A 57,029-nucleotide genomic window follows, 5' to 3' on the forward strand; every position below is an offset into this window, starting at 1 on the left:
GGTGACCGCCGGCGGCCCGGAGTCGCATTACGCCGCCCGCGGCATCAACGGCCCGATCGAGGATCTACTGTTCCCGATCCACCACGGCATCCTCTACTACCCGGGCATCGAAGTGCTGCCGCCGTTCGTGCTGTACGGGACCGACCGGATGACCGGCGAGGACTACCCGGATGTCGCCAAGGCTTGGCAGCAACGCCTGCTCACCCTGGATTCGACCGAGCCGATCGCGTTCCGGCGGCAGAACTTCGGTGATTATGAGATCCCCTCGCTGCAACTGAAGGAAGGGCTGGAGCCCTCGGGCCGCACGGGTTTCGGGCTGCACGTGCGCGGCTGACCGAAGGGGTGACCCGCGCCTGCCGCCCTCCTCGCCGGTGCGGCGCTGATGTCCCCCGCTCCGGCGCAGGCCCAGTCCGCCTTCGCGGCCTAGGTGATCGACAACAGCGGGATCTCCAGCAGTCCGGCCGAGCCCGATGCACCCCGAAAACCGTGTGAGGCGGCGCGTCGTCTCAGCGAGGCTCTGGTCGGGTACCTGCCCTGAGCGCCCCGGAGGGGCGATAGCCGAATTCCGGCAGCGCGCCGCAGATTGCGCGGACACCGCACCGATAGGTCCTGGGCCTGCTGGTCATTCTGGGGTTGGTCATGTCGAGCCGAAAACGACCGCCGTCTCAGTCGTGGGGATACAGGGTGCGCTCCCAGATGACGGCGACCGTGTCGACGGCCGCGTCCACCGACTCGGGTGCGGCGCCGACGACCTCGTCGAGCAGATAGTGCACGTTCATCGCGACCAGGGCCCGGGCAACCGACACAGCGGGAAGCCGCTCGTCGGCTCGCGTGATCGTCTCGGCCGCAACCTCTTCCAGTGGAGCCAGGAACTCCTGCCACAACTGGGCGGCCTCCGCGTCCCGCTGCGAGGCCACGGCCAGGGTGCGCAACAGGGCGCCGTCGCATTGATACATCCGCGCAGCCGATTCCAACGCGGCACGCGCGGCCGGGCGGGGATCGGCTGCAGTGCGCCACCGGGCGATGGCGGCATCGGTCTCGGCGCGCAACGGAGCGAGTAGTTCGCGCAGCAATGCGACCCGATCCGGGAAGTACACATAGAACGACTTCCGCGACAATGTCGTCCGGGCCATGATCGCGCTCACGGTCACCGCTTCGGATGCCTGCTCACGCAGCAGCGCGCCAGCCGCTCCCAGAATCTCCGCACGAGCCTCCGCCACGGTGCGCCTACGCCGTTTCACCTCCGCTATTGCCACAGTGGCAGTATAAGCAATACAGTTACTGCCACCATGGCAATAAGGAGTCTCGTGGTTGCCCATACCTTTCGAAGATCAGCGGAGATGACTGCCACACAGTGGTATTGCTCCGTCGTGGGACTGTTCCTTCTCATCCGGTCGCTCACCACGCTGCTCGGCGCTCCGGCATTCTCCCTTCCTGGATCGGGATGGCGCGCGGCCCTGCAAGCGGTAGTCGGTATCACCCTGCTCGCCGGGCTGCGCACCCGACCCATCCCGGTCGTCACCGCAGTCGGAATCCTCTACGCGATCGAAACCGCCCTGGGCATCGTGGGCGGCGACGCCATCCTCGGCGTCATCCCGGTCGACATGCGCGACCGCATCGTGCATCCAACCCTCGCGATCACCGCCGCCCTCGCGGTCTTCGCGACACTGCGTCGCACGAAGCGCCGAGGGCCGGTCGATGCCTGACGCGCCTACGGATGACCTCGTGGCCCGGGCCTTCGACGAGGAGTGCACCGCCTGGGTGCGGGCCACCGCCACACTGACGGCACACCAGTTCACATTGCCAACCCCATGCCCACCATGGACAGTCGCCGAACTCATCGCGCACGTCACAGCCGCGATCGCTCGCGTCCCCGACGGCTTGGCCGCTCCCCCGCCCGCCCGCGCGAACCTCGATGCCGCCGGCTACTACCACCCGCGCATCTTCGACGCGACCGCCAACGCCGCACGCGTGTCGGCGGCCCAGGACGCCGCAGCCGCACATCCGAATACAGCGGCGCTCGTCGCCGCCTTCGACCATCAACGCCGCCGCGCTCTGCGCGCCATCGCCGGACAACCGCCCGAGCGGCTCCTCGTCACTCGATGGGGCGACGGCATGACTCTGCGAGAATTCCTGCTCACCCGCGTCGTGGAACTGGCCCTGCACGGCCTCGACCTGGCCAACGCCCTCAGCACCCCCGCTTGGACCACACCCGCGGCCGCAGCCGCCGTCACCGACTTTCTCGGTGTCGGCACAGCCGCCACGCGCCTTGGCTGGGACCGCACCACCACATTGGCCAAAGCAAGCGGGCGTGCACCACTCACCGCCGACGAACAGTCCGAACTCGCCCGCGCCCGGATACCCTGGCATCAATTCGGGTAGGGACGTCCTCCACCCACTCGTCCACCGATGACTTTCGCGGCACGAATGCCACTCTCCGAGAGGAATTTCGAGGTATTGCTCCAGTCGAGCCGATGAGCTCGGCCGGAGCTGTTCAGTCCCGCTCGCGAACCAGCGAGGGACGCAATTCGAGCACCCCGTCGTCGGGGCCGAAACCAAGCGATCGAGCGCGCGCGATTGATTCGTCCAGGGCGGCGGCGACCGTGTCGGCGAATTCCGCCGGGCGGCGAGACACCCGATCGACGTTCATGCTCAGGAACTCGAACGAGCTCGCGACCTCGCCGACGGTGCGATTGACCAGATACGAGATACCGCGCGCGACCTTGTCGGTGCGCCCGAGATCGCAGACGTGCACCGAGACCTCATGTCCCACCAGCACTTCCCGGTAGTAGGCGACGTGCTGCTCCATCGCGAACAGACCGAACTTCCCGGACTCGGTGTAGCCGAGCGCACGGTGTTGCTGCCACATCGCCTCGCCGTGCAGACGAAAGTAGTGCATCACGTTCATGTGCCGGTTGCCGTCCTCGAACTCCGGCGGAATCTCCCTGATGAACGCGGCGGGGACCGCGAGTACCCGGCTGATCTCCGGCCGCACCGCGGCCACCTTCGCCCGGCTCATCGAGATTCGGCCTGGATCGCCTGCCGGTAGCGCTCCGACAGCACGGACGGAAATCCCAGATCGCCTTCGATGACCCGAACCGCCAACGACGAGGCCAGAGCGCGCAGACGTGCGCACCCGTCTTCGCCGATCGCCTCGTACGGATAGACCGCAAGCTCGTCGGTCCTGTCCTCGATCGCCCTGCGCCGGGCGGCGCCGTGCTCGCTCAGAGCGAGAGCGCCGTTCGCCAACCACCCGCGGGCACGAAGCCGGTCGACGCCGGATGCCCAGTCCTGCTCACTCCAGGATCGGCCGAGGCGCAGTACCTCGGCGGCGACCTCGCCGGTCGCGCTGTGCGTGATCAGTGCTTCGATACCGTCCAGTCCCTCCGTCGCCAGTAGCGCCACATGGCCGTCACCTCGATACTCCCGCAACAGTGTCTGCGCGTGCCAGAGCACCAGATGCGGTTCGTCGGGCCAGGGCAGCGCCGCATGGGCCGCGAACAGCGCGCGCCCTTGGGGCCGCTCGCGAGCGCGTTCGGCGGCACGCCGTGCCAAACCGGCGGCCTCGCGGACGTCGGCGTCGGCGATGTCACCGTTCCACGCCTGCCGCAGCGAACGGTCCACGGCGAGCAACCTAGCGCGCAAGATCGCTGCGGGAGATGCGATTTCCCACGCGGCAGGCAGGGCGACACGCACCGCGGCCGGATTGAAGTTGAAGAACGCGGCGACGGTGACATCGGCCGCCACCGGACCGAAGGCAGCGGACCTGGAGGCGAAGTACATCATCCGCGGATCCGTCAGACCGAGGTCGCGATACATCTCGGGGCCGTGCGGGGTGAAGTAGATCATGCCGTGGATCGGCTCGAGGGCGCGGAAGGTCAGACGAGCACTCCGCGGGGAGACCGTGGTCAAGAGACTGCTCCGATATCTCGTGGTGCTGAAAAGTCGACTTCGATAGTTACCCGAATCCGATGTCACGTTCAAGATACGGCTAGGCGTAGGGGCCGCTCTTCATCGGCGCCTCATGCGGTTAGCCCAGCGTTTGATATTGAACATGAACTCAGATTCAACTATGCTCGGGTTGCGAAAGCATGCTCGGCTGCCGGACATCGCCCAGTGCTCGGCCGCGCCGCCGACAACTGCACGCATTCGACAACGTGACGCCGCGTCCGGCGGCGCGGAGTGGAAAGGAACTCTCATGACCGGTCCCACCTCCGTACCCGCCGAGCACCGGGCGACCGCCGTGCTGTTCGACTTCGGGGGTGTGCTGACGTCCAGCGTCTTCGAGGCGTTCCGAGAGTTCGGCGAGTCGATCGGCTGCGATCCCCGCCTACCGCTGCGCCTGTTCAGCGATGACGTGGAGGCCCGGGCACTGCTGGTCGCCCACGAGGAGGGACGCATCGGCGAGCGAGAGTTCGAACAGGGCTTCGCGGCGCGGCTGCGTGCGCACGGGGTCGAGGTGGACGGAGCCGGGCTCGTTCACCGCATTCAGTCCGGCCTGCGAGCCGACAGCGCCATGATCGAGCTGGTGACCGAAGTCAGGAATGCGGGATTCCGTGTGGGGCTGCTGTCGAACTCACTCGGCGACGACTGCTACGCCGGATTCGACCTCGCTTCGATGTTCGACGCCGTCACCATCTCCGGCGAGATCGGTGTACGCAAGCCATCGCGGCGCGCGTACGACATCGCCTGCGCCCGTTTGAATGTGGAGCCGGGAGCCACGGTAATGGTGGACGACCTGCCACAGAACATCGTCGCGGCCGAACACGCGGGGCTCACCGGCGTCCTGCACCGCGACGCGGCGGACACCATCGAGCGGCTGTGGGCCGCTCTCGGCCCGTCGTGAGTTCGGCGTTCCGTCGATCTACGCTCGCAAGCACCTGTTCAGCGAGAACAACGAAGGGCACCCCGAATGAGCCCGAGCACCAAGGAATCCACCGACATCGTGCTGGCCGAGAACGCGAGCCCGGACGCATCCAATTCAGAGCATTAGCACGAACTTTCCGATATTCGCTCCGGTGAACATCGTGCCGGGCAGTCGTTCGTGCGTCAGAGCGCTCCCAGTTCGGAATCGCCCGCGGGCAGCGCGTCGAAGACCAGCACCTCGGCCGGATGACTGAGCGCGTCGCCCAAGGCCTCGTTGACCTCACGCAACACCGCGCTCTGGCCGTGGGCGCGCAGCGCTTCTTTCGACGCCCATTTCTCGATCATCACGAATCGACCGGGTTCGCCGATCCGTCGATGCAGTGCGTAGAGCAGACAGCCCGGCTCGGAGTGCACCGCGGGCGCGGCCGTCCGCAACGTCCGCTCCACCAGCTCTTCCTGGCCCGGCTTCGCGATCATGGTCGCCACCACCACACAGGGCTCGGCCATACGTTCCTCCTCTTGAAGTGGGTTGTGCCGCTTCGTCCTGTCCGGCTACGGTCGCTTGCCCCATGAAGGGTCGCGGCGGCGCAACTCCATCTGGGCGATCGTGCGCTTGTGCACCTCGTCCGGCCCGTCCGCCAGACGCAAAGTGCGCAGATGCGCGTACATGTTCGCCAAAGGGAAGTCGTCGGAGACGCCACCACCGCCGTGGACCTGGATGGCCCGGTCGATCACCTTCAGCGCGACTTGGGGCGCGGCCACCTTGATCGCGGCGATTTGGACCCGCGCGTTGCGATTTCCGACGGTGTCCATCAGATAGGCGGCCTGGAGTGTCAGCAACCGCGCCATCTCGATTTCGATGCGGGACTCGGCAATCCAATCCTGAATGTTGGCGCGGTCGGCCAGCGGCGCGCCGAACGTCGTCCGCGCTTGCGCTCGGTCGATCATCAGGTCCAGCGCCCGTTCGGCCATGCCGATCGCTCGCATGCAGTGGTGGATCCGTCCCGGCCCGAGCCGGGCCTGGCTGATCATGAACCCGTCGCCCTCACCGGCCAGCAGCGCGGTGCGCGGCACTCGGACGTTCTCGAACACCACCTCGGCGTGCCCTTCCCGGTCCTGATACCCGAAGACGGGCAGGTTGCGCAGGACCGTCACGCCAGGGGTGTCGATCGGGACGACCATCATGCTCTGCTGACGGTGCACGGGCGCATCCGGATCCGTCTTGCCCATCACGATGAGGACCTTGCAATTCTTGTGCAAGGCGTTGGAGGTCCACCACTTTCGGCCGTTCAGCACGTACTCGTCGCCGTCGGGCCGCATGCGCAGCTCGATGTTGGTGGCATCGGAGCTGGCGACCGCCGGCTCGGTCATCGCGAACGCCGAGGCGATCTCGCCGTCCAGCAGCGGACGCAGCCACGTCTGTTTGTGCTCGGGCGTGCCGAACAGCGTCAGCACTTCCATGTTCCCGGTGTCGGGAGCGTTGCAGTTGGTCGCCTCCGGCGCCAGATGCGCGCTTCGTCCCATGATCTCGGCGAGCGGCGCGTACTCCAGATTCGTCAGGCCCGGACCCCACTCCGGGTGCGGGTGGAACAGATTCCACAGACCGCGCTTGCGCGCTTCCGTCTTGAGTTCTTCGAGAATCGGCGGGTGGAAGTGCGGATCACCGGACTCCGTCATCTGTGCGTGGTAGACCGCCTCCGCGGGGTAGACGTGCTCGTCCATGAAGGCGAGCAGATCCTCGCGGTATCGGCGAGATCGCTCCGAGAGCTCGAACATGGCGACTCCTCGTACTGACTGACGGCTGCCTACGCACCGTATTTGAATTCGACTTCAGATTCAACTTTGCCCATTGCCGGGTCCGCCCCGCAATGCCGACGACGCGCGCGATCTGCCCGGCTGCCGAGCCGACCGGCGCCCGCCCACGACGGTCTCACCGGGGGCGTCGAGAGTGTGCCGGTCATCGGTTGTTCTACTCGAGTGCTTCGATCCCGATGCGCAACAGCGGTTCGACCCCGGATCCCACGGTCTCGAAGCCGGATCCCACGGTTTGCCCGTGGAGATGGCGGTAGTGGATGCCTTCGAGGATCGCCGCGAGTTTGAAGGCGGCGAGCCCCAGATAGAAACCGAAGTGCGCGAGGTCGCGGCCGCTGTGTTCGGCATAGCGGTCGAGCAGTTCGGCCTCGGTGAGGAACCCGGGCGCGAGCGCCACGTCGCTGACACCGGTGACGCCGATCTCGCCGAGGCGGCGATACAGCAGCAGGAGCGCCACATCGGTGAGCGGATCACCTAAAGTGGCCATTTCCCAATCGATTACGGCGACCACGCGGTCTTCGGAGTCCATCAGGATGTTGTCGAGCCGGTAGTCGCCGTGGACGATTCCATCCGGAGACTGCGGAGGCTGGTGGGCCGCGAGCCTCCCGTACAGCGCGTCCGCACCCGGCAGTTCCCGGGAGTAGGAGGCGTCCAACTGCTTCTTCCAGCGGTGCACCTGCCGCACCAGGAATCCGCTCGGACGTCCGAAATCCGCGAGTCCGGCTGCCGCGGGATCGACGGCGTGCAGAGCGGCCAGAGCGTCGACCATTCCGGTCGAGATGGTTCGCGTCCGGTCGGCGCCGATCGCTGCGAGTTCGGCCGCCGTGCGGTAGGGCGTCCCGATCACCCGCTCCATCAGATAGAAGGGCGCGCCGAGGATATCGGGATCCTCGCAGAGCGTGTAGGTGGCGGGAACGGGTACGCCGGTGCCGGCCAGCGCGGTCATCACCCGGTATTCCCTGGACATGTCGTGTGCGGTTGCCAGCACGTGACCGAGCGGGGGCCGCCGCACGATCCACGCCGACCTACCGTCGCTGATCTCGTAGGTCAGGTTGGATTTCCCGCCTGCGATCAGGCGGCCGGTGAGCGGCCCTGCGAGCAGATCCGGCTCGACATCGGCCAGCCATGCCGCCAGGCGATCCAGGTCCAAGCCGGGCAGATCCTCGCGGTTACGGTCGCTCATCAAGGCACCAGCACCGCGACCGTCTCGGCGACACACGCGGGCTTGGCGGCGCCGTCGATGTCGACCGTGACGCGGCTGACCGCCTGGAATCCCAGGTTCGCAGGCGCGAGCGAGAGCAACTCGACTCCCGCGCGCAGCCGGGACCCCACGGGAACGGGCGCGGGGAACCGCACCTTATTGGCGCCGTAGTTGACGCCCATCGACAACCCTTCGACGCGATAGATCTGCCGGGACAGCATCGGAATGAGAGACAGCGTAAGAAATCCGTGGGCGACGGTCGTGCCGAACGGTCCCGTCGCCGCTTTCACCGGATCCACGTGAATCCACTGGTGATCGCCCGTCGCGTCGGCAAAACGGTCGATCTGCTCCTGGGTCACGGTGTACCAGTCGCTGTATCCGAGGTGAGTTCCGATGGCCTTCTCCATCTCGGCCAAGCCCTGGAATACTTTCATCGGTCGCTGTCCTTCCGTCCTTGTCCCGAGGTCCGCCGGCCACATAGACGACCTGGCCGGACACGAATCCCGCTCCCTCGCTCACCAGGAACGACACCGATGGCGGTCTTTCCTTCGAACGATCGCTTATCAACGCTGCCCACCCTGCGCGATATATCAGTCCGATTCGAGCTGCAGCGCGTTGACCCACAGCTGCGTCAGGGTGGTGACGAGCTTCTCGAACGGGATGCGCTGATTCTGGACGAAGACCAGGTAGGCCATCCGGCTCACCATCACCGACAAGGCGTGCGCGGTGATCATGGGATCGAGGTCCGCGCTGGCCCGGCCGGATTCCTGCAGCGCGCTGATCATCTTCGCGTTGCGCTCCGCGAAAGCCTTGCCTCGTTCCATCCGCAGCTCGCGGAAATCCTCGTTGATCAGGGCGACCTCCTCGAGCACGGCCATCAGGCGCGCGTTGCGCTTGTAGGAGCGAAGGTAGTCCCGATTGGCCGCCTCGATGAGGTCGCGCGGGTCGGTGACGCCCGTGCGCCCGCGAACGTGAGGGTGCAGCATCTCTTCCTGCACCTGCTCCGCCACCGCCGCGAAGATCTCTTCCTTGCCGTCGAAATAGGTGTAGAACGACCCCGACGCCGTCCCGGCGGCCTTGGAGATATCGGAGATCTTGGCATCGAGGTATCCGTCGCGCTCGAATACCTCGCGCGCCGCGGCGATCAGCGCGGCGCGTGTGCGTTCGCCGCGCTTGGTGCGCGGAAGTCCTTTACGAGACTCGGCCTCACTCACAACGGACTCGGACACCAACGCTGGCCACTCACTGTCGGTCGACGGGACGTTTGTCGCGTTCACGGTATCACCGCGAACAGCGCGAACAGGTGGTCGAGGCGGCCCGCACGGCCACCACCGGAGGGCACTTCGTCGCCGAACGGATCCGGCCCTCGAAGCGGCATGACCACAGCTGGAGGCCGACATCGGAACCGGATCAGCAGAGGGCTCACCGCATTCGGCGCTAACTGATCGGCAGCGCGCTGAAGATCGGGTTGTAGGCCCAGTTCACCATGCGCTCGGCGTCATCCTTCGCGGCAGCGCCGCTGTCGGGTGAGCTGTGCAAGACCACACCGATCAGCGGTATTCCTGCCCTGACCGTCTCGAACAGCAGGCAGGTTCCCGCAGCGTCGGTGTATCCGGTTTTGATGCCGATAGTGCCGGGATAGTCGTGCAGCATCCTGTTCGTGGTCTGCCAGAGGTGAGCGCGGTTGCCCGGGCCGGCGGGCACGTGATAGCTCTGCGAACTGACGATCTCCCGGAACACCGGCAGGCTCATCGCGCGCAGGCCGAGGGCGACCAGGTCCGCCGGTGTGGAGTAGGTGGAGTGGTCGGTGGGGACAGGCAGCCCGCTGGGGTCGGCGAAATGTGTTCCCGCCAGGCCCATCTGACGCGCGGTGTCGTTCATTTTGGCGATGAAACCGTCTTGTCCGGGCCCGTAGGCTTCGGCAAGGGTATAGGCGGCGTCGCAGCCGGACGGCAGCATCATCGCGTACAGGAGCTGTCGCGCGGTGAGCACCTCGCCGGGGACCAGGCCTGCGGTGCTTCCGTCGTACTCGGTGTCGTAGGCGATGATTTCCTGCGGCACGGTGATGGCCCGGTCGAGGTCGCCGGCATTGATCACGACCAGTGCCGTCATCACCTTCGTGATGCTGGCTATCGGGACCGGGGTGTTCGGCTGTCGCGACCACAGCACCGTGCCGGTGATTCCGTCTGCCAGCGCCGCACCCGACGCCTGCACCGCATCCGGCCCAGACGTCAGCCAGGGCAACTGAATATGGGTGTCGCTCGCGGCGGGGGCGGCCGCGACACCCTGACCGGCTACCACAACCAGCGCCCCGGCGACGACAGCGTGCAACAATCGAGCAAATGTCCGCATCGCCACATTCTGCCGTGGCATTTCCGTGTTTAACGGCATTTCATCGGTCGAGTTGCCGCGTGACTTCGGCGACAGCATCTAATGAGCTAATCCAGGCGCCTCCGAGCTGGACGCTTCGGTCGACGGCCGAAACAGCTGGTCTCGTCAGTCCGTGGTCACCTTGACGATCGTTCTGCCGCGGGTGCGCCCGTCGGGGCTGAACGCCGCGGGGGCGTCGGCCAGGGAGCAGACGCTGCTGACGAGCGGGATGAGCCGGCCATGACGGAGGCGGGTGGCCAGTTGGGCCAGTTGCTCGCGGTTGGGCTCGACGACGAAGAAGATGACTCGGCCGTCGTGAGGGTGGATGGTGGGTGGACCGGCGATGGTGACGAGGGTGCCGCCGGGGCGTAGTAGCGCGGTAGAGCGGTCGCGGATGTCGCCGCCGATCACGTCGAGTACCACGTCGACCTCGCCGACGTCCTCCAGGAGCTCTCCGTCCAAGTCGACGAACTCGTAGACGCCGAAATCTCGGGCCGCGTCCCGGTCGGAGGCTCGGCCGGTGCCGATGATGTGGGCTCCCGCCTCCTGGGCGAGTTGCGCGGCGACGGAGCCGACGGCGCCACCGACTCCGTGGATGAGGACGGTTTGGCCGGTTTCGAGGTGAGCGTGGTCGAACAGGGCTTGCCAGGCCGTCAGACCGGAGATCGGTAGCGCGGCCGCGGCGACGTGGTCGACGTCAGCGGGGAGCGGGGCCAGGTTGCGGGCTTCCACGGCGGTGTACTCCGCGAGCGAACCGTTGCGGGCCCAGTCGGTCGGCCCGAAGACGTGCTGGCCCACCGTGAGTCCAGTGGTGCCGTAGCCGAGCGCGACGACTACACCTGACAGTTCGTGGCCGGGGACGCTCGGGGTGCGGTCGCGACCGGCGCGATCGGTCCACGTCCCTGGCCAATCGAGCTCGCCGCGGGTGAAGCCGGCGGCGTGGACTTGCACGATGACGTCGTTCTCAGCGGCGTGCGGGTGGGGCAGATCGGTCAGGGTCAATCCGCCGATGCCAGCCCCGCGATCCCGGACTGTGATGGCTCGCATGAAGGTCCTTCCGGTCGTCGGAGTACTGGTCGGCTTCGACGTTACGCACTTCAGGTCCACAATCGGCGGGCCAGTTGAAGGTGTAGCCGATGGCCCGCCTTCAGTAGTGATGGCCGACGATCGGGCCGTCGGAATGGATCAAGAGCACGGGCCGCCACGCCGTACTGTCGAAGCATGAGCGTTGTGGACCACCTCGTGATCCCCGACACGGCCGCCTCATCGGCCGCCCTGGAGGTAGCCGCCGCCTACCACTCCGCCGCCCTGCTGAACCACTCGCACCGCGTCTACATCTGGGCGGCCGCCTACGGCAGTCAACAGGGCATCCGCTACGACACCGAACTGCTGTTCACGGCTGCCATGTTCCACGACATCAGCCTCGTGCCGGAGTTCGACAGTCACACCGTCTCCTTCGAGGAGGCCGGCGGCCATGTCGCCCGGGTGTTCGCCGCCGGCGCCGGTTGGCCGAGCGAGCGCCGCGAACGCCTCGGCGAAGTCATCGCCGGGCATATGGGGCCTGACGTGGACGTGGCCGATGATCCCGAAGGGCACTTGCTGTCGCGGGCCGCGGCGCTGGACATCGTGGGAAAGAACATCGACGATTTCAGCCCCGCCTTCCGTGCCGAGGTACTCCAGCGGTACCCCCGGCTCGGGCTCGCCGGCGAGTTCCTTGCCTGCTTCCAGGCCCAGGCCGACCGTAAGCCCGGCAGCTCCGCCGCACGCGCAATACAGTCGGGCCTCGCGGTCAGAATGGCCGCGAACCCCCTCGACGCCGGTTCCGAGCACACGCCCGATGAGAACTAGGGTCGGCTGAGGTCGTCGACTCAGCGCGGCGATCTTCGAGGGCATACGTGATACGCCGCCCTCGAACGCGCCCGCGGTCAGCACGGCCGTCTTCGGACAAGCTTTTCCTGCCGAAGCTCGGCTACAGCACCGCTGCCGGGATGACCGAGATCAGTCCGCCGTCGACGAGGATGTCCTGTCCGTTGATGTAGGACGCTTCGTCCGACGCGAGGAAAGCGACCGCCGCCGCGACATCCTCCGGGGTGCCGACCCGGCCGGCGGCAACCGTGGTGGCGATCGTGGACTTGATCTCGGCGGATGCTTCGGCCTGGAAGGCTGGGGTGTCGATGTACCCAGGGCTCACGGAGTTGACGCGGATGCGCCGGGTTGTCAGATCGGCGGCGAGGGTCCGGGCCAGACTCTGCACCGCGGCTTTGCTCGCGGTGTAGAGGGCGGCGGCGGGCGCGCCGCGATACGCGGCGAAGGACGCGTTGATAACGATCGCCGCACCGTCCGGCAGGAGGGGCAGCGTCTTCTGGATGGTGAAGAACGCGGCCTTGAGATTGGTGTCGAGGACACGGTAGAACTCGTCTTCGGTGACCTCCTCGATGGTCTGGAACGCGCCGATGCCCGCGTTCGCGAACACCACGTCCAACCGGGCGAACCGGTCGCGGATAGTCGTCACCAAGGTGTCCAGATCGCTGAGGTCGGCTGCATCACCGGCAATCCCGATTGCCCGATGCCCGAGTTCGTCGACCGCTGCGTCGAGCCGGGCCTTGTCGCGCCCGGTGACGATCACCTTCGCTCCTTCGGCGATGAGCCGCCGCGCGGTGGCCGCCCCCATGCCGCTGGTGCCGCCGGTGACGAGTGCGATCTTGCCGTTGTATCGGGAACTGTCGTGCGTCATGGCTCCAGCGTGCCGACCCAGCCCCGAAGCAAACAGTGCGCATTTATGGTGGGTGTGGCACCACCACCTTGCGGCCGTCAGGCGGGCGAGGCGACGCGCCCGCGGTGTAGCCGTTCCAGCCGCTCGCCGGTCGCGGTGCCCGGCCTCGGGTTGTACAGCACGAGTTGCCATTCGGGATGGTCCGCGACCGTCAACGTCGTCGCGTCGAAGAACAATTCACCGACGTCGGGATGACGCAGCGCGTTCACCGCCTGCTCCGGAACTCCGACTTCCTGCCGCTCCCACAGTTCGGTGAATTCCGGGCTCATCAACCGGAGATTGTCGACCACCCTGCGGAAATCGGTGTCGCCGGGGCAAATGCCCGCGCTTGCGCGATACGCGGCAACGATGGCGGGTGCGTTCGCCGCCCACAGCTCCTCCATGGCGCGATAGCGAGGATTGGTGAAATACGTGAGGAGGCAATTGTGTTCGCCGTCGCCGTAGCCGAACACCATCCGGGCGGTGTCGTTGAACCTCAGCACATTCCAGTACCGATCGCGCAGTACCGCGGGCCGCCCGTCCCAAGCATCGATCAACTGCTGCACTTCCGGCGTGACGGCTGTTACGGGCGCGCACTCCAGGGTGGGCGGATTGAGTCCTGCCAGCAGGTACAGATGGATTCGTTCCGGTTCGCTCAGCATCAGGACTCGGGCGATCGCATCGAGCACCTCGTCGGAGACGGTGATGTCGCGCCCCTGCTCCAACCAGGTGTACCAGGACACCCCGACTCCGGCCAGCACGGCGAGCTCCTCTCGCCGCAATCCAGGCGTGCGCCGCCGGCCCGTCGCCGGAATCCCGACATCCTCGGGCCGCACCCGCGCCCGCCTGGCACGCAAAAAGTCACGTAGCAACTCGCGGCGTCGTGGCACGGCTTCGCTCGTCATAAGCCACGGTAACAAGCGCCCCCGGCGTCGCGTCAGACCACCACCGCAGATATTCCGCCGTGGGCTACCAGACCCCAGCCGGATACACGTCCATCTGCAATCACCGATGACCGGCTCAGCAGCGAATATCGGTGCACTCATGCAGCATGTGCGGACTCCCACGAATTGGGATTGTTGCCGTTGTCCCCGAACTGCTGCGGGTCGGCTCTATTCGCTGGACCCCAATATCACGGCTTGGCCTTTCTCTCGATCGGGATACCGAACCTTAGTGTCCGTACTCGGGTGCGGCCTGCAAGTCGGGTGCGGCGGCGGCCAGCAACGCGTCGCGGTCGCGGTTCAGCGGAGGGTAGATACGGCGAGTGTTGATGGCGCGCTTGGTGTCCTTGGCTGCCTCGCCGCATGCGACCACATGGCGGTCCCAGCCCTCGGTATACACCGCTCCTGCCGGTCCCAGATCGAGAACCGTTACATACCAAGGGATCCGCAACGGCTTCATGGGCTCGCCCAGAAGATCGCCGATGACGTTGTATCCCGCCCATCGGCCCATCGGGCGGCTGTGCTGGCAGGACATCACCGACATATGCTCGTCGTCCATTTTCGCGGCAGCGACGTCACCTGCGGCGAATACCCCGGGCACACCGCAGACACGCAGATAATCGTCGACGGGCAGTCGCCCCAGCCGGTCACGGTCGACGCCGAAGTCCGCGGTCAGCAGGCTGGCCCGCATGCCCGCACACCAGACGACAGTGGCGGCGGACACCATTTCACCCGAGGAAAGCGTCACGCCGCGTTCATCGATGGACATCACCCCGACGCCCAACTTGGTCTCGATCCCGCTGGAGGCCAACGCCGCCTCGATGACCGGTCGGGCTGATACACCCATGTCCGAGCCGACGAACGGGTTGCGGTCGACCAGGATGACCCGCGGTGCGACGGCACGCGGGGCAAAGACGTCGGCGAGCATCGCGGGCAGCCCGGTCGCCTCTTCGATCCCCGTCAAACCCGCCCCGACGACGACTACGGTGGCGGCCGCCGGGTCAGCGGGACCCTCGGCGAGCCGGCGCAAGTGAGCCTGCAGTCTCGTCGCTGCGTCGTGGGTATCGATGTCGAACCCGAACTCCCGCAGGCCAGGGATATCGGGCTTGACCACCTGGCTGCCCAACGCGAGCACCAGCCGGTCGTAGCCGTGAGCGCCCGCGGTGGATTCCACGATTCGCGCCGCAGCGTCGATCGCCGTCACTTCGCCGGTGATGTGCTCGATTCCGACCGGATCGAGAAGAACGCCGAGCGGGATGCGGGATGTGCTCAGATCGGTCTCATAGTCACGCACGCGGATGTCGTGGTACGGCGTGGAACTGATCATCGTGATATCGACGGTCCCGCCCGCCACACCGAGCTCGTCGAGCCGCCGGGCCGCCGCGAGCGCCGCCCACAGACCCGCGAACCCGGACCCGAGGACCACGACACGCGACGGATCGGTCACTGCAGCGCGCTGCACATCGTCATTCTAAACTTCGTGATCGTTGCTGCCGCTGGTCAGGACGCTGGACGTCCCGAGGTCACGGAGGCGCCCGAGCAGGCGGCGCAACGACTGATCGGGTCTCTCGCCAGCCGTGTCGAGGATTATGTGGTCCCGATCCCACGGCTGATATTCGCGGTCGAGCACCTGCTGCCATTCCGGCAGCGGCAGGTCAGGGATGTCGACCGATCGCGAAACGACACGGTGCCGATGCTCGGCCGGATCCGAGCAGATCACCTCGATTTCCACCGCGGCGACACCGGCATCTCGGGCAGCGCCCAGCCAGCTGTCGCGAGTGATCGACAGTGGGTTCACGGATTCGGCGATCACGGTCAACCCCTGCCGAAGATGCTCCCCGGCCAGCGCGTACCCCACTACATAACCGGCAGGCCCCACGGGATGCTCGGCCAGACCTGATCGAACGATCGCCTGCTCGATGGTGTCGACCCGCAGATGCACGCCACCGATCCGCGCCGCCAACAAGCGCGCCAACGTGGTCTTACCTGCCCCCGGAAGTCCGCCGATGACGATGAGCATGCGACCCATCCTGCCAGCGCCCCACAGCCGACCAGAGCTGCCGACAATCGCTGCCGATCCACACTCGGGAGAACCCCGATCAATCGAGGAACGGTATCGGTTGTGCGGCGGATCGGTGGAGATGCTGGTCGTCGGTCTCACGGGCGGCGCGTAGCTGTCGCATGCTGGCGGACAGAGGTCGGCCCCAGCACCCCGAAGAAGGGAGATAGACGGTGGCATTGGGACGTCGTCGGCTGTTGATCGGCTTCGCCGGTGCGGGTGGTCTCGCCTTGGCCGGATGGGGGTGGGCGCGAGAACTCGCGCCGCCACCCACACCTGCCACAATCCGATTCGACCCCACCCCCGGCACCCAGGATGTCGAACCGCGCAGTCTCGGCACGGTCACCGTCACCGACGGGACGCTGCGATCGGTCGAATGGATCGATGAAACGGGCAGATCGCTGCCGGGCGTATCGGCACCCGATCATCGAACCTGGACCAGTGCCGAACCACTCGGCTACGGACACACCTACACCGCGAAAGCCGTCGCTCAGGGCGAAACCGGCGACGTCGCCGCGACGACAACCTGCACCACGGTGCGACCGCAACAGATCATCGACGTGTCACTACGCTCGTCGAATCTCGTCGAGCTGGCCGAAAACGATACCTACGGAGTAGGTTTCGTGCTCGTCGCCCATTTCGACGAACCCGTGGACCGGACCGCCGCGGAACGCTACCTGAAGGTCACCACCCAGCCTGCCGTCGCCGGCGCCTGGTACTGGCTCGACGATCAGAACGCACACTGGCGGCCGGAGCACTATCACGCACCGGGAACCAGGATCACGATCGCGGCCGAGTTCTTCGGCCGCGCGCTCGGCGACGGCCGTTACGGCTCGCGTGACCAACAAGTTTCAGTGACCATCGGACCTGCGCACGTCGCGGTCGCCGACGACGACACCAAACAGATCGAGGTCTTCGACAACGGAAACCTCGTGCGCACCATGCCCACATCGATGGGCATGGGCGGCACCGCGGTCGTCGGCGGCAGAGTCATGTCGTTCTGGACTCGCCCCGGCATCTACACCGTGCTGGACCGAAACGACCCGGTGATCATGGACTCCGCCACCTACGGCCTGCCCACCAACTCCGCGCTCGGCTACCGCACGAGCATCAACCACGCGGTCCGCATCAGCCACGACGGAATCTTCGTGCACGAATTGGCCGCGAGCATGTGGGCGCAAGGAAACACCAACGTCTCACACGGCTGCCTGAACCTCTCCCCCGCCGACGCCACATGGTTCTACGACTTCGTCATCCCCGGCGACGTGGTCGAGGTCCGCAACACCGGCGGCGAACCCCTCGATATCTGGCACAACGGCGATTGGAGCATCCCGTGGACCGACTGGCTCCGCGGTGGCGGCCACACGTGACCCGAACGAGAAAAGGCGGCTGATCCAGCGCACGACACTCGAGCAGGTGTCCCGGCCGGATCGCCGACGGTGATTCATCCGATGCGGACGACGCTCTTGCCGCGAGTCACTCCGCCGGCCAGGTTCGCGATCGCGGTCTCGACGTCGGCAAGCGCGTATTCGGCGGTGATATCGATGCGCACCGACCCGTCGGCGACCAGCGCCATCGCGCGAGTGGCGCTGTCGGCGAGTCGCTGCGGGTGGGTCTGGCCGCCCAGATTGCTGTTGTAGGTCATCAGCGACTGGCCGTGCATCAGCAGGTCGTTGGCCGAGACGGTGACCGGTTCGAAGGTGGCGATGTTGCCGTAGACCACGATCCGGCCATGGGCAGCCAGCCGGGCCAGGCTCGCGACCCGCGTCGGTCCTCCGATCGGGTCGAGGATCACGTCGAAGGTTTCCGCACCGATGCCATCGGGGAACTGTTCTCGCGTCAGCACCTCGTGGTAACCGAACTGACGCGCGTAATCGAGCTGACCGGAGTTGCCGACCACGCCGACTATCCGTTCCGCGCCGGCGGCAGCGGCGAACTGCCCGGCCAGTGATCCGACACCACCGGCTGCGGCGTGGATCAGCACACGGTCCCCGGCCCGGACCCCGCCGACGGAATCGATCAGGTCGTAGGCGGTCGGAGTCACCCATCCGAACCCTGCCGCGGTGCGTGCGTCGACGCGCGAGGCATCGATCGCCAGCACCGAAGGCGCGGTCGCGACCTCGGCGTAACCGCCCCCGCCGACCAGCGCGACGACCTGCTCACCGATCCGGCCTTCGTCCACGCCCTCGCCCACCGCGATGATCTGGCCTGCGGCTTCGAAGCCCGGCACGAACGGGCGCGGCACCGGAAAGTGCCCGCCACGCACCAGCACGTCACCGTACTGCACCCCCGCATAGGCGACGCGGATCGCGACCTCGCCCGGCCCGGCCACGGGCTCGTCGATCTCCGAGATCCGGAAGGTGTCATCGGTGTCCAGCACAACAGCCTTCATCACATACAACTTTCTGTGTTGACTCAGTATCCTGATACTGAGCACTTAAGCAGTATCAGGATGCTGAGTCAACTTAGGGAGTTGTGACATGGTCGACGTGCCCGTCGAGGAATACGTGTGCACGCGCATTCGCCGAGCCGAGCAGGCGCTCATGGCCCACCATGAGGCGGTGCTACGCGGTTACGGACTGACGATGACCCAATACACGGTGCTGCTGATCTTGTCCCGCGACGACGCCATGTCCGGTGCCCAACTGGCCCGCGCGTGTGGGGTCACGCAGCAGAGCATGGCTACTGTCTTGACCGGCATGCAGAACAAAGAGCTCATCGACCGGCAACCGTCGCCCGTCCACGCCAAAGTCATGATCGCCACCCTCACCCCGACCGGCCGCGACCTGCTCGACCGCGCCTATCAGGAAGTCATCGTGCTCGAACGCGCCCTCACCGATCGATTCACCCCCGACGAGCACAAACAGTTCTGCGAATTCCTCGACCGCGCCACCGCGACCCTCATCGAGCAGACCCACACCACCTGAACATCCGCTCCCGCCGCTGGAGGGACTGCGGATCCAACGTGCGAGATAGACCAAGAATCCGGACCCGGCCATGGATGTCGGTGGCTCATGGCAGCGTCAGCCGCTATGACTGCTTCAGCTGATGACGACGCCTGGGTTGATGATCATGGACTGCGTTTCCCGACCTCGATCGGGATCAACGAACCGGGGGCGTCGTGAACGCCATGACCGGTGGCCTTGGGTGGATGTACGGCCGGGATCTGCCGCTGCTCAGCATCACCTTCGCGCGTCAGATCAACGCCCGGGAGCTATTGGAGCGGATGGGCGTCGACCAGAACACCGTGGCAGTGCGCGAGCAGGATGACTTCCACTACGAGCTGGGCGGCCATCTCTACGCATCCGACGGATATGTGGTCAGCGCAGGGCATTACGGAAGCTGGGCCTGGGTGTGGGAGCACGGTAGTTGGAAATGCATCGAAGACCGAGGACTGGTGTTGCGCGCCTCAGTCGGAACCGCGGCATTGGTGCTGAACGCCAGCGAGAAACCGGGAGTGGTGTTCCGGTACGCCGAGAACGGCCGCCTCATCACCGGACTCGACACCATGACCAGCCTCGTCCCAGCCGACCGGACAGGCAGCGACATGCACCGCTTCGACACCGAGATGCAGGCCCTCGGCGCCCGACCCGAAGAACACGAATACGGTTCCTTGGGGTCCCGCGGAATGTTCTACAGGCTTGCAGAGAACCTCGGCGTCGGGGTGCCTCTGGATGACCTCAACGAACGTCCCGTTCTCAGCGGCCGGCTCCTGCCCCCAGCCTCGCGGTAGCTGCCGAGTCGCTCAACACGCGCGCCGCCGTTCCTCGCCTCGGAAGCACAGGACGGTCAGCAGGCGCCGATGACCAGGTCCCATAGGTCACCGATCGTGATCTTGGCGGGAATCCCATTGCCGCCGACCGGCATGTCGGCGGGCAAGCGATCACTGTTTGCGCACAACCAATTCCAGCGCGATGTTGTCCGGATCGCGGAATTCCAGAATGTACATGGGGCCCAGGTCTTTCACTCCCGCGTGCGCGATGCCGAGTTCATCGAGCAAGGCAGCCGCCGAATCGAGATCCGACCGAGTGGCGAGGGCGAAGGCGAGGTGGTCGAGTCCTACTCGATCTTCGTCGAACTCGTCACTGGCGACCGGGCGAAGTCCGAGCAGTGCATCACCCATCTGGTAGATCACACCGCCGAAGAGGAACCCATATCGTGCACGGGTGGCCTCATCCGCGTCCGCGGGACACTCCCAAGCGATCGGCCATCCGAAGACAGCGTCATAGAAGGCCCGGGATCTGTCGATGTCGGTCACTGTCAAGCGGACATGGTCGAACGAACTGGTGGAGATCGGCATGATCGAGATCATGTCATGAGCACCCGGCTTCCTTCAGGCGACCAGACAGCGCGATCTTGTCACTACGCCGCTGGCGATCTCGCGCATCTACCGTGACGCTCGAGCGAGGTCCGCAACCGGCCGCGAGCGGTCTACGGCTGAGGTATCGGCGGTCGGCTCGCGCCGGCCGCCGATACCTGTCCCGTCAGGCCGGTGACATGTCGACGTGGCCGAGATGCCGCGCGAAGAACCGTGCGGCGCTGTCGACCTCGAACCTCGGTACCTCGAAATGCCCGCCCGCGTTGGCGTGCAACGTCTTCTCCTTCGAGGCGAAGGCATCGAACAAGGCAAGACCGGATCGACGGTCGAGCAGCTCATCGTCCCACTGGAGCAGGAACTCGATCGGGACGGTGATCCGAGCCGCCGCCTCGATCAGGGATTCATGGCCCAGGCAGCCGAAGACCGCCGCGGTGATTCTGGGTTCGACGGCCGTCAACGGCACCCCGATCCCGGTGCCCTGCATGATGCCCCAGAACCCGACCCGCCCGTCGGCGCCGATCTGCGGCAGTACCTGCAGGGCGTCCAGCGTCACCTGCCATTCCGGCACGGCGCGCTCGGCCAGGTAGGTGTGCAATTCGACGATGATAGGGCCGATCGGCTCGCCCGCAGCCTGAGCACGCCGGAGGACTGCGATCCGCTGCTCGTCCTCCGTCGTTCGCGGCCGGTCGCCGTGTCCGGGTGCGTCGATGGCGGCGGCGTGGAAACCGTAGCCGGTCACGAAGTGGTGCGCCCGGCCCACGATGCCCGGCGCCCTCTTATGCTGGCCGCCGCTGTGCGCCATGAGCACCAAGGGTGCGGGGCCGGAGCCGGATGGGGGCGAGAAGAGCACGCCGGGTACCTCACCCACAGTGAAGTCGCGTTCGATGACACCGTTCAACGATGTCTCCGCAGTGAAATTCACAGAACGCATAGGTTATTGCCTTTCGGGATTGCCACGTTCGCGGCGCTCCCGGCGACACCTATGTCAATCGCCCAACCGTGAAGAAGATGTGGAGCACCCACTGGATACAGCGTTGATGGGTCTCACCTCCTCATGCGATGTCACGGGCTCCCGGACGCTATCAGCTCGAGAGTCATGTCGGCCAACCCATTTCCAGTACCGCGAGGCCGGTCTCCCCGCGGCGACGCCACTCACCGGCGTGGGCTGAGAAGGACCAAGGGTATCTGGCGGGTGGTCCGCTTCTGGTAGGTCTGGTACCCCGGGTACGCTGCGACGACCTCTGGCCACCGCCGGTCGCGTTCCTGCGGGGGGAGCACGCGGGCAGTCATCGGTTGCTTCGCGCCGTGCTGGAACGACACCTCGACCGCGGGATCGGCACACAGGTTGTGGAACCAATCCGGGGAGATGTCGTCTCCGCCCCGCGAAGCGACGATCAGATAACTGTCGCCCGCCACGACGGGAACGGTGAGGATCACGATGCGCGGCAACCCTGTTCGCCGTCCGGTCGTGGTGAGAGCCAGGGTGGGCATCTTCTTGAATCGAGTGCCGGCACGGCCGCCGCTGATGTCGAGCAGCTTGCGGTGCGCGGTGGTCACGGTCTTGAGGTACAGATCGGTGGCCGCGCGAAAGCGGCGGGTATTCGGCATCGGGGTACTCCTCGGTCGGTCCGGATCGTCGGGAACGATGGTCCGGGTCCGACTTGTGAGCGACCAGTGAAGCGTCAGCGCTCGAGGCGTTCGGCCGCGGCCGCGATCCAAGTGGGGTTGCCGCAGCGTTGGGCGACGTGGAGCGCGGCCCGGTAGTGCGCGGCGGCGAGTTCGGCATCGCCGCGCCGGGCCGCCAGGTCACCGAGAACGGTGTCGACCGGACCGACCGCGTAGGAACCGGTGTCGGCGCCACCGAGCCGGTCACGGTAGGGAAGCAGATCGCGGTAGAGCGCGGCGGCCTCGGTGGGCGTGCCCAGTGTCGCGACCGCCATGCCGCGCAGTGTGAGGAACAGCGATCGGAACACGTCGTCGCGGATCGGCCGGGCCCGGCGCCGGATCCGCGCCGCTTCCGCCCGATCGCCGGCCGAGAGCAGGGCCAGCACCAGGAAATCCACCATGGCGTCGACGGTCGCGGGGACGGCGCTCTCGGCGAATGCACCGGCCATCTCGGCCAGTTCACCGGCGCGGCCCTGGTGCAGCCGCACTACGAACAGCGCCATGGCCAGGATTCCGCCCGCATTGAAAATGCCCGCGCGGGTCAGCAGTTCGTTGGCTCGCAGATAGTGCTGCTCGGCCGTGTCGGGATCACCGGTCATGAGCGCCACCAGCCCGCACGCCATCGCGTTCGCCACCTGCGCCTGCCGCCACTGATAGCGGTCTGCCAGCGCGGTGGCCGCCTGGAGATGCTCGCGGACGGCGGCGATGTCAGCCGCGGACGCGGCGGCCTGAACCGCGACCGTGTGTCCGAGGAGCAGGTAATCGCTCCGGTCGGTGCGTCGCCCGACCTCGATCAACTCGGCTCCGAGCGGGCCGCGCTCCGGCGAGTCGTACAGCGAGGCCTGCGCTTGCAGCGCGGGAGCGAGCAGGGCGTCGTCGCCGAGCTCGCGGGCCAGAGTTTCGGCCTCGGCGGCGGCCACCGCCGCGCGTTCGCCGGCCTCGCCGCCGATCTCGTCGACAAGCGTCACCAGCAGTCGGCACCGGTCGGCGGGAGCGAGGCCGGGGGAACGCAGTGCGTCCTCTATCCAACCGACGACCCGGTGCTCGACCACGCCGTACTGTCGATTCATCCACGGGGTGGGTGTGTCCCACGCGGTGAACGCCCGTACCAGCAGATCGACTCGGCCGGCCTCCTCCGCCAGCGCCGCGGCCCGGTGCCGAGCGGTTCGAGCGGCGAGCCCGGCGCCACCGGCGAGATGACTGCGACCCGCCCGGCACAGCATCGCGACCCGTTCCTCGACGATGTCGGCGCCGGTGTGACGCTCGAGCGCGGCGGCCGCGCGTTCATACCCGGCCGCGGCGACGTCGTGGGCGTAGCGCCGCTCGGCCCGTTCGGCTGCCGCCACGGCGTAGTCGGCGGCTCGTCGTGCCGTCTCCGGGTTCACCGACTCGCCGTAGTGATGGGCCAAAGCCGCGAGATCGCCAGGATCGATCTCCTCGATCGCGGCGGCGACCCGCCGATGCCATCGGTCACGGCGGAACCGGGAGAGGTCGCCGAGCAGCGTATCCCGAACCAAAACGTGCGTGAAACGCGCTCGGCCGCTGGCCGGTTCGTCCAGGAGCCCGGAGAGCACCCCCGCTTCCACCGCGTCGAGCACGTCGTCCTCGGGCACCTCGGCCGCGCGCACCAGCACCGCGACATCGAACTCCCGGCCGATCACCGCGGCCAGACGCAGCAGCGCCACCCCGGTCTCGGGAAGCCGGGAAAGCCTGCGGCGCAGTACGTCCCGCACACCCTCCGGAACGTCCGACGCGGCGACCAGCTCGCCCTCGCTCTGCAGCAGACGTGCGACCTCGATGAGATAGAACGGATTCCCGCCGGTGCGCTCGTGCAACGTCCGGACCACAGCGGCCGCCGGTGTGCTGCCGGTCAGGGCGGTGATCAGGCGACCGCTGTCCTCGACGCCGAGGCCGCGCAGGCGAACCCGGGCGCGTACGGTGGTGGCAAGGGCCGCGAGCGCGTCTGCCAACGCAGGCGGCACCTCGTCGGGGCGGTAGCCGATCACGACGAGCCCGGGTACCTGCGTCGCCACCGCGGTGAGCAGCGCCGCTGTCTCGGTGTCGCCCCGATGTACGTCATCGAGCAGGATCGCCAACGGGGCGACGGCGGCGACGGCGCTCAGGTAGCCGCACACCGCCCGATGTAGCAGGAAACGGCCATGGTCGCGGTCGGCGTCCTGTGCACCGGCGCCATCGGTGAGCAGCGGCGCCAGGGCAGGCGCGAAGCCGCCGGGATCGTGCTCGCGGGCCAGGGCGCGCAGGATCTCGACCCATGGCCAAGCCGACGGAGCGGCGTCGTCCTCCGGGCAGCGTCCGATCACCACCCGGTGCCCGTTCGCGCGCAAGGCCGCGCCGAAGTGCTGCAGCAGAGTCGATTTCCCACTGCCGGCTTCACCCGCCACAGTCGCCGACCGAGGGTCGGCACCGGCGGCCGCGTCGCGCAGCGCGGCGAGTTCTCCGGTTCGGCCGAACAATCCCGGATTCGGCTCGGCCTGCGGGGCGCTCGCGGCCGCTGCGGATGTGGACGGTGTCTGCGGGAGTGGAATCGCCCGCTCGCGCAGCGGGATTCGTTGCGCGAGGATGTCCGCCTCCAGCCGGGTCAAAGCCGGACCCGGATCTATGCCGAGTTCGTCCGCGAGAACGTTGCGGGCCTGGCGCAGGGCGCTCAGCGCGTCGGCTTGGCGGCCCGCCCGATATCGAGCCAGCGCTGTCAGTCGCCACGCCTCTTCCCGCAGCGGGTGCTCCTTACTCAAGACCTCGGCCTCGGCAGCGGCGAGCGCCGGCTCGTCGAGCTCGAGCAGGGCGGCCGCGAGTTGCTCGCGGGCGCCCAGCCGTAATTCCTCCAGCCGCGCCGCTTCCGCGGTCGCCCACGGCTCCGCCGCGTAGGCGGCGTAGGCGGGGCCCTGCCAGCGGGCGAGCGCGCGTTCCAGCGTGCGCCGTCGCTCGCGCGGATCGCCCTGCTGCCCAGCGGCGTCGAGTTCCGCGCCGAAGTGCCACGCGTCCACGTCCTCGGTGGCGAATCGGACCGCGTAGCCGGGGGTCCGGCTGATCAGAACGGTGGCGGGTGTGCGCGGTGCCCGCTGCGGCTCCAGCAACCGCCGCAGGTTGGAGACGTAGGCTTGCAGTGCGCCGAGTGCCCGCGGCGGCGGTTCACCCCGCCACAGGTCATCGATGAGGCGATCGACCGGCACGACCTCGCCCCGTGCTACCAGCAGCCGCGCCAGCACGCCACGTTGCCGCGGACCGCCGAGATCGAGTTCGCCCCGCTCGTCCGCCGCGGTCAGCGCGCCGAGCACCCGGATCCGAACCATGACGCGCCAAGTCTAAGACCGACCCCCATGCAGTGCCTTACAAGTGGGCTGCAAGCGGCGGGCCGCACAGTCGTCGCGGTTCACCGCCGCGACAGGAGCACCGCATGAACACCGCCCGCACCGCGCCCAGCCGCCCCGACACCTACGACATGGTCGTCCTGCACAACGCCTTCCGCAGACACTTCAGCGCTCTGCCCGGCCTCGTCGCTGCGGTGGCGCCCGGAGACGTCGAGCGCGCCCGGCGCCTGATCACCTTCCTCGGCGAACTCGGCGACGGCCTGCACCACCATCACACCGGCGAGGACGAGCTCATGTGGCCGATCCTGCTCGAGCGCGCCTCCGCGGACGCCGCTCTGGTGCTGCGCATGGAGGAACAGCACGAGCGGATCGCCGAACTCACCGAGCGCGCCCACCGCGACGGGACCGAGTTCGCCACCGCCGCCGACCCGTCGGTTCGGGACCGGCTCGCGGCCACGCTGCGGGCGCTGTCCGATACCCTCGACGAGCACATGGCCGAGGAGGAGCGGCACATCCTGCCCGTGGTCGAGAACGTCATGACCGCGCTCGAATGGCAGGCTCTCGGCGAACGCGGACGCGAGCACATGCCGAAGGACCGCCAGCTGGTCTTCCTCGGCTTCATTCTGCAGGGCGTCTCCGACGACGACCGCCGGAAAATTCTCGCCGAGATGCCACTTCCCGCCCGGCTCGCGTGGCGTCTGCTCGGCCGCCGCGTCTTCGCCAAGGAATACCGCGAGATCTACCACGCCGATCCGGAGTGGTGACCGCGAAACGACAATCGAAGTCGCTGCACCTCGTCGGGGAAATGCCCAGCCGCCGAGATTCGGCGCATTCGCATGCCGCACACAGCGTCATGAGTGACAGAAATGGTGCTTCGTCACCTGGGCAGTGTAGGGAAATCCACTCTGCGGTCTGATCTTTTGAGAGATGATCAGTGGTGCGACACGGTCGGTCACGTGCGCGTTGACTGAGCACCGACGTAATCGTGTTCCGGAATGCGGGGAGGGAAAGAATGTTCGCTCGGCGAATGATGGTCGTGGGTGGGGCGGCGCTCGCGTTATCGGCATGCGCCACGTCGATACCCGACCCGCAAGCGGGCACTGCGACGACGACCCAACTGTTGTCCGGAACCGATGCCCCGCCGGGTGATGAAGCGCCGGGGCGACCAGGCAAAACCGATGCCGGTAAGGCGGCCGGGGCGCCCTTCCGGATTCCGGCGTTCACCGAACTCCAGGGCGCACCAATCGTCGCGGTCAAAGAGTTGGCAGTGCAGCGCATAGCCGCGGCGTGCGGCGGCTGCGCGAGCGTTGCCGTTGCACAGGACAAGGCCGACACCTACCGCAGCATTTGCCAGTACTCCGGATTCTCCGGCGCGAAGCAGGATTCGACCCCGAGCGGAGAGTCGGTGAACGGGTCGTTGATTCTGATGTCCGGCTCGACACTGACGCTGCTCACGGGAACACTGTCCCCGCAGAAACTTCCCTGCGGCACAGAAGGCTTCGAACCGAAGACATCCGACACCACCTCCCCCACGAGAACCGTCTCCCCTACCGGAGCCGACTCGACCACCCGAACCCAAACGCCCACCGAGACGGCGACGAGCAAGCCACGTGTCACCACCACCAGATGAGCAGGCGTCGACACCCGCAACGGGTTCGGCGTTCGACGGGTTCGGTCACGTCGCACGATCCATCGGGCAACTGGTCGCGCCGACTACGTTGCTCACCGCCGTCCTGTTCTACTTCGGATGGGCGCATGTCTACTGGTACTTCAACTACTTCGGTGTCGACTCGACGACGCTGAATCCGAGCATCCGTGAGTACCTGATGCGCACCGTCGACGCACTGTTCGTGCCGCTGACACTCGTCGGTCTCATCGGTATGGCGGTGCTGTGGGGATACGTCGCGCTTCCGGATTCGATCCGCACCCGTCGACCGGGGCGGTGGGCCACCGCCGCGATCGTGCTGATCGCCGGGGCGGTCCTCGTCAACGGGCTGTCCCGGATATACGTAGTGACCCCGATCAACAAGGGTTTGTGCGTGGCACCGGTGTCGATCATCGCTGGGGTGCTGGTGTTCTGGCTGCTGGTCGTGCTGCGTCGTAAGCGTCTGCGTGAAAGCCTGCCTGCGACAGCGCCGCCACCGTCGCAGGCGGCAGCGGTCGCGGAGTGGGTGATCCTGTTTCTCATGGTCGGCATCAATTTGTTCTGGATCGCCACCGATTACTCGGTCGCGGTCGGTCAGACCCGAGCTCGGGAATGGGCCGCGCAACTGCCCACCAGTTCCCAAGTCATCATCTACAGCGAAAAGGATTTGCACCTTTCCGGGCCGGATGTCCGAACGACGCCCTGCGACCCCGACCCCGACACCGGATCCGCCTACCGGTTCCGCTACGACGGGCTGGCGCCACTGAGCCGCATCGGTGACCACTACGTCCTGGTCCCCCGGACCTGGAGGCCCGGGCACGGCGCGGCCATCGTCCTGCCCGCGCAGAGCCCGGGCGCGATCCGGTTCGAGTTCCGCCTGGCGGGCGACACGGTACCGGCCAAATGCTGAATATGAGGCTGCGGTCGAGGGGAGGGTGGATCGCGGCGGGGGTTGTCGTGGTGGTGGCGGCGGGCGTGGCGGTTTGGGTGTGGTGGCCGGCTCAACGTTCGAACCGGGACATGTGGGGCTGGGCGGCGCAAACCGAGCTGCCGATGCCGGTTTCGGGGCCGAGTGGCATCGCGGTCTCCGCGAGCGGAGACGTCTACGTGTCCGAGAACGAGGGCATCCAGCGGCTGCCCTCCGGGCGATACACTCCGGAGCGCATCGGTCTGCCGGATCTGCACTGGCCCTCGGGTTTCGCCATCGGACAGGACGCTCAGCTCTATGTCTGCGACTATCAGCACGGTCAGGTGCTTAAGGTGGCGGCCGACACGAAAAATGTCGCGCTGTTGCCGCTAGTGGGGTTCGGCGCGGCCGACCTGAATAGTTCCGAACGTGCGAACGGAGCCGGCGTCGCGGTCGACCGTACGGGGAATGTGTACATCACCGACCCGGACAACGCCCGAATCCTGAAGTTCCCGGCAGGCTCCAGTACGCAGGTTGTGCTGTTGACGGTCGATCACCTCGGTGCGCCGATCACGGTTTCCGACGCCGGCGAGTTGGTGGTGACGAGCACCGCCCCGGTCAATCGACTGCTGCGTATCCCGCCGGGTTCGGTGACGCCCACCGAAACTCCGCTGCCTGCCGGCGAAGCGGTCGCCGCGCTCGCCTTCGATCACGACGGAGCGCTGCTGCTGGCCGACAACGCCTGGATTCCGGACCCGGCCAGTACGACGGGTGCGTCCACGCGAGACGGGAGATTGTGGCGGATTCCGGCCGGATCGACGACGCCGATTCGGTTGCCGTACGGCGAACTCGGCGCGATCAGCGGGATCGCCGTCGATCCGCACGGCGAGATCCTCATCACCGACGAAAGCGGGGGCCGAGCGGTACGGCTGACGCGCAAGCCGTGAACGTCACGGGCAGGTCCGGCGGTATTCGATCGTCGGGATGTATTGCTGCCAGCCAGCGGGATCGAGTCCCGTACCCACTGTCGCGCAGGCGATTTCGACGGTCCGTCGACGTAATTCGTTCAGCGCGCTCAAGTCCCAGATGACCGCTGGGCCGTCGCTGTACACCGCGACCAGTGTGTCACCGTCGGTGCTCAATTGAGCACCGGCCACCGCATCGGCCCTGGCGTCGATCGGGTCGCCGACTTGTACTGGACGTGCTGGATCAGTGATATCCCACAGAAGGATCCTTCCATCCAACCCCAGTTCCGCGAGCAGGCGGCCGGTCTGATCGAAGATCACGTCGACATCGCCGCCCATGGTGTCCCGCAGCGGGTCGCCGAGCCGACGCGGATGTGCGAGATCCTTCATGTCCCAGAGCTGTATGGTCTTGTCCGTGCTGCTCGTGACCAGGACTCGTGCGGCGGGCGAGTATGCGAGCCTACCGACCATCACTCTGGTGGGTGCCATGCCGGCCAACGACGGTTCATCGGGATTCGTGAGGTCCCATAACGCGGCATTCCCGCCGTTCCAGCCGAGGGCGAGTAGGCGGCCATCGGTAAATGTCAGTCCTGTTATCTGACGGTCGCGCAAGCCGCGTCCGATCCGGCGCGGCGTTTCCCGCTTGCTGATGTCCCACACCAGTGAGTTCTTGTCGGAGCCCGCGGCGAGGCGATTGCCGTCAGGTGTGAACACGATCGCCCGCACGATTCCGCCGAGCCCGGTCAGAGGTGGTCCGAGACGACGAGGATGGGCGCGATCGCTGATGTCCCACAGCGATACCGTCCGGTCCGGCCCGCCTGTGGCCACCGTCTTGCCGTCAGCGGACAAGGCGACCGCCGACAGTCGGTGATCGTTCCTCGAGAAATCGACGTGCTCGGCATTCCAGGTGGCGAGTCGGAGCGGGACTCGCGAGTTCGAGATATCCCAGAGGTCGACGTTGCCGTTGGCGCCGCCGATCGCCATCAAGTCACCGACCGTGGTGACACAGCAGGGTGGCCTCTTCCTATCGAAACTTCCGTACAACGACGGACCGGCAGGCTTGGGCTGAACGCGAAATTCGCTGTCCCACAGCGTGACGCGACCATCCCGAGCACCGGTGGCGACTCGGCCGGTGCTGGCGACCCCTACGGCGCTGACATCGCTCGGCTGGCCGACCCACGCCCCGCGCCACTGTCGCGGGTTTGCTGGATCGTCGAGATCGTAAAGGTATGCCGCGTTGCCATACGCTACGGCGAGTCGACCCGTCGCCGGTGCGAATGCGAAATGGCGGGTCGCTCGCATAGCCGCACCCAGCTGTTGCGGGCGGGTGGGATCGCCCACGTCCCAGCGGGTGAGCCCGGCGAAGTCCAGATAAACCGCCAAGATTCCCCCGCGTGGTGAGAAGGCAAGTGCGTCGGGGCCGAGTGGCGATCGTCCGGGCAATTGGACTTCGATTCTCCCGATCTGGTGTGGTGTGCCGAGATCCGAAACGTCCCACAGCACGACACCTCCGGGAACACCGGTGGCGAGTGTCCGCCGATCGGGCGAAATCGCGACCGCGTCGGCGTGTTGCTCCGGGGGTGCCAGCGTTACCGCTCGCGGCGGACCAGTGAAGTCCCACAGCCGCGTCGGCTGGGTCCAGCCGAAAGTGACTGCGAAGGCCCCACCGGAGTCCAGCACCATTTGTGTCTTCTCATCGATGTCCGGCAGCAGGCGTTTGCCGACCAGCCGATGGCTCGGATCGCTGACATCCCACTCCAGCACGCCTTCCAGGCCGTTTCCGTCGAAGGTGTGATCGTGCGAGACCATACCGAGTCTGGCGTTCCTGGCATCGATATCGATCCCCGCACCGGTCAGTAGTCGGCGTCCGTCCGGTGAAAACACAGGCTCCGCGAGGGTACTCGGGCCGGTCAACGGATCGCCGTACCGGCGCGGTCCGCGCGGATCTGTGAGATCCCACAGCGCGATGACGCCGTCATAGGTCTGTACCGCGAGCATGTGACCGTCCGGGGAGAACACGGTATGGCTCACGTCTCGTCCGTTGCCGTCGAGCGTTCCCCCGTAGTAGGTGCTGGCGAGCCGCTTCACCAGCCAGTTGCGGGTTTCGACACTCGGGTGGATGGCGTCGGCCGCCAGCGCGAGTCGGATCGTGGTGCGCGGTTCGCCGTCGAACACGTCTCGCGCATCCGTGAGCAGCGCGCGCGCGACAGTTGTGCGTTGCTGGTCGACAGCCTTGCGCTGCTGGATCACCGCGATTGTCGCGGCGACCAGCGCCGCGACGAGCAGAGTGGACAGCACGGCCGTCGCGCGCCCACGCCGGAAGCGATCTCTGCGATAGCTACGCTCGAGAAATTCCTTCGCGCTGGAGCTGAGGTCGACACGGTTGGTCGCCAGTCGACGTAGGCGCGGTGGCCACGTGCGCAGATTCGGCCTCCGTTGGACGCGCATGCGTGCGCCGGTGTCGTCCATCGCCGACTCCAGTCGTCCACGCTCCCAGAGCCTGGTCGCCGCGCGGTCCTGCTTCCAGTCAGCGGCGGCTTCCTCGATCGCGCGGCGGGCGCGCAGCGCCTTGCCCTCCTTCTCGATCGCGTCTCGCAGTAGCGGCCAGTGTTGCAGAAACGCTTCGTGTGCCGCCGAGACGACGATTCGTCTGTCTTCTTCATCGATGGTGAGCAGTCGTTGCGTGACGAACGCGTCGACGACCGTGGCGTCGGTTTCGGTCAGCTCGTCGCGCGGTATCCGGGCGCGGGTGGGCACGCCCCGTTCGTCGACGGTCACCAGGCGCAGCATCACGTCGATGATCTGGTTGTCGGTGAGGGTGGTGGCCGCGCGGGCTTCCGCCAGCGCCACTTCGGCCTGACGTACCAGCGCGCCTCGTACACCGCCGGTTTCGTCGTAGCGTTGTAATGAGAGCGTCCCACCGCGGTGCACACCGTCGGCCAGTCGCTCCAGTGCGAATGCCAGCAAGGGCAGCGCCTCACCGCTGTCGGTGTCGGCGAGCAGCTCGGTGACGAGGCCGTCGTCGATACGGAAACCGGCCACCCGCGCAGGTCGTTCGATGACCTCGCGGAGTCCGCCTTTCCGCAGTGGGCGCAATGGATACGTTTCGGTCGACAATGAGCTCATCGCAGGATCGACGATCATTTGGTCGAGGAATTCCGTCCGCAAGGTGGCCAGCACTTGCACGGGCCCGCCGATCGCCGGGGCGAGCAGTTCGGTGAACTCCGCGCGCTGCGCGGGCTCGGCGCGTCGGAATAATTCCTCGAATTGGTCGACCACCAACAGCAGTTTGCGCCGGCGGCTCGACTCGTCCGCGATCAATATCTCATCCGAGACTTCTCGCAAGCCGTCTTTCGCCAGGCGGTCGCGCACCGATGACAGTTGCCAGTCGAGTCCGGTCCGTCGTCTGGCGATCGCCAGCGTCCGGGCAAGCGCACCCACAGGGTCCACGCCGGGCGTCATCGGTTCCATTGGCAGCCAGTAGTTTTCCTCCGCGATCAACGGGATGACACCGGCGCGCACCAGGGAGGATTTGCCGCATCCTGATGGTCCGATGACCAGCAAGACCGAGGGGGTGGATCGGAAGGCGGGGGCGCGCAATCGCTCAGCGATCGCGCTCGCCTCCCGTGCGCGCCCGAAGAAGACCCGGTGCTGGGCGGTCTCGAACGACGCCAAGCCGGGGTACGGCGACTGGTCGTCCGGCCAGCCCGATCCTCCGCCCGCGTCCAGCGCGCGCAACGATCGCGCCAGTCCAGCCCGCGCCGCGTCGGCATCGGCCACGGCGTCGGGCTGCTGGATCGATTTCAGCAGCGGATGTGTCGCGCCCGCCGCCGCACGCACTGGCAGCAATCTGCTGCCGAGGGTTTTCGCGATGCCGATTTCGATTGCGCACCAGGTAGATCGAAGGTAGGTCGGGGTGATGACGCAGACCACCGCGTCGGCCCATCGCAAACGCTCGTAGAGCCGCTGCTCCCATTCCTCCCCTGCGGCAAGGCCGTCGACCGGATGCTGGTCCAGGAACACCTCGTGCCGCTCCGCGACCAGCCAACCGTGGATCTCGTCGGCCCACGCCCGGTCTGTGCCGGCGTGGCTGATGAATACCCGGGCCACCACTCCTCCAGCGATCGCCATACCGTCGTCCCGGCGAAAGCCGGACGCAGACACAAAGCCGAGTGCCGGAACAACGCTACCGGTCCAGCTGAGCCGCACAGCGGTTTTACCGGTTCGTCACCGGATCCGATCAGCGCACCCTTCGGACCCGCGACAAGAGCGAAGCGAGTCGACCTCCCTCAGACGAAACCGGGCGGCGGGCTGAATCCGCCGAACTCCTGCTCGATCAACTCTGCGAACCGCAACGTGGTGTGGTCTTCGAGATAGGGGCCGATGATCTGCATGCCGTAGGGCAGCCCCTCGGGCGAGCGCCCGATCGGCGTCGCGGTAGACGGTAGCCCGAGCAGTGTCGCGATACTCGCCCACACCAGGTGGTAGTTGTAGGGGTGCGTGGTGCCGTCGATATCGATAGTGCGAGTGTCCATGTCCGAATGGTCATGCGGGAAGGCAGGCGTCGGCGTGATCGGGCACAGCACCACGTCGAATTCGTCGAACAGGCGTCGCCACTGGTCGGCCAGGACCATACGGACACGGTCCGCCCTGATCCAGTCGCCGTGGCCGACCACGAACGCGCGGCGGATGACATCCTCCGGACGGTCGGAGTTCGGCGGAATGTCGGCAACGGCGGCTTGGAGCGCTCGGTAGGTATCGACCGGCGCATCCGCGCCGAACTGCGACATCAGCAGTGTCAGATAGGTGTTCGCCGTCAATGTGAGGTCGGGCAGCAGCGCGCTGCGCCGGGCGACCGCGGCACCAGCCTTTTCGAGCCCTCGAGCGATCCGGTCGAACCCGTCGCGGATGACGGTCGACGTCGGCAACAACGGATGAGTGTCGATGACCAGCACCCGGAAGTCGTCGAACTCGGCGCTGCGCGGCGGTGGCAGCGCGAGCTTGTATGCGACCGCCTCCACCTCGTCGGGACCGGCGAGCAACAGGGTCGCCAACGTCAGGTCGGCGGCACTGCGCGTCATGGGCCCGACCACGGCGAGGTCTTGCGGGGCCGGCAGCGCAGGCGTCCGAGGCGGCGTATTTCCCCGACCCGGCAGCAGCGTCCGTGACGGCTTGTGGGCGTATATGCCGCAGAAATGCGCTGGTACCCGCAGCGAGCCGCCGATGTCGGAGCCGAGTGCCAGCGAGACATACCCTGCCGCGAGTGCGGCGGACGAGCCGCCCGAGGAGCCGCCGGGCGAGCGTGTCAGGTCCCACGGGTTGTTGGTTGTGCCGTAGATGTCGTTGTAGGACTGCCAGTCGTGCAGGGCGCGCGGCACATTGGTCTTGCCGATGACGACACCGCCCACACCCTTCACCCGCGTCACCAACGCCGCGTCCTCGGCAGGCTGCCAATCCTTCGCATCGGGAAATCCCCACGTCGTGGGCAGACCCGCGACATTGAACGACTCCTTCACCGCCACCGGCACGCCCAGTAACGGTGCGTACTCACCGCGCGCCAGCGCCGCGTCCGCCTGCTTCGCTGCGGCGCGGGCGCGGTCGAAATCCCGCACCACGATGGCGTTGATCTTGTCGTCGAACTTTTCGATCCGCGCGATGGTCAGCTCGAGCAGTTCGGTGGCCGAGATGGTTTTCGTCCGCAGCGCGGCCACCTGATCACGGAGAGTCGCGAACTCCAGTCCGGACATGATGTCTCCTTTTCACCCCTAGGGTTCGCGCTCGGTGGTTCCTCACCGAAGTTCAGCCGGGACTCGCTGTACCGGATCGGATTCTATACATGCTTCGGCGAGGTTCGAAAATCGTTCCGACAGAAGGTGATTCATGCACGATGCAGGCTACATCGGGCAACTTTTGCCCCAACAGGACGCAGAATCGAAAAAACCAGGAATCAAGATGGCAATGGTCCACACGGCGCAGCCAGACCCGCCATCTCGGGGGGGGCATGACAGTGACCATCGCGGGCACTCCTACGACGGGACTACGCAAGGACGTCGTGCTGAGCACGGCGGGTGAGCCACGCATCCAATGACCAGCGGCCGGGCCCTGCCCAGATCAGGAAGATCAACCCGAGCAACATCGCGACATCGGTGCGCGCGTCGTGGACCATTCCCCAGAAGCCTTCCACTCCTTGGAACCCGCCCGGGCGCAGCTCACGCAACTTGGTGAAGACGATCGCCAAGCTGATATCGACCAGCAACGGCAGCGCGGCGAAGCGGGCCAGCAGTCCGATGACGATCAAGACGCCGCAGACGATTTCGATGACACCGTCGAAGTTCGCGAAGAACGTCGGTGCGGGGATGCCGATCTTCGCGAACCGGCCCGGCCCCAGTTTGTCCGGATACAGGTACTTCTGAATACCCTCACTGAGGAACACCAGCCCCACCGCCAACCGGATACAGATCACTGCCGCCGGGCCGTCCGCGCCGAGGATGCTCGGCCACGACCACCGATCCGTCGCCGCCATCGGCACTCGCCTCCCGATATCACATGGTCCGCCGACGAGCAGCACCGTGGCGGCTACCGCCGCGTACGTCGAAGGTACACCGCCCTCTGCCCGATCTCGGTCATCACGGGTGGACGACCATGACCGGGCACGAGGCATGCTGTACCAGAGTGTTCGCGGTGGAACCGAGCAACATGCCCGCGAAACCGCCCCGTCCGCGACTGCCAACGACCAGCAACTGCGCCACGTTCGACCAGGACAGCAGGTGCGACGCCGGCGCGGAAACCTCGACTTTCCGTGCGACGCGAACCTCGGGGAACTTCTCCTGCCACCCCGCGACACGCTCGGCGAGAACCGCCCGCTCGATGTTGTCGAGTTCGGCCTCGGCCCGGTGGGCGTGACCGGCGAAGCGCCCGGAGTCCCAGTCGCTCCACACATGGACAGCGACGAGTTCGACATCGCGTTCGGCCGCTTCGGTGAAGGCTGCCTCGATAGCCGCGTCGCCGACGGGGCTACCGTCCACGCCGACCACCACCGGGCCGGATGTGTGGACCGCGCCGTCGGCATCAGGGTCGGGGCGCACGACGACCACGGCGCCGCGCGCGTGGGCGGTCACGGCCAGCAGCGTGGAGCCCAGATGGGTGAACGTCCCCGCGTTTCCGGTCGCACCGAGCACGACCGCGTACGCCTCCGCGCTGTGCTCGATCAGCAATTGCTTCCCGGTATCGGTGGTCGCGCGAGACGAGATACGCAACTCCGGTGCGACCGATCGGGCCACGCGTTCGGCCCGGGCGACCACATCCTGTCCCTGTTGCCGGATGACGTCGAGGACCGAGGGAATCACGACCTCGTAGTCGCCGAGTACCCAGTCGTTGCCCACCGCGTCCATGCCGTGGAGGATCTCGAGTTCGCGTCCGCGATCGGCCGCGAACCGCGCCGCCCACCGGAGGGCGGTCCACGACCCGTCCGAACCATCTACGCCGACAACGATTTTCGCCGTGGCGAGGTGATGCGGGTCGTCGAATCGCTGCTCTGTCATGGGGACCTCCCGAGCCTGTGGTCGCGTAGCACCCAGCCGGGCGCCGACCTCAACGGTATGAGCCGCGGCACAGGCTCGAATGCGGCTGATCGTCCCCGGGAGAAGTGACCAAAGACCACTCGAGCGAGGCAGGCCGGTCCTCTGGACCGTCGCCGCTGGGCCCGATGCCGTCGGCAATCGCGATTCGGGACCTTGGTCCCTCGCGGTGCATCTCCCGGTTGACGAGACTCGAAAACGGACGGCTATATCCGAACCTGACAGGGGTCTCGACCATGCCTGACGACACCGTGGTGATCGATCGTGCCGGTCTGGATCGTCTGGTGGACGTGCTGCGCGACCGGGGATACCGCGTCATCGGTCCGCAGGTGCGCGATGGCGCGATCGTCCTGGACGAACTGGACTCCGGCAGGCGACTGCCCGCCGGATGGGGTGCGGAGACCGCGCCCGGACGGTACCGGCTGCGCCGCCGAAACGACGAGGCGGTCTTCGCCCATTCGGCCGGGCCGGGCTCCTGGAAGCAGTTCCTACATCCCCCGCGTCGCAAGATAGCCCAGGTCGGGCCGGACCTCGAGATGGAACCCGTGACGGACCCGCCGGTCCGATCCGCCTTTCTCGGCGTCCGCGGGTGCGACCTCACCTCGATTGCGATTCTCGGACGCGTGCTCGGCGACGGGGCCCATCCTGATGCTTCGTTCGCCGCACGCCGGAAAGACCTTTTCGTCGTCGCCGTGAACTGCACAGAGCCCGGCGGGGTGTGTTTCTGCGCTTCGATGGGCACCGGCCCGGGGGTCTCGTCCGGATACGATCTGGCCCTCACAGAGCGGGTCGATGCCGAGGGCCACCGATTCCTCGTCGACGTGGGTAGTGCGGACGGCGCCGAAATTCTCGGCGAGATCACCACACGTCCGGCCGACACGACGGAGGTCACGAACGCCCGTGCGGAGGTGTCCGCCGCGGCCGACCGGATGGGCCGCGCGATGCCCGAGGTCGACATTCGCGCTCTGCTTCGCGACTCTCGGGAGTCTCCGCACTGGCAGGATGTCGCCGCCCGCTGCTTCACGTGCGGGAATTGCACGATGGTGTGCCCCACCTGCTTCTGCACCAGCACCGAGGACGTCACCGACCTCACCGGCGACCATGCCGAGCGCTGGGAGCACTGGTCGTCGTGCTTCGAACCGGACTTCTCCTACCTGCACGGCGGCAGCGTGCGGCAATCCGGCGAAAGCCGCTACCGGCAGTGGATCAGCCACAAACTCAGCACCTGGTACGACCAGTTCGGCAGCTCGGGGTGCGTCGGCTGCGGACGGTGCATCGCCTGGTGCCCCGCCGAGATCGACCTGACCGCGGAGGTGGCCCGGCTGGCCGAACTGGCCGAGGAATCGCACCATGCCCACCGCTGAGGAACTGTCCGCGTTCGGGCAGCTGGCATCGCTGAGCGAGGAAGAACTGCGCACACTGACCGCCGCCGGACGCGATGTGGCCTTCCCCGCAGGGCACCGGATGATCACCGAGGCCCGACCGGCCGACCGATGCTGGCTGATCCGCCACGGCCGGATACTGCTGGACGCGCAGGTGCCGGGGCGCGGCGCCGTGGTCCTCCAGACCCTCGGCGGCGGAGACCTGCTCGGCTGGTCCTGGCTCGTACCGCCCTACCGGTGGCATTTCGGCGCGGTGACCGCCGAACCGGTCGAGGCCGTCGAGTTCGACGCGGGGATCTTGGCCGAACTCTCCGATCGGGATCCACGATTCGGCCGCGCGCTGGCCATGATGCTGTTCGAGGCGCTGCTGGAACGACTGCAGGCAACCCGGGCCCGGCTGCTCGACCTCTACCGGAACCCCGCCATGACCTGCACGGCCGGTCCACACCGCATCGCCGTCGACCGAGGCGATCGATGAGCGTGGACACGCGAACCCGGACAGTGGCGCACGGTAACACGATGCTGCCCTACCGCGTAATCGGTCGCATCGCGCAGAACCAGGACACCGTGACGCTGCGCCTGGAACCGGTACGCGATGCGGCGCAACCTTTCCGGCCTGGACAGTTCATGATGCTCTACAGCTTCGGCGTGGGCGAGATCGCGATCTCGATCAGCGGAGATCCCACGGCCGTCGGCGACAACCTCGAACACACTATCCGGGCGGTAGGCGCGGTGAGCGCGGCGCTGCACGACACAGGTGTCGGCGGCCTGATCGGTGTCCGCGGACCATTCGGCACAGGATGGGACCTGGCGTCGGCGGCCGGAGGGGATCTCGTCATCGTGGGCGGCGGCGTCGGGCTGGCGCCGCTGCGCTCCGCCATACTCGCCGCGCTCGCCGCGCGCGACGACTACCGGCGGGTCGTGCTGATCACCGGAGCCCGGACCCCGGCGGACATCCTGTTCCGGCACGACCAGCGACTGTGGCCGGCGGCCGGGGCGATCGAACTCCATCAGACCGTCGATCACCCCGCACCGGATTGGGACGGCCGCGTCGGGTTCGTCACCGAACCACTGGCCCACCTGACCGTGGAACCCGGCAAGACCACCGCCCTGCTCTGCGGCCCGGAACCGATGATGCGATTTTGCGCGGGATCACTACTGCGCAAGGGCGTTCCCGCCAGCGACATCCAAGTGTCGTTGGAGCGCAACATGCAGTGCGGTGTCGCGCGATGCGGGCATTGCCAGCTCGGTCCGCTGCTGCTGTGCCGAGATGGACCCATCGTGGACTACGCGACTGCCGAACCACTGCTGGCGGTGCGCGAACTATGACGAAGACGCCGACGCTCGCGGTGTGGAAGTTCACTTCCTGCGATGGTTGCCAGCTCACCTTGCTCGACTGCGAGGACGAACTGCTCGCTCTCGCCGGCCGGGTGCGCATCACGCACTTCGCGGAAGCGTCCAGTGCGATGGAGCCCGGCCCATACGATGTCTCACTGGTCGAGGGTTCGATCACCACGGAAGAAGAGCGACGCCGGATCATCGAGATTCGTGAGCGATCCCGGATTCTGGTGGCGATCGGGGCGTGCGCCACACACGGCGGAATCCAGGCGCTGCGCAATTTCGCCGACGTCACCGAGTTCACCTCGGTGGTGTATGCCAGTCCGGAATACATCGCCACCTTGGACACCTCGACTCCCATTTCCGCGCACGTACCGGTCGACTTCGAATTGCGTGGCTGCCCGATCGACCGGCGGCAACTGCTCGACACCCTGTGCGCGTTCCTGGCGGGCCGCGCGCCCGACATCCCGAACACGAGCGTATGCACCGAGTGCAAACGTCGCGGCGCCACCTGTGTCATGGTCGCCGAGGGGATTCCCTGCCTGGGTCCGGTCACGCAAGCGGGATGCGGCGCCCTGTGCCCGGCGTACCACCGTGGCTGCTTCGGTTGTTTCGGTCCTATGGCGAATCCCAACATTCACGCGCTGCTTCCCATCCTGCGTGTCAATGGCATGGACACCGACGACATCGATCGCGTTTTCGCCACCTATGCCGCAGCCGCGCCGGAGTTCGCGTACAGGAACGGCGATGAGTCGGCATAGGCAGCTGAAAGTCGGCACCCTGGCTCGTGTCGAGGGCGAGGGCGCGCTGCGTGTTGTCATCACGGACGGGCAGGTGGAAAGCACCGAGTTGAATATCTACGAGCCACCGCGGTTCTTCGAAGCATTTTTGCGTGGACGCGCCTATACCGAGCCGCCCGATATCACCTCCCGCATCTGCGGGATCTGTCCCGTGGCCTACCAGACCAGTGCCTGCAACGCACTCGAGCAACTTTGTGGCGTGGAGTTGGACCGACCACTGGCCGACGTGCGCAGGCTTTTGTATTGCGGCGAATGGATCTCCAGCCACTCTCTACATATTCATCTGCTGCACATGCCCGACTTCCTCGGCTACCCGGACGCGATCACGCTCGCCGCCGATCACCGCGAACTCGTCGAGGAGGGATTGGCGACGAAACGAGCGGGCAACGCGCTGCTCGAACTCCTCGGCGGCCGGGCCATCCATCCCGTCAACGTCCGGCTCGGCGGCTTCTACTCGGTCCCCGAACGCGCCGAGTTCGCCGCCGTGATCGAACAACTGCGCCGTGCGCGAGACCACGCGACGAACACCGCGCTCCGGGCTGCGCGATTCGAATTCCCCGAGCTGGAACTCGAATACGAGCTGCTGGCGGCAAACGATCCGGACCGATACGCCATCGACAACGGTGACGTGCACACCAGTACCGGGCTTCGCTTCCCGGCGATCGATTTCCCGAATCACATACGAGAACATCAGGTTCCGCACTCCACCGCCTTGCACGCGACGCTCGACGGCGCACGCTACCTCACCGGACCGTTGGCCCGATACACACTGAATCACCACCAGCTGTCACCGATCGCCCAGCAGGTCGCCGCCGAAATCGGACTCGGCGCGCAATGCCGTAACCCGTTCCGGAGCATCCTGGTTCGAGCGGTCGAAGTCGTCCACGCGATCGATGCGGCACTGACCATCATCGATGGTTACGAACGCCCCTCCCGCGCCGCGGTTCCGGTCGCGCCTCGAGCCGGCACCGGGCACGGCGTGAGCGAAGCGCCTCGCGGCCTGCTCTACCACCGGTACGAGCTCGACCATCACGGCATCGTGCGCTCGGCCATGATCATTCCGCCTACCTCACAGAATCAGGCAGTGATGGAGGACGATCTGCGGCGAGTCGTCTCCGACCACCTCGACCTGGATGACGCCGCGCTGGCCACGATGTGCGAACGCGCGATCCGGAACTACGATCCGTGCATATCCTGCTCGGCGCACTTCCTGGACCTCGACATGGTGCGCCGATGACCGAGCCGTGGGCGGTGGTCGTCGGCGTGGGCAACGAATACCGCGGAGACGACGGGATCGGTCCGGTCGTCGCCTCCCGGATCGAAAATCTCCACATGCCGGGCGTTCTCGTGGCGATTTCCGATGGCGAACCAACGAGTCTGCTGGATATCTGGACCGGCTTCGATCTAGCTGTCGTAATCGACGCCGTGCGGTGCGTTTCCCCGGTCCCCGGCCGGGTTCGCCTGACGGACATCGACCTGCTCCGGCGTGCGGGAACCGCCTCTTCCCACTCCCTCGGCATCACGGATGCGCTGCCATTGGGACGCGTGCTCGGCCGTCTTCCCGCCAGGCTCGTCGTCGTCGCGGTGGAGGTGGCGTGTCTCGAGCCGGGCGTCGGCCTATCCGAGCCGGTGGCGTCCGCCGTACCGCGCGCGGCGGAGGCCGTGGTGGGGGAATTGCGACGGTCCGAGCGCACGAGTCGGCCCCGGACATGAATCCGTCCGGCGGCAGTACCTCTCGTCACCTCTCGTCTACTGCTGAGCGCGCCGATCGAGATCCGCCGGTGCGCCGGTGACGGGATGCAGCACCGCGAGGCGACGCAGGTATTCGGATTCGTCCAGTTCGCCGCTGGCGAACCGTTCCGCGAGCAGCGCCTCCGGTGACAGACGCGTCGGGCCACCGGGCCGGATGTCTTTGACGCGCTCCGGTCTGCACACCGCGACAAGCGCGATCGCCACCGCGATCCACAGGGGGACGGCCAGCAAGATCATGGGAACGAACATCCACCACTGCGCACCGTCCCCGTTCCAGTACATCATTGCGAACCCTCTTTCGTCGCACGACTCATCTGCCGCCACTCGCGGTCCCACCGCGCGCTCCGGCGCCGCTGTAGCAGCAGCGTCGCCCCGTTCATAAGGCACCATCCACACAGCCAGACGCCGATCAGGACGAACACACCCACGCCGATCCCGGTCACGACGGCGACGTCCGGGTGACGAGGTTGCGCAGCCGGCGCACCGTGGTCATCCAGCCAGAGATCGATGCGATCGCCGCGTTGTGCCGTCTCCCGCACCGGTATGACGGCGGTGCCGCTACGGCCGTCTTGGTTCCATCGCACCCGTGCCTGGTAGCGGTGCGAAGCGATGCTGCTGGGCCCCTCGGTGATCACGGGCTGCACAAGAAACCTTGTCGCGTTTTCGGTGCGGATCTCTGCGGAAGTGTCGGTGTACGCGTGAGTGCCGAAGGCGCCCGCGACAGGAACGGCGATCAGTGCCACGATCGTCGCGATGATTCGGACAGCGGATTCGATGCGGTCGCCGGGGCGCATCAGCCGATTCGAACTGCACGGTTGCAACGACCACAGGCGCGCCAGCCGGGTCCACCACCCCTGCCACGCGATGGTCACGCTATCGGTCATCGCCGTTCACCTCTTCTGACAGCTCGTGCCGTCAGCATCGATGATCGCGATAGCGCCCGTTCAGGGGCAGAGACGAAGGTCATTCACCGGACGGACCATCGGACTCGGGCCGACGGTCCGCTTCGAAGGCCGCCACCGCGGTCGGCAGTGTCGGGTACAGATATTGCGCACCGATTTTCGACGCCAGCCCGGAAGCATCACGGACGCCGCACCGACGCCAGGTGTACTGACACGCGAACGGCGCGCCCCGCGGACTGCGTTAGGGCACGCGGCTGGTGGTGTTCAGAGAGTCGATGGCCGCCTGTAGTTTCGCGGCGGCTCGAGTGGCCACCGTTTGCAGGGCCGGTTCGTTCGTGACCTGAACCATCAGTTGCGGATTCATCGCTTCGACGATGACTTCATCGTCGGAGTCGGGGTTGCGACGCACGACGACGTTGCAGGGCAGCAGGAGCCCGATCTGCCGGTCGATGCCGACCGCTTCGTGCGCCAGAGGCGGATTGCAGGCCCCGAGGATGAGGTAGTCCTCCATGTTCACGTCGAGTTTTGTCTCCAGTGTGGCTCGCACGTCGATCTCGGTGAGAACGCCGAATCCCTGCTCGCTCAGAGCGGCGCGGGTCCGATCGACGGCATCGCCAAAATTCGTGTGCAATGTGGTGGACAGTCCCAGGTCCATGGTGCGGTCCTTTCTCCCGTGAGTGGACGATCTGAGTCAGGCCAGAGCGAGGAACAGTTTTTCCAGCTCTTCGACGGTCATCGGCTGCTGGCCGTCGGTGGAGTGCCCGCTGAGGCATTCGCGCAGTCCGGTCGCGACGATCTTGAATCCGGCGCGGTCGAGCGCACGGGAGACCGCGGCGAGCTGGGTGACCACGTCTTTGCAGTCGCGACCCTGCTCGATCATGGCGATGACGCCTGCGAGCTGACCGTGCGCGCGCCGCAGCCTGTTGAGTGTTTCGGTGATAGCGGTTTCGTCGCCGACCATGGATGCGCCTTTCTCCTCGGCATATGGCCGTCCAGCATACCCCGGTGGGTATAGACGTACCATCACAGCCGGGTCGACTTCATATACCCCCATAGGTATAGTTGCAGTATACCGGCGGGGGTATTTTCCCGCCAGCGACAGGAGGATTTCATGGCCGATATCGATCTGTATGTGGATCCTGTGTGCCCATTCGCCTGGGTAGCCGCGCAGTGGCTGCTGGACAGTGCTGCCGACGAGCACGTGGTGACCTTGCGGCAGATGAGCCTGGCCGTGCTCAACGGCGGCCAGGACTCCGATGCCGATCACGCTCCGATGCTCGACCGATCACGCCGGGTGGGCCGCGTGTTCGCCGCCGCGGTCCGGCAGCACGGCCAGACCGCGTTCACCCCGCTGTACCTGGCCTTCGGGCGGCGATCACATGAACACGGGCAGGACGCCGAGGAGGCGATAGCGGCAGCCATCGCCGAGACCGCTTTCGGTCACGAACTGATCGAAGCCCTCGATGACATCGGCTGCGACGCCGCGGTCGCCCACGCCCATCACGCCAGTCAAACAGCGCTCGGCGGGCGCGGTGGCAGCCCGATCATCAGCGTCGACGGTCACGTCTTCAACGGTCCCGTCTTGACCGAGCCGCCGCGGTCGGAACGCGGGGCCGAACTGCTGGACGCGATCGTCACCGCGGCCACAGCTCCCGGCTTCGCCGCACTGCAGCGCCCCTACCAGGGCCCGCCCAGTTTCACCGCTGCCGAGGGACAGCGCTGATGTGCTCACCCGTCAGGTGTCGCGTGTGTGGGAAGACCACCTGGGCCGGCTGCGGTGCGCATATAGACGCCGTCCGCCTCGCTACCCGGCCGGATCAGTGGTGTCCCGGACACGATGACGATGGTCAGACCTCCCTATCAGCGTGCGGCCTGCGCGGACATAGGCGAAGGAGGACATCGACTCAAGTGCGAGGCCGAATGTCCTACATGCGTTCTGTCTCCGGATGACTGTGGACGAACCCGTCCCCGGACTCCCTCGCTCCGGCGAGCACTACGGCAGCCGCGGGGCGGTCGGTGCGAGAGCATCGATGCCGCCGGTGGAATTACCGGTACGCCGAAGCTCGTCGTGCACCTGCCTGATGTGCTCGGCTCGCCCCGGGCATGTCCCCGTGGTGGCGAGCGCCGCGGTCGCGGCCGCGATACCCAGACGCACCGCGTCGGCTAGCTCGTACCCGCGGGCCAGGCCCACTGTGACGCCGCCGACCATCGCGTCTCCGGCGCCGATCCCGCTACGAACCCGCGCGGGCACGGCCGCGAACCACTCCTGTGCGTCCTGCGTCACCAGGAGCGCTCCGTCGGCCCCGAGGGACAGCAGCACGATCTCTGTCATTCCAGCGGCGATCAGGCGGCGGGCCTGTGCCAGCTGTTCGGCGCGGTCGATCAGCGGATGCCCGGCGTAGTCGCCGAGTTCCCGCACGCTCGGCTTGATCAGATGGACGCCCCGGTGCACCTTGCGCAAAGCGATACCGGACGTATCCAGCAACACACGCACATCGAGGTCGCCGACGAGATCGGTGAGGATTTGATAGAAGTCCGGAGACACACCCGGCGGAAGCGTTCCGCTCGCCACGAGGTACTCCGCGCCGCTCGCCGCACGTTCGACCTCGGCCAGGCAGCGATGTTGTTCCGGATCGGTGAGCCGAGGGCCGGGAAAGACCAACCGATATTGCTCGCCGCTCGAGGTCTCGGTGACCGACATGCTTTCCCTGGTGGATTCGGCCACGGGCACCGGCCGTGGCGGCACCCCGGTATCGCGTACCAACTGCTCGAGCAGCCGGCCGGGCGGGCCGCCCGCAGGGAACACCGCCGTCACCTCGACTCCCAATTCGGCCACTGTGCGCGCGACGTTGATGCCACCGCCACCTGGGTCGTAGCGTGGTGTCGCACAGCGCATTTTGTCCGTCGGTACGACTCTCGCGACCCGGGTCGCGACATCGATCGCGGGATTCATCGTCAGTGTCACGATTCGGCCCACCGAAAGCCTCCTCGATCGTCCTTTCGCGACAGCCCACTGTGTGCCCGATCCTGTCCGCGGGAACATACCGCTGTCGGTACCGATTACTCTGCCCGTTCGCAATCGGGCCGGAGCAGAGTCGGCCGCCCCTCGGGCGCTGGACTTAGGTCCTCAGGCCGAACTCGGCACGGGCTTGTCGGCTGCGGGAGCCAGCGTGAACAAAGCTTCGTCCTCCTGTGCGAAATGCAAGGTGAGGATGGCATCCAATCCGTAGAGCGAGGCGCGCAGGTCATCGAGCTGATCCGCTCTGATTCCGTGCGGCGCGTCATCGAGATGACGGCCGATACGGCGAATCAGACGTTCGATTTCGGTGTGCTCACGACTCATGGTCACCATCGCCTCCGGATCGCGGAGGTAGCCGGTCAACGCTGGGTACAGTTCCGACTCCTCGGCGTGCTCGTGCGGCAGTATGTCCTGCACCAACAGTTCGAACGCGCGGCGGACCGCGGCGTCGGCATCCGGTCCGGGACCGGTCGACAAAGCGTCGGCCGCCTGCCGGACGGACGCGCGCGCGGCATGCAGCCTTTCGTGCTCCCGGGTGAAGCGTGCCACCAGCGGCTCGATCGCCTCGGTCGGGCGTCTCCGGGGTATTCGCAGGGCGCGTAACGCGTTCAAGATCACCACAACATCGATGCCCTCCTGCAGGAGCGCGCCTGCCGCGGGCACCAGCAGTCCGAAAGCGGCGGCGATCATCGCCGCCAGCGACATCGCCATCCCAGCGGCCGCACTCTGTACCGCAAGGCGATGTGATCGCTGGGCGATCTCCACCGCATCGGCAAGCCGGTCGATGCGGTCGTCCACGATCACCGCGTCGGCGGCTTGCACCGCCGCCGTGGACCCGCGCGAGCCCAGAGCCACACCCACGTCGGCGGCCGCCAGCGCGGGTGCGTCGTTCACCCCGTCGCCGACCATCACCGTCACACCGTTGTGTCGTTCCGCTCGGATCGCTGCGATCTTGTCGGCCGGGTCGGCGTCCGCGACGACTTCGGTGAGCCCGAGCAGACGTGCCACCTCGGCCGCGTTGTCGACCCGGTCGCCGGTGAGCATGAGCAGTCTTCGCAAACCCGCCGATCGCAATCTGCGCATCGTGCGTCCAGCATCTACGCGGATACGGTCACGTAGCAGCAGTGCGCCCACAGGTTCCTGCTCGACACACACCCACACGACGGCGGCCAGATCCAACCGGGCCCGCCGCAGCGCCGCCAACGCCCACGGCGCCGGCTCCGTTCGGGCGGGAAGCCGCCCGACCCGCACCGCGCGACCGTCTACGATCCCGGTCGCACCCTGTCCCGGTTCTTCTGAAACATGCTGTGCGAGGGCAGGCTTCAAGCCGCGGTGCGCCGCTGCGGCGACCACTGCACGCGCGAGCACATGCGGCGAGAATTGCTCCACCGCCGCCGCCTGGCGCAGCACCTGCTCGGCGTCGGCGTCGGGCGCGGTGACGATATCGAGCACCTCCGGCCGTCCCACCGTCACAGTGCCGGTCTTGTCCATCGCCAGGCACCGTGCCCGGCCGAGCGCCTCGAGCGCGGCGCCGTCTTTCACCACCACACCCGCCCGCGCCGTTCGCGACATTCCGGCCGTGATCGCGACCGGCACCGCCAGCAGCAACGGACAGGGCGTCGCTGTGACGACCACCGCCACCGCTCGCACCGAATCTCCCGTAGCGAGCCAGGCCGCGCCCGCGATGGTGAGCGCCAGCGGAAGGAACCACACCGCGACCCGATCGGCGAGTCGCGCTGTCGGAGCGGCAGCGGCGGCCGCCTGCCGCGCCAACGTCACGATCCCGGCATAGGTGCTCGCCTCCACCGTCGCCGCGGCTCGGATGTCGACAGCCGCGCCCGCGTTGACCACACCGCTGCGGACCTCGGTGCTCGCGCGCCGCACCACCGGGACCGACTCGCCGGTCAGCGCTGATTCGTCGAAAACGCCCGCCGTGGCGAGGATGCCGTCGACCGGCACCGTCTCACCCGGCAGCACGACCACGAGGTCCCCGGGTGAGATCGCTGTCGCGGCCACGGTCTCCACGCCGTCGCCACGACGGCGATGTGCCTGTGCCGGGGCCCGCCGCAACAGCGCCGACAGATCGCGTCCGGCGCGGCGACCCGCGTACGCCTCCAGCACCCGCCCGGTCGCCACCATGAGCGCGATCAGCGCACCGGCGAAGTATTCCTCGACGATCAATGCGCCGGCCAGCGCTATCAATGCCAGCAGGTCCGCGCCGTAGCGTCCTCTTCGCAGATCCTGCAGCACCCACACTGTCGCCGGAACGAGCGCCGCCACCGTAGCCGCCGACCACATCAGATCAGCGGCCTGCGCACTGAACAAAGCCACCGCCGATCCGCCGACGACCAGCACGGCTATCACACAGGTCAGGGCGAGCAGACGGATCATCCGGGTATGCCCCGACCGCGACTCGCCGTCTGTCGCTCCAGCGACTTCCTGTGGGTGGTTCGACAGATCTCGCACGAACTACCTCCGATCACGCCGCGCTTGCGCCGACTCCGCACCCACCACGGGCCGGAGAAGACGCCGTGATTTTCGGAGGTCGCCGCCAGCGCAGCAGCCATGTGGTGTCCAGCCTGCGCAACGACCGCGAGATACGACAGATCCGCGGGTCGGTGAACAGATGGGAAATGGTCCCGAGCCGATTGGACGAACGACCTTCGCGCCATCGACGCCCACGGCACGGCCCGGGCGGTAGGCCATTGGACCCTAGGCACACGAGGTTGTCACGGACGACCCTGAAGCTCGACTCGTCTAGCAGAGGGAGCCGTCATGCTCGATGTCTCGGCCCTACGCGTCGCCCTGCGAACCACCCACGAACCGTTCGCGCAACTTCGCGAGACGCACACCGGGCTCGTGGTGCTGTGCGGCGACCGTGCCTACAAGGCGAAGAAACCGATCGTCACCGACTTCCTCGACTTCGGCACGCCGGAGAACCGCGAGCGAGCTTGCGCCCGCGAACTCGAGTTGAATCAACGTCTCGCGCCCGACGTCTATCTGGGTCTGGCGCATTTGACCGACCCGGAGGGTGGCGCCGCGGAGCCGGTCATCGTGATGCGCCGGATGCCGGACGCGTTACGCCTGTCCACCATGCTCGCGGACCCGACCCGCCAGACGGCCGGGCTGCGCGCGCTGGCGGAGACTCTCGCGCGTTTCCACGCAGGGGCACGGCGCGGCGCCGATATCGACCGGGCCGGCACACCGGAGCAGCTGCGACGGCGCTGGGACGCCCTGTTCCAGCCGCTACGCGAACGTCCACCGGGGACGATCGATCCCGGCGCGCTCGATCGCGCCGTGCACCTGGCGACGCGCTTCATCGACGGCCGCACCGCCTTGCTGACGCAGCGCATCGCCGACAACCGCATCGTCGACGGTCACGGGGATCTCCTCGCCGAGGACATCTTCGTCCTGCCCGACGGCTTCCGAATCCTCGACTGCTTGGATTTCGATGACCGACTGCGCTGCGTCGACGGTCTCGACGACGCCGCATTCCTGGCGATGGATCTCGAATTCCTGGGTCACCCAGCGAAAGCCGACGCGTTCTTACACGACTACCTGCGCGCCGCGCGCGATTCGCCGCCGCCGTCGCTTCGGCATCACTACATCGCCTATCGGGCGACGGTCCGCGCGAAAACCGACGGAATCCGGGCCGATCAGGGCGATCCGGAAGCGGCGGGGCGCGTCCGGCGACATCTCGCCCTCGCTGTCGAGCATCTCGAACAGGGCACCGTACGTCTCGCGCTGGTCGGCGGCCTGCCCGGCACCGGGAAATCCACGGTGACTGCCCGTTTGGCGGCCGAGACCGACGCCGTCACGATCTCCAGCGACAGTGTCCGCGCCGCTTTGCGCGCCACAGGATCCATCGCCGGCGCCGCGGGAGTCTTCGGCGCGGGCGCCTATCGGCCCGCCGCGAAGGAATTGGTGTATTCGCGGATGCTCGCCCAGGCCAGGGACCTGTTGGAGCACGGCGTCTCGGTGATTCTCGATGCCAGCTGGACCGACGCGAACCAGCGCGCCCGAGCCGCCACCGTGGCCGAGGAGACGCGCAGCGATCTGGTGTCGCTGCGGTGCGCCTGCCCACGAACACTCGCGGCCGAGCGGATCGGTGCCAGGCCCCAGAGCGACTCGGAGGCCACACCCGCGATCGCGGACGCCTTGGCCGCCGCGGCAGCGCCGTGGCCCGAGGCCATCGAACTCGACACCGCACAACCGATCGAGAGATCGATCATGACGGCGCTGAAGGTCTGGAACGACGTGACGGACCCAGTGCCGACCTCCATCGGGCGCGGGTGAGCCACCCCACCGCACCGGAGGTCGTACGCCGCGGATCGAGAAACCCGCCGTGGCGACTCAACTGCCTCGGCCGAAGGACGAAGGGCCTCCGGATAAGGGTCTTCGTCATCGGTCGCCGTCGAGGGAAACTCGGCAGACTGAGTGAACCCACTGGCCCGCCGACACCGCGTAGGACATCGGCCGTACCGGTCTCGCGGCGGGGCCAGATCCGGAGTGGGTAACCGCTCCACCTGATACGCAGTGGACGAAGGCAGCAGCTGATGGACTCCCGCGAAACCCACATGTCGCAGTCGGATCTGTTCTCCTGGAACATGGAACGCGATCCGGTCCTGCGCTCCACGATCGTGTCGGCCCTGATCCTCGATTCCGAACCGGACTGGGACCGCCTGCTGCAAACGATGGATCGCGGCACCCGCGTGGTGCCCAGGTTGCGGCATCGGCTGATCGCCGCACCACTCGGCCTCGCCCCGCCACGGTGGGTGCTCGACCCGGATTTCGATCTTTCGTGGCATGTGCGTCGATCCGCGTTACCGGAACCGGCGAGTCTGGCCGAGGTACTCGAATTCGCGCGTACGGAGGCCATGACCGGTTTCGATCCGGCCCGCCCGCTGTGGCGCTCGACGTTGCTCAGCGGTTCGGCCGGCGCGGGCTGCGCCCTGGTGCTGACGGTGCACCACAGTCTCACCGATGGCATCGGCGGCATCCAGATCGCCACGGCGCTGCTCGACTTCGACCGCGTGGGCACCGACCGCGGGCATCCATCCGAACCGCGGGGCGACCCGGAGAGCGCGCTGCGCGACATAGTCTCGTGGAACGTCGCGGTCGGCTCGGATCTCGTTGTGAGCGGGGTCCGTTCGACGCCGCCGACGATCCGGCGAGCACTCGCCGATCCAGCGCGGGCGGTGCGCGAAGGCACCGCGCTGGCCGGCTCGCTCGTCCGGTTGGCCCGGCCCATCACCACGACGCTCTCGCCCGTGATGACAAGGCGAAGTCTTGGTCGCCGGGTAGCGGTCCTCGACGTGCCGCTCGAACGATTGCGCGGTGCGGCACGGGCAGCGGGCTGCACGTTGAACGATGCTTTCCTCACCGCCGTGGCGATCGGTTTGCGCACGTACCACCGCCACCACGGGGCGAAGCTCGACCAGCTACGGGTGACGATGCCGATCAGCCTGCGCACCCCCGACGACCCGCTCGGTGGCAACCGCATCACCCTCGCCCGTTTCGCGCTACCGGTCGATCTCGACGAAACCGGGGAACTCATGCGCGCCGTCGACGCCGCGGTCGCGGCTTGGCGGCGAGAACCGGCGATTCCGCTGTCGGGCGCCGTCGCGGCCGTGCTGAACCGATTGCCCGCCCGGCTGCTCACCGGACTGCTCAAACACGTCGATTTCGTCGCCTCCAACGTCCCCGGCTCCCCCGTGCCCCTCTACATCGCCGGGGCGCGGATCGACCGGATGTATTCCTTCGGCCCCACCATCGGTACAGCCGTCAACGTCACGCTGACCTCGCATGCCGGGATCTGCTATGTCGGGATCAACGCCGATACGGCCGCGGTCCCGGATACCGACACGTTGACCGAGTGTCTCGCCACCGGCTTCGCCACGGTGCTCGAGCTCGGCACCGAGCGCGCGGCGGTACCCGGCCCCGAATCGCGAGAAGACGTGGACTCGCAGCCGTCGTATCCAGCCTTCCGACACCGGTAGGGCCCCACAGAGCGGGACTTCAGCCCCGCTGCCACGACTACCGCAGCGCACGCTCATGGCGAGAGGAATTCAGAGGAGGCTTCGATGAAACGCCACCTCCGAGCCGCATCCGCCTCGCGCCAGGTCGGCGGTGAGATCCGGCGGCTCACCGCCGTCCTGGACCGCCTCCGCGACGTGGCGGCACCGTTGTGACCGGCCTGGTCGAAGCCGAACCCGGTCTGCGGGTCGATCCGACCGAGCGGATCGACCTGTTGCTGCGCGATCTGCGTGGCAGCCGCCGCGGGCTCACCACACGCGAGGCCGAGCGACGCCTCATCCATTACGGACCGAACATGCTGCGGAGGCGGGGCCGCCGGACCTGGCCACGGGACCTGGCTCGTCAATTCACCCACCCGCTCGCGCTGTTGCTGTGGGCAGCGGCGGTTCTGGCCGGGGCGGTCGGCATCGTTCCGGTCGCGATCGCGATCGTGGTCGTCATCATGATCAACGCCGCGTTCGCGTTCGCGCAGGAAAGGCATGCCGAGCAGGCGGTGGAGGCACTGGCGGCGTATCTACCGATGCGAGCACGAGTGGTGCGGGACGGGCAGGTCGCCGAGGTCGAGGCGACCGGCGTCGTGCCAGGCGACGTACTGGTCATCGCCGAGGGCGACCGAATCTGCGCGGACGCGCGGCTGCTCGACGGCGGCATCGAGGTGGATCTGTCCGAACTGACCGGCGAGTCGATGCCCGTCTACCGCAGCGCCGACACCGTCGACGCCGGAGTGCCGCTGGCGCAGGCCCGCGAACTGGTCTTCAGCGGCACATCCTGCACCGAGGGCGAGGCACGCGCGATCGTCTTCGCCACCGGCATGCACACCGAACTCGGCCGCATCGCGGCCCTGTCCGAACGCGTCGAGCGCGACGAGAGCCCGCTCGAACATCAAGTGCGCCGCGTGGCCTGGTTGATCGCGCTGATCTCCGTGCTGCTCGCGGCGGCGTTCATTCCGCTCGCGATGCTCGGCGCCGGACTGTCCCCGATCAATTCCGTGGTCTTCGCCGTGGGGCTCCTCGTGGGCAACGTCCCCGAGGGTCTGCTGCCGGTGATCACTCTCGCGTTGGCGATCGGCGTGCGCGATCTCGCCCGCCGCGGCGCGGTCGTCAAACGCCTCAGCGCCGTGGAGACCCTCGGCTCCACCGATGTGATCTGCACCGACAAGACCGGCACCCTCACCGAGAACCGCATGCGAGTAGTCGCCATCGACACCGTCACTGGAGCGCACGACCCTGACGCACGGTCCGGAAAGCGGGATCTCACCCTGACCCGCATCGCGAAAGCGATGGTCGCCTGCAACAACGCTCGTCTCGCCGATACCGGCCCCGCCGTCGGCGACCCTACCGAGGTGGCGCTGTTGGCCGCGGCCTCGGAGTTGGGTGAGCAGGTGCGCACCGACGAGCGAGAGCGTTTGCGGCAAAGCCTGTTTCACTTCGACCCGGTGCGGAAACGCATGTCGACCGTCGACGCGGACGACACCGGTCGGCTGCGGGTGCACGCGAAGGGAGCCCCGGAGTCGCTGCTGCCGCTGTGCACCGCCGAGCTCGGCAGCGACGGCGGCATCCGTCCGTTGAATGCGCCGCGCCGCGACCAGCTCGCCGAACTCGTCGATTCCCGCGCGCAGCAAGGTCTGCGGATGCTGGCCGTGGCCGAGCGTGATGTCGCCGGTCCCACGGCACCGCGGGATCGGGAACTCGCCGAGAGAGATCTGGTCCTGCTCGGTGTGGTCGCCATGGAGGACCCACCTCGGCGCGAGGTCGCCGAGGCCGTGCGACTGTGCCACGACGCCGGCATCCGCATCGTCGTCATCACGGGTGATCACGGGCTGACCGCGGCGGCGGTCGCCGATCAGATCGGCATCACGCGGGGAACGCCGACCGTGATCACCGGCGCGGAACTGGAGCGGATGAGCGAAGCGGATCTCGACGAGCTGCTGGCGGGCCCCGCCGAACTGGTCTTCGCCCGCTCCTCGCCCGAGGCAAAACTGCGCATCGCGGACGCGCTGCGTGCGGCGGGCCATGTCGTCGCCATGACCGGAGACGGCGTCAACGACGCGCCCGCGCTACGGCGCGCGGATATCGGGGTGGCGATGGGTCGTTCCGGTACCGACGTGGCTCGCGAGGCGGCCACCATGGTGCTCACCGACGACAACTTCGCCACCATCACCGCGGCCATCCAGGCCGGTAGACGGGTCTACGACAACATTCGCAAGTTCATCTGCTACATCTTCGCCCACACCACGCCCGAGGTGACACCGCTGCTGGTGTTCGCGCTCTCCGGCGGCGCGGTACCGCTGCCTCTGACCGTGATGCAGCTGCTGGCTTTCGACGTCGGCACCGAGACACTCCCCGCGCTGGCGCTCGGACGAGAAGCGGCCGAGCCGGGCCTGATGCGCAGGCCACCACGCGAACGTGGTGAGTCGGTGATCCGCACACCGATGCTGCTGCGCGCGTGGCTGTTCCTCGGGGTGATCGCGGCGATACTCGCCATGACCGGCTTCTTCTTCGTGCTGCTGCACGGCGGTTGGCACCCGGGCGACCCCACCGGCCCCGGTACACCGCTGCACCACACCTACCAGCAGGCGACCACGATGACGTTTTTCGGCATGGTCGCCGGCCAGATCGGCACCGCGTTCGCCGCACGCACCGATCGTGCCTCACTGCACTCCATCGGCGTACTGTCCAACCGCTTGCTGCTATGGGGAATCGTCTTCGAACTCGCCCTCGCCGCGGTGATCATCTACGTCCCGGTGATGCAACGTTTGCTCGGGACCGCCGCATTGACCCCTGCGATGCTCGCGTTCACCTTGCCGTACCCGTTCATCGTCTGGGGCGCCGACGAGATCCGCCGCTGGTTACTGCGCCGCCGCCGGCAATGACCATGGTCCCCTCGGCCCAGGGCACGAGTCCTCTCACCCAGCTCGGCGCCCGCGAGCAGAATTTTCGGCGTGGACCAGGACCAACACCGCATCGCCGTCGTCTACGCGACCGAACAGGGATCGACCCGCGACATCGCCGAATTCATCGGCACCGAGCTGTCGGGTCGCGACGCGATCGTCCAACTCGCCGATATCGACCACGCGCCCGACCTGTCCAACTTCGACACCCTCATCCTCGGCAGCGCGGTCCACAACATGAAGCTCCTGCCTGCCGTCGCCGACTACGCACACGCCCACCACGACGAGTTGGCGAGAAAGGACGTCTGGCTGTTCAGCGTCGGACTCGCCCCGGCACTGCGCGGACCGATCGGACGCCGACTCGGCCGGCTCGTCCCGAAGAAGATCGCCGCCCTGCGCGACGACATCGACGCGCACGACTATCGGGCGTTCGCCGGACGGTACGACAGCGACGGCATCTCGCTGCGAACCCGGATGCTCTACCGGCTGCTCGGCAAAGGCCGCTACGGGGATCTCCGCGACTGGGCAACGGTCCGCTCCTGGACAGACACCATCGCCCGGAGCCTCCGGCTGCCGCCCGCCCGCTCCACCACCATCACTCCCTGAGCAGCCACAGTCCGATCGGAGCCGTTATGGGCGACTACGTGACCGACCTCGCCGATCTGCGGCTGACGGACGCAGACCGCGTCGGCGGCAAGGGCGCGAATCTCGGGGAGCTGGTGGCGGCGCACCTGCCGGTGCCACCCGGGTACGTGATCCTCAAGTCCTGCTACGAAGAGGTGATCATCCACGGGCCGCACGGCGCCGAACTCGACGCCTTGCACGCCGAGGCGCTGCAAGCGGCATCGGAGGGCACTCGCTCCGACGACGCGCGACTCGACGAACTGTGCACCCGTATGCGCACACTCGTGCACCGAACACCGATGGCGGCAGGAGTGCACGACGCCGTGCTGACCGCCTACCACCGGCTCGGCGATTCCGTTTCGGTCGCGGTGCGCTCATCCGCCGTCGGCGAAGACAGCGCGACCGCCTCCTTCGCGGGAATGAACCTGTCGCGAACCAATATTCGCGGCGACGACCGGCTGATGGATGCCGTCGTCGACTGCTGGGCATCCCTGTTCACCCCGCGCGTACTCACCTACCGCGCCCGTCGCGAGATGCACGAACGACCGGATATCGCGGTGGTGGTGCAACGTATGGTCGCCGCCCGCAGGTCGGGCGTCGCCTTCACCGCCGACCCCGCGACCGGCCGCCGCGATCGCGTGGTCATCGAGGCAGCGCGCGGCCAAGGCGAAGTCGTGGTCTCCGGAGCGACCGAGCCCGACACCTACATGCTCGACGCCAAGGGGCCCACGCTGATCGCCGCGCGCACCGGCCACCAGGGATTCGCCATCGTGCCCGGGCCCGACGGTGACCAACGGATCCAGCTGACCGACGAGGAGGCCGCGGCTCAGGTACTCAGCGAAGACGAGGCCTTATCGGTAGCCCGGACGGCCTTGCAGGTACAGCAGCTGCACGGTGGCATCCCGCAAGATGTCGAATGGGCATTCGACGACGCGCGGCTCTGGCTGGTGCAGGCCCGGCCCATCACCACGCTGGCCGGCCGCGCGGATACCGGAACTCCGGCGCGTGCACCAGCCCCCACCCAGGTCCTGTTGCGAGGTCTTGCCGCCGCACCCGGCCGAGCCAGCGGCGCCGTCCGGATCTTGCGCTCGCCGTCGGAGGGCTCGGCACTGCGGGTCGGCGAGGTACTCGTCGCCGCCATGACCAATCCGGATTGGCTACCGACCATTTCGCGAGCATCGGCACTGGTCACCGATAGCGGCGGGATGACATGCCATGCCGCGATCGTCGCCCGCGAACTCGGCGTGCCATGCGTGGTCGGCACCCGCACCGCAACCACCACACTCACCGAAGGCGCCGTCGTGACCGTCGACGGGTCCGCGGGTCAGGTGCACGCCGGGCGATCGGAACCGGTGCACGCCGCGCCCAGGCCGTCGGAGCCGACCGCCCCGGCGGAACCGACCGCGACCCGCGTCTACGTCAATCTCGCTCTACCGGATGCCGCCGAACGAGTCGCGGCCACCGACGTCGACGGTGTCGGGTTGCTGCGCGCGGAAACGCTGATCACGCAGGCCCTCGACGGACGCCACCCCCGGGATCTGATCGCCCGCGGCGAGCAGGACGCCTTCGTCGAACGGCTGTCGGCGCCCTTGCACCGGATCACAGCGGCATTCGCCCCACGGCCGGTGATCTATCGCGCGACCGATCTACGGAGCAACGAATTCCGTGACCTCGCCGGCGGGACACGCTATGAACCCGACGAACGTAATCCGATGATCGGGTACCGCGGTTGCTACCGCTATATCCGCGAACCCGAGGTCTTCGCGCTCGAACTCACCGCCCTGGCCCTCGTCCGCGAGAAGACGCCGAATCTGCACTTGATGATCCCGTTCGTGCGCACTCGCTGGGAGCTGGAGGCCTGCCTCGACCTCGTCGACAC

53 protein-coding genes and 1 pseudogene (2 of these 54 cut by a window edge) are annotated in these 57,029 nt (G+C 67.2%); 24 read left to right on the forward strand and 30 right to left on the reverse strand.

Going from position 1 to position 57,029, the window contains the following annotated elements; genetic code table 11:
* Positions 1 to 334, forward strand: partial view of an NAD(P)H-dependent oxidoreductase gene (locus tag ACWESM_RS17125; protein WP_364425382.1) — the final stretch only. Its footprint begins 446 nt before the window's first position; only the last 334 of its 780 coding nucleotides appear in the window; its start codon lies off the left edge, out of view; it ends in the stop codon at positions 332 to 334.
* A 331-nt stretch (positions 335 to 665) separates the two neighbouring features.
* Here ACWESM_RS17125 and ACWESM_RS17130 read toward each other — a convergent pair whose 3' ends face one another.
* Positions 666 to 1,256, reverse strand: a complete 591-nt coding sequence (locus ACWESM_RS17130) for a TetR/AcrR family transcriptional regulator (RefSeq protein WP_355078141.1) — start codon at positions 1,254 to 1,256, stop codon at positions 666 to 668.
* Between the two features lie 84 nt (positions 1,257 to 1,340).
* Between ACWESM_RS17130 and ACWESM_RS17135 the strand changes: the two genes are divergently transcribed.
* Together ACWESM_RS17135 and ACWESM_RS17140 are read left to right on the forward strand one after the other, a co-directional pair.
* A complete protein-coding gene (locus ACWESM_RS17135; RefSeq protein ID WP_364425379.1) occupies positions 1,341 to 1,706 on the forward strand; it encodes a hypothetical protein in 366 nt (121 codons plus the stop codon).
* Positions 1,707 to 1,725: 19 nt separating this feature from the next.
* Entirely contained in the window at positions 1,726 to 2,382 is a 657-nt protein-coding gene (locus ACWESM_RS17140; RefSeq protein ID WP_364425377.1) for a maleylpyruvate isomerase N-terminal domain-containing protein, read from the forward strand.
* Positions 2,383 to 2,494: 112 nt separating this feature from the next.
* Here the strand turns inward: ACWESM_RS17140 and ACWESM_RS17145 are convergent, their stop codons facing one another.
* Entirely contained in the window at positions 2,495 to 3,019 is a 525-nt protein-coding gene (locus ACWESM_RS17145) for a thioesterase family protein (protein ID WP_452492524.1), read from the reverse strand.
* A complete protein-coding gene (locus tag ACWESM_RS17150; RefSeq protein WP_397278333.1) occupies positions 3,016 to 3,912 on the reverse strand; it encodes an SCO6745 family protein in 897 nt (298 codons plus the stop codon). Before ACWESM_RS17150 ends, ACWESM_RS17145 begins: the two co-directional genes overlap by 4 nt.
* 286 nt (positions 3,913 to 4,198) lie before the next feature.
* On the opposite strand from ACWESM_RS17150, the gene ACWESM_RS17155 reads away from it, so the two are divergent.
* Positions 4,199 to 4,846 (forward strand): HAD family hydrolase, encoded by a 648-nt coding sequence (locus ACWESM_RS17155; protein WP_452492526.1) that lies wholly within the window; start codon positions 4,199 to 4,201, stop codon positions 4,844 to 4,846.
* Between the two features lie 203 nt (positions 4,847 to 5,049).
* Here the strand turns inward: ACWESM_RS17155 and ACWESM_RS17160 are convergent, their stop codons facing one another.
* The 8 genes and pseudogenes from ACWESM_RS17160 to ACWESM_RS17195 form a co-directional block, all read right to left on the reverse strand.
* On the reverse strand, positions 5,050 to 5,373 hold the full coding sequence (locus ACWESM_RS17160; protein WP_364425370.1) for a putative quinol monooxygenase: 324 nt from the start codon (positions 5,371 to 5,373) through the stop codon (positions 5,050 to 5,052).
* Between the two features lie 45 nt (positions 5,374 to 5,418).
* Positions 5,419 to 6,642, reverse strand: a complete 1,224-nt coding sequence (locus ACWESM_RS17165) for an acyl-CoA dehydrogenase family protein (protein WP_355078148.1) — start codon at positions 6,640 to 6,642, stop codon at positions 5,419 to 5,421.
* Between the two features lie 193 nt (positions 6,643 to 6,835).
* Complete coding sequence (locus tag ACWESM_RS17170; RefSeq protein WP_397278335.1) at positions 6,836 to 7,861, reverse strand: phosphotransferase family protein; 1,026 nt, start codon at positions 7,859 to 7,861, stop codon at positions 6,836 to 6,838.
* A complete protein-coding gene (locus tag ACWESM_RS17175) occupies positions 7,861 to 8,313 on the reverse strand; it encodes a MaoC family dehydratase (protein ID WP_397278414.1) in 453 nt (150 codons plus the stop codon). Before ACWESM_RS17175 ends, ACWESM_RS17170 begins: the two co-directional genes overlap by 1 nt.
* Positions 8,314 to 8,335: 22 nt before the next feature.
* Positions 8,336 to 8,413, reverse strand: a pseudogene (locus ACWESM_RS17180) (beta-ketoacyl-ACP reductase); the annotation flags it as partial.
* Between the two features lie 56 nt (positions 8,414 to 8,469).
* Positions 8,470 to 9,093 carry a TetR/AcrR family transcriptional regulator gene (locus ACWESM_RS17185; RefSeq protein ID WP_356964162.1) on the reverse strand — a complete coding sequence of 208 codons (624 nt, stop codon included), beginning with the start codon at positions 9,091 to 9,093 and terminating at the stop codon, positions 8,470 to 8,472.
* A 223-nt stretch (positions 9,094 to 9,316) separates the two neighbouring features.
* Complete coding sequence (locus tag ACWESM_RS17190; protein ID WP_364425365.1) at positions 9,317 to 10,309, reverse strand: D-alanyl-D-alanine carboxypeptidase family protein; 993 nt, start codon at positions 10,307 to 10,309, stop codon at positions 9,317 to 9,319.
* A gap of 66 nt (positions 10,310 to 10,375) precedes the next feature.
* Entirely contained in the window at positions 10,376 to 11,296 is a 921-nt protein-coding gene (locus ACWESM_RS17195) for an NADP-dependent oxidoreductase (RefSeq protein WP_452492529.1), read from the reverse strand.
* 174 nt (positions 11,297 to 11,470) lie between these two features.
* Here ACWESM_RS17195 and ACWESM_RS17200 point away from each other — a divergent pair, with 174 nt between their 5' ends.
* Positions 11,471 to 12,097, forward strand: a complete 627-nt coding sequence (locus ACWESM_RS17200; protein WP_364425361.1) for an HD domain-containing protein — start codon at positions 11,471 to 11,473, stop codon at positions 12,095 to 12,097.
* Between the two features lie 121 nt (positions 12,098 to 12,218).
* On the opposite strand, the gene ACWESM_RS17205 is transcribed toward ACWESM_RS17200, so the two are convergent.
* From ACWESM_RS17205 to ACWESM_RS17220, 4 genes are all read right to left on the reverse strand, one after another.
* Complete coding sequence (locus ACWESM_RS17205; RefSeq protein ID WP_397278342.1) at positions 12,219 to 12,983, reverse strand: glucose 1-dehydrogenase; 765 nt, start codon at positions 12,981 to 12,983, stop codon at positions 12,219 to 12,221.
* Positions 12,984 to 13,060: 77 nt separating this feature from the next.
* The gene (locus ACWESM_RS17210) at positions 13,061 to 13,906 is read right to left on the reverse strand and encodes a helix-turn-helix transcriptional regulator (RefSeq protein WP_355078156.1); all 846 of its coding nucleotides are present in this window, start codon (positions 13,904 to 13,906) and stop codon (positions 13,061 to 13,063) included.
* Positions 13,907 to 14,171: 265 nt separating this feature from the next.
* The gene (locus ACWESM_RS17215; protein ID WP_452492576.1) at positions 14,172 to 15,389 is read right to left on the reverse strand and encodes an NAD(P)/FAD-dependent oxidoreductase; all 1,218 of its coding nucleotides are present in this window, start codon (positions 15,387 to 15,389) and stop codon (positions 14,172 to 14,174) included.
* Positions 15,390 to 15,413: 24 nt separating this feature from the next.
* Positions 15,414 to 15,962 carry an AAA family ATPase gene (locus tag ACWESM_RS17220; RefSeq protein ID WP_452492533.1) on the reverse strand — a complete coding sequence of 183 codons (549 nt, stop codon included), beginning with the start codon at positions 15,960 to 15,962 and terminating at the stop codon, positions 15,414 to 15,416.
* Positions 15,963 to 16,174: 212 nt separating this feature from the next.
* On the opposite strand from ACWESM_RS17220, the gene ACWESM_RS17225 reads away from it, so the two are divergent.
* Positions 16,175 to 17,371, forward strand: coding sequence for a L,D-transpeptidase (locus tag ACWESM_RS17225; RefSeq protein ID WP_364425354.1), 1,197 nt, complete (start codon positions 16,175 to 16,177; stop codon positions 17,369 to 17,371).
* 74 nt (positions 17,372 to 17,445) lie between these two features.
* Here the strand turns inward: ACWESM_RS17225 and ACWESM_RS17230 are convergent, their stop codons facing one another.
* Entirely contained in the window at positions 17,446 to 18,393 is a 948-nt protein-coding gene (locus tag ACWESM_RS17230) for a quinone oxidoreductase family protein (protein WP_452492535.1), read from the reverse strand.
* Between the two features lie 88 nt (positions 18,394 to 18,481).
* Between ACWESM_RS17230 and ACWESM_RS17235 the strand changes: the two genes are divergently transcribed.
* Together ACWESM_RS17235 and ACWESM_RS17240 are read left to right on the forward strand one after the other, a co-directional pair.
* On the forward strand, positions 18,482 to 18,928 hold the full coding sequence (locus ACWESM_RS17235) for a MarR family winged helix-turn-helix transcriptional regulator (RefSeq protein ID WP_355078160.1): 447 nt from the start codon (positions 18,482 to 18,484) through the stop codon (positions 18,926 to 18,928).
* A 203-nt stretch (positions 18,929 to 19,131) separates the two neighbouring features.
* On the forward strand, positions 19,132 to 19,734 hold the full coding sequence (locus ACWESM_RS17240; RefSeq protein ID WP_452492578.1) for a DUF6461 domain-containing protein: 603 nt from the start codon (positions 19,132 to 19,134) through the stop codon (positions 19,732 to 19,734).
* 150 nt (positions 19,735 to 19,884) lie between these two features.
* Here ACWESM_RS17240 and ACWESM_RS17245 read toward each other — a convergent pair whose 3' ends face one another.
* The 4 genes from ACWESM_RS17245 to ACWESM_RS17260 all read right to left on the reverse strand — a co-directional run bounded on the left by ACWESM_RS17245 (position 19,885) and on the right by ACWESM_RS17260 (position 25,295).
* Positions 19,885 to 20,301 (reverse strand): VOC family protein, encoded by a 417-nt coding sequence (locus ACWESM_RS17245; RefSeq protein ID WP_355078161.1) that lies wholly within the window; start codon positions 20,299 to 20,301, stop codon positions 19,885 to 19,887.
* Positions 20,302 to 20,485: 184 nt separating this feature from the next.
* Complete coding sequence (locus tag ACWESM_RS17250; RefSeq protein ID WP_452492579.1) at positions 20,486 to 21,241, reverse strand: alpha/beta hydrolase; 756 nt, start codon at positions 21,239 to 21,241, stop codon at positions 20,486 to 20,488.
* Between the two features lie 230 nt (positions 21,242 to 21,471).
* On the reverse strand, positions 21,472 to 21,927 hold the full coding sequence (locus ACWESM_RS17255; RefSeq protein ID WP_364425333.1) for a nitroreductase family deazaflavin-dependent oxidoreductase: 456 nt from the start codon (positions 21,925 to 21,927) through the stop codon (positions 21,472 to 21,474).
* Between the two features lie 74 nt (positions 21,928 to 22,001).
* Positions 22,002 to 25,295, reverse strand: a complete 3,294-nt coding sequence (locus ACWESM_RS17260) for a BTAD domain-containing putative transcriptional regulator (protein ID WP_452492537.1) — start codon at positions 25,293 to 25,295, stop codon at positions 22,002 to 22,004.
* A 104-nt stretch (positions 25,296 to 25,399) separates the two neighbouring features.
* Here ACWESM_RS17260 and ACWESM_RS17265 point away from each other — a divergent pair, with 104 nt between their 5' ends.
* From ACWESM_RS17265 to ACWESM_RS17280, 4 genes are all read left to right on the forward strand, one after another.
* Positions 25,400 to 26,077 carry a hemerythrin domain-containing protein gene (locus tag ACWESM_RS17265; RefSeq protein WP_364425329.1) on the forward strand — a complete coding sequence of 226 codons (678 nt, stop codon included), beginning with the start codon at positions 25,400 to 25,402 and terminating at the stop codon, positions 26,075 to 26,077.
* Positions 26,078 to 26,340: 263 nt separating this feature from the next.
* Entirely contained in the window at positions 26,341 to 26,943 is a 603-nt protein-coding gene (locus ACWESM_RS17270; protein WP_452492539.1) for a hypothetical protein, read from the forward strand.
* On the forward strand, positions 26,924 to 27,868 hold the full coding sequence (locus ACWESM_RS17275) for a hypothetical protein (protein ID WP_452492540.1): 945 nt from the start codon (positions 26,924 to 26,926) through the stop codon (positions 27,866 to 27,868). The genes ACWESM_RS17270 and ACWESM_RS17275 overlap by 20 nt, the downstream gene beginning before the upstream one ends.
* Positions 27,862 to 28,812, forward strand: coding sequence for a hypothetical protein (locus ACWESM_RS17280; RefSeq protein ID WP_452492541.1), 951 nt, complete (start codon positions 27,862 to 27,864; stop codon positions 28,810 to 28,812). The genes ACWESM_RS17275 and ACWESM_RS17280 overlap by 7 nt, the downstream gene beginning before the upstream one ends.
* A gap of 3 nt (positions 28,813 to 28,815) precedes the next feature.
* Here ACWESM_RS17280 and ACWESM_RS17285 read toward each other — a convergent pair whose 3' ends face one another.
* From ACWESM_RS17285 to ACWESM_RS17300, 4 genes are all read right to left on the reverse strand, one after another.
* Entirely contained in the window at positions 28,816 to 32,961 is a 4,146-nt protein-coding gene (locus ACWESM_RS17285; RefSeq protein WP_452492542.1) for an nSTAND1 domain-containing NTPase, read from the reverse strand.
* A gap of 158 nt (positions 32,962 to 33,119) precedes the next feature.
* Positions 33,120 to 34,577: an amidase gene (locus ACWESM_RS17290; RefSeq protein ID WP_452492544.1), complete on the reverse strand. Its 1,458-nt coding sequence runs from the start codon at positions 34,575 to 34,577 to the stop codon at positions 33,120 to 33,122.
* A gap of 290 nt (positions 34,578 to 34,867) precedes the next feature.
* Positions 34,868 to 35,353, reverse strand: a complete 486-nt coding sequence (locus tag ACWESM_RS17295; RefSeq protein ID WP_364425317.1) for a DoxX family protein — start codon at positions 35,351 to 35,353, stop codon at positions 34,868 to 34,870.
* Between the two features lie 103 nt (positions 35,354 to 35,456).
* Positions 35,457 to 36,371 carry a universal stress protein gene (locus ACWESM_RS17300; protein ID WP_397278371.1) on the reverse strand — a complete coding sequence of 305 codons (915 nt, stop codon included), beginning with the start codon at positions 36,369 to 36,371 and terminating at the stop codon, positions 35,457 to 35,459.
* Positions 36,372 to 36,643: 272 nt separating this feature from the next.
* On the opposite strand from ACWESM_RS17300, the gene ACWESM_RS17305 reads away from it, so the two are divergent.
* Genes ACWESM_RS17305 through ACWESM_RS17330 form a run of 6 tightly spaced genes read left to right on the forward strand, consistent with a single transcriptional unit; the run spans position 36,644 to position 41,640 of the window.
* Complete coding sequence (locus tag ACWESM_RS17305; protein ID WP_364425313.1) at positions 36,644 to 37,771, forward strand: 4Fe-4S dicluster domain-containing protein; 1,128 nt, start codon at positions 36,644 to 36,646, stop codon at positions 37,769 to 37,771.
* Positions 37,758 to 38,267: a Crp/Fnr family transcriptional regulator gene (locus ACWESM_RS17310; RefSeq protein WP_397278373.1), complete on the forward strand. Its 510-nt coding sequence runs from the start codon at positions 37,758 to 37,760 to the stop codon at positions 38,265 to 38,267. Before ACWESM_RS17305 ends, ACWESM_RS17310 begins: the two co-directional genes overlap by 14 nt.
* A complete protein-coding gene (locus ACWESM_RS17315) occupies positions 38,264 to 39,118 on the forward strand; it encodes an FAD/NAD(P)-binding protein (RefSeq protein ID WP_452492546.1) in 855 nt (284 codons plus the stop codon). Before ACWESM_RS17310 ends, ACWESM_RS17315 begins: the two co-directional genes overlap by 4 nt.
* On the forward strand, positions 39,115 to 39,888 hold the full coding sequence (locus ACWESM_RS17320) for an NADH-quinone oxidoreductase subunit B family protein (protein ID WP_452492548.1): 774 nt from the start codon (positions 39,115 to 39,117) through the stop codon (positions 39,886 to 39,888). Before ACWESM_RS17315 ends, ACWESM_RS17320 begins: the two co-directional genes overlap by 4 nt.
* Positions 39,875 to 41,164 (forward strand): Ni/Fe hydrogenase subunit alpha, encoded by a 1,290-nt coding sequence (locus ACWESM_RS17325; RefSeq protein ID WP_452492550.1) that lies wholly within the window; start codon positions 39,875 to 39,877, stop codon positions 41,162 to 41,164. Before ACWESM_RS17320 ends, ACWESM_RS17325 begins: the two co-directional genes overlap by 14 nt.
* A gap of 14 nt (positions 41,165 to 41,178) precedes the next feature.
* A complete protein-coding gene (locus ACWESM_RS17330) occupies positions 41,179 to 41,640 on the forward strand; it encodes a hydrogenase maturation protease (RefSeq protein ID WP_397278376.1) in 462 nt (153 codons plus the stop codon).
* A 36-nt stretch (positions 41,641 to 41,676) separates the two neighbouring features.
* On the opposite strand, the gene ACWESM_RS17335 is transcribed toward ACWESM_RS17330, so the two are convergent.
* From ACWESM_RS17335 to ACWESM_RS17350, 4 genes are all read right to left on the reverse strand, one after another.
* Positions 41,677 to 41,964 carry an SHOCT domain-containing protein gene (locus ACWESM_RS17335; RefSeq protein ID WP_364425301.1) on the reverse strand — a complete coding sequence of 96 codons (288 nt, stop codon included), beginning with the start codon at positions 41,962 to 41,964 and terminating at the stop codon, positions 41,677 to 41,679.
* Complete coding sequence (locus tag ACWESM_RS17340) at positions 41,961 to 42,563, reverse strand: Rv1733c family protein (RefSeq protein ID WP_364425299.1); 603 nt, start codon at positions 42,561 to 42,563, stop codon at positions 41,961 to 41,963. Before ACWESM_RS17340 ends, ACWESM_RS17335 begins: the two co-directional genes overlap by 4 nt.
* Positions 42,564 to 42,822: 259 nt before the next feature.
* Positions 42,823 to 43,236: a DUF302 domain-containing protein gene (locus ACWESM_RS17345; RefSeq protein WP_364425297.1), complete on the reverse strand. Its 414-nt coding sequence runs from the start codon at positions 43,234 to 43,236 to the stop codon at positions 42,823 to 42,825.
* Between the two features lie 36 nt (positions 43,237 to 43,272).
* Positions 43,273 to 43,542, reverse strand: coding sequence for a metal-sensitive transcriptional regulator (locus ACWESM_RS17350; RefSeq protein WP_364425295.1), 270 nt, complete (start codon positions 43,540 to 43,542; stop codon positions 43,273 to 43,275).
* 150 nt (positions 43,543 to 43,692) lie between these two features.
* On the opposite strand from ACWESM_RS17350, the gene ACWESM_RS17355 reads away from it, so the two are divergent.
* Positions 43,693 to 44,304 carry a mycothiol-dependent nitroreductase Rv2466c family protein gene (locus ACWESM_RS17355; RefSeq protein WP_364425293.1) on the forward strand — a complete coding sequence of 204 codons (612 nt, stop codon included), beginning with the start codon at positions 43,693 to 43,695 and terminating at the stop codon, positions 44,302 to 44,304.
* 270 nt (positions 44,305 to 44,574) lie between these two features.
* On the opposite strand, the gene ACWESM_RS17360 is transcribed toward ACWESM_RS17355, so the two are convergent.
* Both ACWESM_RS17360 and ACWESM_RS17365 read right to left on the reverse strand, forming a co-directional pair.
* Positions 44,575 to 45,558 (reverse strand): 1-phosphofructokinase family hexose kinase, encoded by a 984-nt coding sequence (locus ACWESM_RS17360; protein WP_397278381.1) that lies wholly within the window; start codon positions 45,556 to 45,558, stop codon positions 44,575 to 44,577.
* A gap of 150 nt (positions 45,559 to 45,708) precedes the next feature.
* Positions 45,709 to 47,991: a heavy metal translocating P-type ATPase gene (locus tag ACWESM_RS17365; protein ID WP_364425290.1), complete on the reverse strand. Its 2,283-nt coding sequence runs from the start codon at positions 47,989 to 47,991 to the stop codon at positions 45,709 to 45,711.
* A gap of 384 nt (positions 47,992 to 48,375) precedes the next feature.
* Here ACWESM_RS17365 and ACWESM_RS17370 point away from each other — a divergent pair, with 384 nt between their 5' ends.
* The 5 genes from ACWESM_RS17370 to ppsA form a co-directional block, all read left to right on the forward strand.
* Complete coding sequence (locus ACWESM_RS17370; protein WP_364425288.1) at positions 48,376 to 49,896, forward strand: bifunctional aminoglycoside phosphotransferase/ATP-binding protein; 1,521 nt, start codon at positions 48,376 to 48,378, stop codon at positions 49,894 to 49,896.
* 260 nt (positions 49,897 to 50,156) lie between these two features.
* Positions 50,157 to 51,599 (forward strand): wax ester/triacylglycerol synthase domain-containing protein, encoded by a 1,443-nt coding sequence (locus tag ACWESM_RS17375; protein WP_452492555.1) that lies wholly within the window; start codon positions 50,157 to 50,159, stop codon positions 51,597 to 51,599.
* A 188-nt stretch (positions 51,600 to 51,787) separates the two neighbouring features.
* Positions 51,788 to 54,508, forward strand: a complete 2,721-nt coding sequence (locus tag ACWESM_RS17380) for a cation-translocating P-type ATPase (protein WP_364425284.1) — start codon at positions 51,788 to 51,790, stop codon at positions 54,506 to 54,508.
* A 69-nt stretch (positions 54,509 to 54,577) separates the two neighbouring features.
* The gene (locus tag ACWESM_RS17385; protein ID WP_364425282.1) at positions 54,578 to 55,132 is read left to right on the forward strand and encodes a flavodoxin domain-containing protein; all 555 of its coding nucleotides are present in this window, start codon (positions 54,578 to 54,580) and stop codon (positions 55,130 to 55,132) included.
* Positions 55,133 to 55,158: 26 nt separating this feature from the next.
* On the forward strand, positions 55,159 to 57,029 hold the 5' portion of the coding sequence (ppsA, locus tag ACWESM_RS17390; protein WP_452492557.1) for a phosphoenolpyruvate synthase. The gene runs 457 nt beyond the window's last position; 1,871 of the gene's 2,328 nt are visible here — the first part of the coding sequence; the start codon lies at positions 55,159 to 55,161; its stop codon lies beyond the right edge, outside the window.

The organism is Nocardia sp. NPDC003999 (assembly GCF_053604885.1).

Excerpts from the sequence above, each read along its gene's own strand:
- ACWESM_RS17315 (WP_452492546.1), top strand. The coding sequence starts at position 38,264 with ATGAGCGTGGACACGCGAACCCGGACAGTGGCGCACGGTAACACGATG.
- ACWESM_RS17335 (WP_364425301.1), bottom strand. The coding sequence starts at position 41,964 with ATGATGTACTGGAACGGGGACGGTGCGCAGTGGTGGATGTTCGTTCCC.
- ACWESM_RS17325 (WP_452492550.1), top strand. The coding sequence starts at position 39,875 with ATGAGTCGGCATAGGCAGCTGAAAGTCGGCACCCTGGCTCGTGTCGAG.
- ACWESM_RS17205 (WP_397278342.1), bottom strand. The coding sequence starts at position 12,983 with ATGACGCACGACAGTTCCCGATACAACGGCAAGATCGCACTCGTCACC.
- ACWESM_RS17210 (WP_355078156.1), bottom strand. The coding sequence starts at position 13,906 with ATGACGAGCGAAGCCGTGCCACGACGCCGCGAGTTGCTACGTGACTTT.
- ACWESM_RS17220 (WP_452492533.1), bottom strand. The coding sequence starts at position 15,962 with ATGCTCATCGTCATCGGCGGACTTCCGGGGGCAGGTAAGACCACGTTG.
- ACWESM_RS17145 (WP_452492524.1), bottom strand. The coding sequence starts at position 3,019 with ATGAGCCGGGCGAAGGTGGCCGCGGTGCGGCCGGAGATCAGCCGGGTA.
- ACWESM_RS17365 (WP_364425290.1), bottom strand. The coding sequence starts at position 47,991 with ATGATCCGTCTGCTCGCCCTGACCTGTGTGATAGCCGTGCTGGTCGTC.
- ACWESM_RS17135 (WP_364425379.1), top strand. The coding sequence starts at position 1,341 with ATGACTGCCACACAGTGGTATTGCTCCGTCGTGGGACTGTTCCTTCTC.
- ACWESM_RS17200 (WP_364425361.1), top strand. The coding sequence starts at position 11,471 with ATGAGCGTTGTGGACCACCTCGTGATCCCCGACACGGCCGCCTCATCG.
- ACWESM_RS17375 (WP_452492555.1), top strand. The coding sequence starts at position 50,157 with ATGGACTCCCGCGAAACCCACATGTCGCAGTCGGATCTGTTCTCCTGG.
- ACWESM_RS17155 (WP_452492526.1), top strand. The coding sequence starts at position 4,199 with ATGACCGGTCCCACCTCCGTACCCGCCGAGCACCGGGCGACCGCCGTG.
- ACWESM_RS17350 (WP_364425295.1), bottom strand. The coding sequence starts at position 43,542 with ATGGTCGGCGACGAAACCGCTATCACCGAAACACTCAACAGGCTGCGG.
- ACWESM_RS17340 (WP_364425299.1), bottom strand. The coding sequence starts at position 42,563 with ATGACCGATAGCGTGACCATCGCGTGGCAGGGGTGGTGGACCCGGCTG.
- ACWESM_RS17290 (WP_452492544.1), bottom strand. The coding sequence starts at position 34,577 with ATGTCCGGACTGGAGTTCGCGACTCTCCGTGATCAGGTGGCCGCGCTG.
- ACWESM_RS17270 (WP_452492539.1), top strand. The coding sequence starts at position 26,341 with ATGATGGTCGTGGGTGGGGCGGCGCTCGCGTTATCGGCATGCGCCACG.
- ACWESM_RS17165 (WP_355078148.1), bottom strand. The coding sequence starts at position 6,642 with ATGTTCGAGCTCTCGGAGCGATCTCGCCGATACCGCGAGGATCTGCTC.
- ACWESM_RS17280 (WP_452492541.1), top strand. The coding sequence starts at position 27,862 with ATGCTGAATATGAGGCTGCGGTCGAGGGGAGGGTGGATCGCGGCGGGG.
- ACWESM_RS17345 (WP_364425297.1), bottom strand. The coding sequence starts at position 43,236 with ATGGACCTGGGACTGTCCACCACATTGCACACGAATTTTGGCGATGCC.
- ACWESM_RS17175 (WP_397278414.1), bottom strand. The coding sequence starts at position 8,313 with ATGAAAGTATTCCAGGGCTTGGCCGAGATGGAGAAGGCCATCGGAACT.
- ACWESM_RS17370 (WP_364425288.1), top strand. The coding sequence starts at position 48,376 with ATGCTCGATGTCTCGGCCCTACGCGTCGCCCTGCGAACCACCCACGAA.
- ACWESM_RS17260 (WP_452492537.1), bottom strand. The coding sequence starts at position 25,295 with ATGGTTCGGATCCGGGTGCTCGGCGCGCTGACCGCGGCGGACGAGCGG.
- ACWESM_RS17230 (WP_452492535.1), bottom strand. The coding sequence starts at position 18,393 with ATGAAGGCTGTTGTGCTGGACACCGATGACACCTTCCGGATCTCGGAG.
- ACWESM_RS17265 (WP_364425329.1), top strand. The coding sequence starts at position 25,400 with ATGAACACCGCCCGCACCGCGCCCAGCCGCCCCGACACCTACGACATG.
- ACWESM_RS17160 (WP_364425370.1), bottom strand. The coding sequence starts at position 5,373 with ATGGCCGAGCCCTGTGTGGTGGTGGCGACCATGATCGCGAAGCCGGGC.
- ACWESM_RS17235 (WP_355078160.1), top strand. The coding sequence starts at position 18,482 with ATGGTCGACGTGCCCGTCGAGGAATACGTGTGCACGCGCATTCGCCGA.
- ACWESM_RS17305 (WP_364425313.1), top strand. The coding sequence starts at position 36,644 with ATGCCTGACGACACCGTGGTGATCGATCGTGCCGGTCTGGATCGTCTG.
- ACWESM_RS17300 (WP_397278371.1), bottom strand. The coding sequence starts at position 36,371 with ATGACAGAGCAGCGATTCGACGACCCGCATCACCTCGCCACGGCGAAA.
- ACWESM_RS17190 (WP_364425365.1), bottom strand. The coding sequence starts at position 10,309 with ATGCTGTCGCCGAAGTCACGCGGCAACTCGACCGATGAAATGCCGTTA.
- ACWESM_RS17310 (WP_397278373.1), top strand. The coding sequence starts at position 37,758 with ATGCCCACCGCTGAGGAACTGTCCGCGTTCGGGCAGCTGGCATCGCTG.
- ACWESM_RS17195 (WP_452492529.1), bottom strand. The coding sequence starts at position 11,296 with ATGCGAGCCATCACAGTCCGGGATCGCGGGGCTGGCATCGGCGGATTG.
- ACWESM_RS17285 (WP_452492542.1), bottom strand. The coding sequence starts at position 32,961 with ATGGCGATCGCTGGAGGAGTGGTGGCCCGGGTATTCATCAGCCACGCC.
- ACWESM_RS17320 (WP_452492548.1), top strand. The coding sequence starts at position 39,115 with ATGACGAAGACGCCGACGCTCGCGGTGTGGAAGTTCACTTCCTGCGAT.
- ACWESM_RS17255 (WP_364425333.1), bottom strand. The coding sequence starts at position 21,927 with ATGCCGAATACCCGCCGCTTTCGCGCGGCCACCGATCTGTACCTCAAG.
- ACWESM_RS17240 (WP_452492578.1), top strand. The coding sequence starts at position 19,132 with ATGACCGGTGGCCTTGGGTGGATGTACGGCCGGGATCTGCCGCTGCTC.
- ACWESM_RS17295 (WP_364425317.1), bottom strand. The coding sequence starts at position 35,353 with ATGGCGGCGACGGATCGGTGGTCGTGGCCGAGCATCCTCGGCGCGGAC.
- ACWESM_RS17355 (WP_364425293.1), top strand. The coding sequence starts at position 43,693 with ATGGCCGATATCGATCTGTATGTGGATCCTGTGTGCCCATTCGCCTGG.
- ACWESM_RS17170 (WP_397278335.1), bottom strand. The coding sequence starts at position 7,861 with ATGAGCGACCGTAACCGCGAGGATCTGCCCGGCTTGGACCTGGATCGC.
- ACWESM_RS17245 (WP_355078161.1), bottom strand. The coding sequence starts at position 20,301 with ATGCCGATCTCCACCAGTTCGTTCGACCATGTCCGCTTGACAGTGACC.